At 60.4% G+C, this 57671-nt stretch carries 41 protein-coding genes (1 of these 41 running past the window's edge); 16 read left to right on the forward strand and 25 right to left on the reverse strand.

What is annotated here, in order from left to right:
• Positions 1-206: 206 nt before the first annotated feature.
• The 3 genes from AC1DX3_RS23100 to AC1DX3_RS23110 form a co-directional block, all read right to left on the reverse strand.
• Positions 207-1868, reverse strand: a complete 1662-nt coding sequence (locus tag AC1DX3_RS23100; RefSeq protein ID WP_476991713.1) for a glycoside hydrolase family 43 protein — start codon at positions 1866-1868, stop codon at positions 207-209.
• On the reverse strand, positions 1865-3133 hold the full coding sequence (locus AC1DX3_RS23105) for an MFS transporter (RefSeq protein ID WP_476991714.1): 1269 nt from the start codon (positions 3131-3133) through the stop codon (positions 1865-1867). The genes AC1DX3_RS23100 and AC1DX3_RS23105 overlap by 4 nt, the downstream gene beginning before the upstream one ends.
• A 162-nt stretch (positions 3134-3295) precedes the next feature.
• Positions 3296-6385 (reverse strand): TonB-dependent receptor domain-containing protein, encoded by a 3090-nt coding sequence (locus tag AC1DX3_RS23110; RefSeq protein WP_476991715.1) that lies wholly within the window; start codon positions 6383-6385, stop codon positions 3296-3298.
• A 520-nt stretch (positions 6386-6905) separates the two neighbouring features.
• Between AC1DX3_RS23110 and bla the strand changes: the two genes are divergently transcribed.
• Positions 6906-7838, forward strand: a complete 933-nt coding sequence (gene bla / locus AC1DX3_RS23115; RefSeq protein WP_476991716.1) for a subclass B3 metallo-beta-lactamase — start codon at positions 6906-6908, stop codon at positions 7836-7838.
• A 21-nt stretch (positions 7839-7859) separates the two neighbouring features.
• Here the strand turns inward: bla and AC1DX3_RS23120 are convergent, their stop codons facing one another.
• A complete protein-coding gene (locus AC1DX3_RS23120) occupies positions 7860-8624 on the reverse strand; it encodes a FadR/GntR family transcriptional regulator (protein ID WP_476991717.1) in 765 nt (254 codons plus the stop codon).
• 428 nt (positions 8625-9052) lie between these two features.
• Entirely contained in the window at positions 9053-10810 is a 1758-nt protein-coding gene (locus tag AC1DX3_RS23125) for a phospholipase D-like domain-containing protein (protein WP_476991718.1), read from the reverse strand.
• A gap of 311 nt (positions 10811-11121) precedes the next feature.
• Here AC1DX3_RS23125 and AC1DX3_RS23130 point away from each other — a divergent pair, with 311 nt between their 5' ends.
• A complete protein-coding gene (locus tag AC1DX3_RS23130; protein WP_476991719.1) occupies positions 11122-11649 on the forward strand; it encodes a glutathione S-transferase family protein in 528 nt (175 codons plus the stop codon).
• 12 nt (positions 11650-11661) lie between these two features.
• Here AC1DX3_RS23130 and AC1DX3_RS23135 read toward each other — a convergent pair whose 3' ends face one another.
• Genes AC1DX3_RS23135 through AC1DX3_RS23145 form a run of 3 tightly spaced genes read right to left on the reverse strand, consistent with a single transcriptional unit; the run spans position 11662 to position 13598 of the window.
• Positions 11662-12351 carry a hypothetical protein gene (locus AC1DX3_RS23135; protein WP_476991720.1) on the reverse strand — a complete coding sequence of 230 codons (690 nt, stop codon included), beginning with the start codon at positions 12349-12351 and terminating at the stop codon, positions 11662-11664.
• Positions 12351-13259, reverse strand: a complete 909-nt coding sequence (locus AC1DX3_RS23140) for an ABC transporter ATP-binding protein (protein WP_476991721.1) — start codon at positions 13257-13259, stop codon at positions 12351-12353. Before AC1DX3_RS23140 ends, AC1DX3_RS23135 begins: the two co-directional genes overlap by 1 nt.
• 12 nt (positions 13260-13271) lie before the next feature.
• Positions 13272-13598: a GntR family transcriptional regulator gene (locus AC1DX3_RS23145; protein ID WP_476991722.1), complete on the reverse strand. Its 327-nt coding sequence runs from the start codon at positions 13596-13598 to the stop codon at positions 13272-13274.
• A 640-nt stretch (positions 13599-14238) separates the two neighbouring features.
• Between AC1DX3_RS23145 and AC1DX3_RS23150 the strand changes: the two genes are divergently transcribed.
• From AC1DX3_RS23150 to AC1DX3_RS23175, 6 genes are all read left to right on the forward strand, one after another.
• A complete protein-coding gene (locus AC1DX3_RS23150) occupies positions 14239-16350 on the forward strand; it encodes a glycoside hydrolase family 97 protein (protein ID WP_476991723.1) in 2112 nt (703 codons plus the stop codon).
• Positions 16351-16352: 2 nt separating this feature from the next.
• Entirely contained in the window at positions 16353-18098 is a 1746-nt protein-coding gene (locus AC1DX3_RS23155; RefSeq protein WP_476991724.1) for an alpha/beta hydrolase, read from the forward strand.
• 200 nt (positions 18099-18298) lie between these two features.
• Positions 18299-19318 (forward strand): LacI family DNA-binding transcriptional regulator, encoded by a 1020-nt coding sequence (locus AC1DX3_RS23160; RefSeq protein ID WP_476991725.1) that lies wholly within the window; start codon positions 18299-18301, stop codon positions 19316-19318.
• A 604-nt stretch (positions 19319-19922) separates the two neighbouring features.
• Positions 19923-22706, forward strand: coding sequence for a TonB-dependent receptor (locus tag AC1DX3_RS23165; RefSeq protein ID WP_476991726.1), 2784 nt, complete (start codon positions 19923-19925; stop codon positions 22704-22706).
• A 102-nt stretch (positions 22707-22808) separates the two neighbouring features.
• The gene (locus AC1DX3_RS23170) at positions 22809-24317 is read left to right on the forward strand and encodes a tryptophan halogenase family protein (RefSeq protein WP_476991727.1); all 1509 of its coding nucleotides are present in this window, start codon (positions 22809-22811) and stop codon (positions 24315-24317) included.
• Positions 24314-25831: a tryptophan halogenase family protein gene (locus AC1DX3_RS23175; protein WP_476991728.1), complete on the forward strand. Its 1518-nt coding sequence runs from the start codon at positions 24314-24316 to the stop codon at positions 25829-25831. The genes AC1DX3_RS23170 and AC1DX3_RS23175 overlap by 4 nt, the downstream gene beginning before the upstream one ends.
• Before the next feature lie 71 nt (positions 25832-25902).
• On the opposite strand, the gene AC1DX3_RS23180 is transcribed toward AC1DX3_RS23175, so the two are convergent.
• The 4 genes from AC1DX3_RS23180 to AC1DX3_RS23195 all read right to left on the reverse strand — a co-directional run bounded on the left by AC1DX3_RS23180 (position 25903) and on the right by AC1DX3_RS23195 (position 29599).
• Entirely contained in the window at positions 25903-26328 is a 426-nt protein-coding gene (locus AC1DX3_RS23180) for a DUF6881 domain-containing protein (protein ID WP_476991729.1), read from the reverse strand.
• A 255-nt stretch (positions 26329-26583) separates the two neighbouring features.
• Entirely contained in the window at positions 26584-27441 is an 858-nt protein-coding gene (locus tag AC1DX3_RS23185) for an alpha/beta hydrolase (protein WP_476991730.1), read from the reverse strand.
• A complete protein-coding gene (locus AC1DX3_RS23190) occupies positions 27441-28223 on the reverse strand; it encodes a DUF1365 domain-containing protein (RefSeq protein WP_476991731.1) in 783 nt (260 codons plus the stop codon). Before AC1DX3_RS23190 ends, AC1DX3_RS23185 begins: the two co-directional genes overlap by 1 nt.
• Positions 28223-29599, reverse strand: coding sequence for an NAD(P)/FAD-dependent oxidoreductase (locus AC1DX3_RS23195; RefSeq protein ID WP_476991732.1), 1377 nt, complete (start codon positions 29597-29599; stop codon positions 28223-28225). The genes AC1DX3_RS23190 and AC1DX3_RS23195 overlap by 1 nt, the downstream gene beginning before the upstream one ends.
• 145 nt (positions 29600-29744) lie before the next feature.
• Here AC1DX3_RS23195 and AC1DX3_RS23200 point away from each other — a divergent pair, with 145 nt between their 5' ends.
• From AC1DX3_RS23200 to AC1DX3_RS23210, 3 genes are read left to right on the forward strand one after another with little or no spacing between them, the layout of a single operon-like run.
• The gene (locus AC1DX3_RS23200) at positions 29745-30368 is read left to right on the forward strand and encodes a sigma-70 family RNA polymerase sigma factor (protein ID WP_476991733.1); all 624 of its coding nucleotides are present in this window, start codon (positions 29745-29747) and stop codon (positions 30366-30368) included.
• Positions 30365-31039: a ChrR family anti-sigma-E factor gene (locus tag AC1DX3_RS23205; protein WP_476991734.1), complete on the forward strand. Its 675-nt coding sequence runs from the start codon at positions 30365-30367 to the stop codon at positions 31037-31039. The genes AC1DX3_RS23200 and AC1DX3_RS23205 overlap by 4 nt, the downstream gene beginning before the upstream one ends.
• 3 nt (positions 31040-31042) lie before the next feature.
• A complete protein-coding gene (locus AC1DX3_RS23210; RefSeq protein WP_476991735.1) occupies positions 31043-31462 on the forward strand; it encodes a DUF2177 family protein in 420 nt (139 codons plus the stop codon).
• A gap of 120 nt (positions 31463-31582) precedes the next feature.
• Here the strand turns inward: AC1DX3_RS23210 and AC1DX3_RS23215 are convergent, their stop codons facing one another.
• The 5 genes from AC1DX3_RS23215 to AC1DX3_RS23235 all read right to left on the reverse strand — a co-directional run bounded on the left by AC1DX3_RS23215 (position 31583) and on the right by AC1DX3_RS23235 (position 37970).
• On the reverse strand, positions 31583-32488 hold the full coding sequence (locus AC1DX3_RS23215; RefSeq protein WP_476991736.1) for a hydroxymethylglutaryl-CoA lyase: 906 nt from the start codon (positions 32486-32488) through the stop codon (positions 31583-31585).
• Positions 32485-33651 (reverse strand): isovaleryl-CoA dehydrogenase, encoded by a 1167-nt coding sequence (locus AC1DX3_RS23220; RefSeq protein WP_476991737.1) that lies wholly within the window; start codon positions 33649-33651, stop codon positions 32485-32487. Before AC1DX3_RS23220 ends, AC1DX3_RS23215 begins: the two co-directional genes overlap by 4 nt.
• A gap of 293 nt (positions 33652-33944) precedes the next feature.
• Positions 33945-35660, reverse strand: coding sequence for an acetyl/propionyl/methylcrotonyl-CoA carboxylase subunit alpha (locus AC1DX3_RS23225; RefSeq protein ID WP_476991738.1), 1716 nt, complete (start codon positions 35658-35660; stop codon positions 33945-33947).
• A complete protein-coding gene (locus tag AC1DX3_RS23230) occupies positions 35660-36421 on the reverse strand; it encodes an enoyl-CoA hydratase-related protein (protein ID WP_476991739.1) in 762 nt (253 codons plus the stop codon). Before AC1DX3_RS23230 ends, AC1DX3_RS23225 begins: the two co-directional genes overlap by 1 nt.
• 4 nt (positions 36422-36425) lie before the next feature.
• Positions 36426-37970: a carboxyl transferase domain-containing protein gene (locus AC1DX3_RS23235; protein WP_476991772.1), complete on the reverse strand. Its 1545-nt coding sequence runs from the start codon at positions 37968-37970 to the stop codon at positions 36426-36428.
• A gap of 329 nt (positions 37971-38299) precedes the next feature.
• Here AC1DX3_RS23235 and AC1DX3_RS23240 point away from each other — a divergent pair, with 329 nt between their 5' ends.
• Positions 38300-39166 carry a LysR family transcriptional regulator gene (locus AC1DX3_RS23240; RefSeq protein ID WP_476991740.1) on the forward strand — a complete coding sequence of 289 codons (867 nt, stop codon included), beginning with the start codon at positions 38300-38302 and terminating at the stop codon, positions 39164-39166.
• Here AC1DX3_RS23240 and AC1DX3_RS23245 read toward each other — a convergent pair.
• The gene (locus AC1DX3_RS23245; RefSeq protein ID WP_476991741.1) at positions 39110-40372 is read right to left on the reverse strand and encodes a class I SAM-dependent methyltransferase; all 1263 of its coding nucleotides are present in this window, start codon (positions 40370-40372) and stop codon (positions 39110-39112) included. The two genes, AC1DX3_RS23240 and AC1DX3_RS23245, sit on opposite strands and share 57 nt — an antisense overlap.
• 411 nt (positions 40373-40783) lie before the next feature.
• Here AC1DX3_RS23245 and AC1DX3_RS23250 point away from each other — a divergent pair, with 411 nt between their 5' ends.
• Complete coding sequence (locus AC1DX3_RS23250) at positions 40784-41515, forward strand: response regulator (protein WP_476991742.1); 732 nt, start codon at positions 40784-40786, stop codon at positions 41513-41515.
• Here AC1DX3_RS23250 and AC1DX3_RS23255 read toward each other — a convergent pair.
• From AC1DX3_RS23255 to AC1DX3_RS23265, 3 genes are all read right to left on the reverse strand, one after another.
• Positions 41512-45531, reverse strand: a complete 4020-nt coding sequence (locus AC1DX3_RS23255; protein WP_476991743.1) for a CHASE domain-containing protein — start codon at positions 45529-45531, stop codon at positions 41512-41514. The genes AC1DX3_RS23250 and AC1DX3_RS23255 overlap by 4 nt on opposite strands.
• Positions 45528-45926, reverse strand: a complete 399-nt coding sequence (locus tag AC1DX3_RS23260) for a response regulator transcription factor (protein ID WP_476991744.1) — start codon at positions 45924-45926, stop codon at positions 45528-45530. The genes AC1DX3_RS23255 and AC1DX3_RS23260 overlap by 4 nt, the downstream gene beginning before the upstream one ends.
• A 62-nt stretch (positions 45927-45988) precedes the next feature.
• A complete protein-coding gene (locus AC1DX3_RS23265) occupies positions 45989-46498 on the reverse strand; it encodes a response regulator (protein WP_476991745.1) in 510 nt (169 codons plus the stop codon).
• 646 nt (positions 46499-47144) lie between these two features.
• On the opposite strand from AC1DX3_RS23265, the gene AC1DX3_RS23270 reads away from it, so the two are divergent.
• The 3 genes from AC1DX3_RS23270 to AC1DX3_RS23280 all read left to right on the forward strand — a co-directional run bounded on the left by AC1DX3_RS23270 (position 47145) and on the right by AC1DX3_RS23280 (position 51625).
• Positions 47145-47678: a hypothetical protein gene (locus AC1DX3_RS23270; protein WP_476991746.1), complete on the forward strand. Its 534-nt coding sequence runs from the start codon at positions 47145-47147 to the stop codon at positions 47676-47678.
• Positions 47679-47780: 102 nt separating this feature from the next.
• Positions 47781-49784 (forward strand): TonB-dependent receptor plug domain-containing protein, encoded by a 2004-nt coding sequence (locus tag AC1DX3_RS23275; RefSeq protein WP_476991747.1) that lies wholly within the window; start codon positions 47781-47783, stop codon positions 49782-49784.
• Between the two features lie 122 nt (positions 49785-49906).
• Positions 49907-51625 carry a methyl-accepting chemotaxis protein gene (locus tag AC1DX3_RS23280; RefSeq protein WP_476991748.1) on the forward strand — a complete coding sequence of 573 codons (1719 nt, stop codon included), beginning with the start codon at positions 49907-49909 and terminating at the stop codon, positions 51623-51625.
• Positions 51626-51643: 18 nt separating this feature from the next.
• Here the strand turns inward: AC1DX3_RS23280 and AC1DX3_RS23285 are convergent, their stop codons facing one another.
• From AC1DX3_RS23285 to AC1DX3_RS23300, 4 genes are all read right to left on the reverse strand, one after another.
• Positions 51644-51958 (reverse strand): type II toxin-antitoxin system RelE/ParE family toxin, encoded by a 315-nt coding sequence (locus AC1DX3_RS23285; protein ID WP_476991749.1) that lies wholly within the window; start codon positions 51956-51958, stop codon positions 51644-51646.
• Positions 51955-52227 (reverse strand): type II toxin-antitoxin system ParD family antitoxin, encoded by a 273-nt coding sequence (locus tag AC1DX3_RS23290; protein ID WP_476991750.1) that lies wholly within the window; start codon positions 52225-52227, stop codon positions 51955-51957. Before AC1DX3_RS23290 ends, AC1DX3_RS23285 begins: the two co-directional genes overlap by 4 nt.
• A gap of 285 nt (positions 52228-52512) precedes the next feature.
• Positions 52513-55851: a TonB-dependent receptor gene (locus AC1DX3_RS23295; protein WP_476991751.1), complete on the reverse strand. Its 3339-nt coding sequence runs from the start codon at positions 55849-55851 to the stop codon at positions 52513-52515.
• A 498-nt stretch (positions 55852-56349) separates the two neighbouring features.
• A protein-coding gene (locus tag AC1DX3_RS23300) for a hypothetical protein (RefSeq protein ID WP_476991752.1) crosses the window boundary here: on the reverse strand, positions 56350-57671 show its end. 8620 nt of this gene lie beyond the right edge of the window; only the last 1322 of its 9942 coding nucleotides appear in the window; the start codon falls outside the window, past its right edge; its stop codon occupies positions 56350-56352.

A 57671-nucleotide genomic window follows, 5' to 3' on the forward strand; every position in this document is an offset into this window, starting at 1 on the left:
TGAGAAAAACCTACCAAGCTTGCCCTGCCATGTCAACGGGAAAATTACGAACTATAATAATTAATTTCACATATCGTAATCATGCGGCAACATAATACCCGTCAAAAATCGCCATATTGAGATTCGGAGCGTCGGTTTTCCGCCAATCCGGACACAGCCACTCCGAATCTCGCCGTCCCGCCCCAACATCCGAGATAGCGACCAGCCTAATCGGCGGCCATTCGCAGTTCCGTTGGCGGCGAATACACAGCAGGGCGAGTAAGGTCCTCGTACGCGAATCTGTCAAAATGCGCGGCGCATCCCTGGCCGGACATGTCCTGGCATGCCACGCCGACGAAGGCGCCGGTGAAGCTGGCGTGGCCGGGCAGGGTGGCTTCGTCGGACAAGATGGAGGCGTCGAAAACCTCCTCTATGTCCGTCCAGCTGTCGGCGCCCTGGAGACGGAAGGAAAACCGGAGTTCGGCATAGGCGACCTCGGCCCTCAGCTCGACCGGGCCTTCCGGCAGCGGGTAGATGCTGGAAAAGGCTTCGGGCTCGACCGGATCGGGCAGGGCGGACATGACCCGGATATGGCGTCCGTTTTCCACATCGAAGGTCACATAGCAGTAGTGGAACTTTGTCGAATTATAATAGCAGACAAGGCCCGCGGACTGCTGAAAATGGTGCGGGGCGTAGTCCATGACGGTGGTGGCGGTGAAACAGAAGGCGTCCTGACGCCGCGCGACCAGGGCCTGTTCGAAATGACTGCCGATGCTTTCTCGCCCGAACAGGGTGAGGTGGCCGGCGCGGACGCCGAGGCTGAAGATCGTCGCCGGCTCGGGCGTGCGCAGCCATTGAAAATCTTCCGGCAGGCAGGGGCCGTTGAAGTCGTAGTGCACCTTGCGAACGGCGGGGCCAATGGCGGGCGATGGATTGGCCGACGCGACAAGCCCCGGGGCTTCCGACAGGGGGATCGCGGGTTCCAGCCAGCCGTCCTTCGTCCACTGGACCGGCTGAATGGCCGTTTCACGTCCCAATACGCATCGGTCCGTACCCGGGAGAGGGCGGGCGCAAAGATAGGCCATCCACCAGGATCCGTCCCGCGCTTCGACGAGGTCGCCATGCCCGGCACGTTGCAAGGGCAGGTCGGGCCGGCCGCGGCTGGTTAAAACGGCGCTATGCGGGGAGACCTCGTACGGGCCGCGGAGGTTTCGCGATCGCGCCATGATGACGGCGTGATCCCAGCCGGTTCCGCCTTCGGCGACGATGAGATAATACCATCCATCGCGTTTGTAGAGATGAGGGCCCTCGGTGAAGCCGAGCTCGGTGCCTGAAAAGATGAGGTCGACCTCCCCGACCAGGGCCTGGCGGGCGTGGTCGTATTCCTGCAGCACGATGCCGGCAAACCGGTTGTGGCCCAGGCGATGATCCCACAGCATGTTGAGTAGGTAGGTCCTGCCGTCGTCATCGTGAAACAGCGACGGATCGAAGCCGCTGCCGTTCAGATAGACCGGATCCGACCAGGTTCCGTCGATCCGGTAGGCGGTCACAACATAGTTCTGGAAGTCCCGCAGAGACACGCCTTCGCCGCCCTGGACGGTCGTTCGGCCGTAACGCCGCACGATGGAATAGGTCAGGTAAAAAACACCGTCGCGATGGGTCAGGCACGGCGCCCACACGCCGCAGCTGTCCGGGCTGCCGCGCAGATCCAGCTGGGATGGCCGGCTCAGCGGCCGCGTGATGAGGCGCCAGGTCTCAAGGTCTTTCGAATGGTGGATTTGAACGCCCGGAAACCATTCGAACGTGGAGGTGGCGAGATAGTAGTCGTCCTTGACGCGAACGATGGACGGGTCGGGATTGAAACCACGGATCACGGGATTGCGGATCACGCTTTATCCTCCGATAAGGCCGGCTGAGGCCTGACAAGAAGCCAGAGAAGGGCGGCGCCGACCAGGTCTATGCCGCCCAGGATGACGAAAAACGGCGCGTATCCCGTGGTGGCGACAAGCGTGCCCATGGCCAGAGTGAACAGCAGCGCGCCTAAATTGGCCATGGTTCCGACCATGCCGGTAACGGTGGCGACTTCGCTGCGGCGGAAGAGGTCCGACGACATGGTAATGACCGTGACCGACAGCGTTTGGTGAGCAAAGGCTGCCAGGCAAAGCAGGGCGATGGCGGCATACGGACTGGCCACCGAGGCGACAAAAACGACGGGAATCATCATCACGGCGCCGGCCGTAAAGGTAAAGCGGCGGGCATTGATAAGGTTCACGCCGAATTTCTGGAAAACGGCGACCAGGGCCGGACCGAACAGGCAGCCCAGGTCGGCGGCAACGAAAGGCAGCCAGGCGAACAAGGCTATGTGTTTGAGATCAAAGCCCCGTACGGAACTGAGATAAAGCGGCATCCAGAAGACGAGCGTGCCCCAGGTCGGGTCGGCGAGGAATCGCGGCAGGGCTATCCCCCAGAAATTGCGCTGGCGCAGAATTTTGAACGGCGAAGGTTTCGCATCGGTCGCGGCCAGATGAGCTTCCTGGCCGCTGTGGATATAGTCGAGTTCGGCGCGAGTGACGGATTTATGGGTGTCGGGCGACCGGTAGCAGAAAAGCCACAGGAAGGCCCAGGCTATGGCCAGCAGGCCGGTGATCACGAAGGCGGCCTGCCAGTTGTAATAGAGGATGGCCCAGGCGACGAGTGGCGGCGCCAGCATGGAGCCGGCGGACGCGCCGATATTATAGATGCCGCTGGCGACGCCGCGTTCCTTTGCCGGAAACCATTCCGAAACGACCTTCAGACCGGCCGGTTGCGCCACGCCTTCGGCGAAGCCCTGCAGGCCGCGAAGCCAGGCAAAGGCGTGCCAGTTGCCGGCCAGGGCATGGGCCATTGTGATGACACCCCAGGCGATGGCAAAGGCGAACAGTCCGATTTTGAGGCGCACGACATCGAGAATAAATCCGGCGATCGGCTGCAGCATGATCCCGAACTGAAAGGCGCCCGTAATCAAGCCATAGTCTTTTTCGGTAATATGCATGCTTGTCATGATGGTCGGCGCCGCCACGCTCAGGGCGCTGCGCGTAAGATAGTTGATAATCGTGCCCAGCATGACGAGAGCGATCACGCCCCACCGTACGCCGGGTTTTTTTATAGCCGCCATGCGCGTTCATCCTGGGGAAGCCTGAGCCCGAAGGCCCGGAATGAAAAAAATGCCCCCCTTTTGTGATGGGAAGGGGGGCGAGTCGAGGAACCAAAACGGGTTACGCTTACACTCGATAGACACCTGACGGCGGGAGACCGTCAGGTGGTACCATCGATCGCCTTAGAAACTACCCTTGAAGCCGACCGTGATATAGCGGCCCATATCGTCTTCAAAAGCGGCAGTCGGGTAGAAGAGGCCTGGGATACCCGAGTTCCCCGGCAGGAGCGGAGCGCGTGTATCGCCAAGATTGCTGATGTTGATATACATTTCACTCTTGCCCGACATCAATTCGAACGACTTGCTGATCGTCAGGTCGATGACGTTCATCGAAGGCAGGTATGGAATACGATAGTTTTGCGTATTGCCGTTCAGAGCATTATCGCTGGTCGCCATTCTTGCCTTGCCAATATATTGATCCTGGACGGCCACCGACCAATCCTTGTTGGTATAGGACAAGAAGGTTGTCTGCCGGTACTTCGGCTGGAAAGCCCACTGGGGTGTGGTGCCGGGAATATTGACCGTCGTATTGGTCGGCTGGATGCTGATCAGGCTCCGCACGGCAAAACGACCTGGCAACCAAGACTCCATAGTCCAGGCGTAATTTGTCTCGATATCATACCCTTTGATTTCCGTGCTGGCCGCATTCAGAGGCGAATTGAAAATTTTCGACGGGAAATTCGCTGCGGTCTTGTAGTTCGGGTCCGATGGATCGGTGATCGGACGAACGGCGAGGGTACAGAAGTTTGACGTGTAGGTCGGCGCGCTGGCGAGACACAGGTTTTGGATCGCCGTATTGTTGTAGCTGATGCCCGTGATGGCATCCGTCATTTTCGTGTGGTAATAATCGAGCGACAGGTTGAAGTTCGGGATGAAGCTTGGCGTAAAGACGATACCAAGTGTTTCCGTCCGCGCAATTTCTGGCGTCAGGTTGGCGTTACCCGAGGTTTGCAACTGCGTATTGTTCACCGTGTTGGTGAGCAGATCCGTGAAGCCCGTCGAGGATATACCGGCAGGTTGGTAGAGATCGTTCAGGTTCGGCGCCCGGATGTCGACGGACTGGGTGCCGCGGATGTGGATCATCGAGTTCAGATGCCAATCCAGACCAAGCTTCCATGACTCAACCGCGTCAAAGGTGGAATACTTGGTGTAACGACCCGCCGTAGCCAAGGTTAGATCCTGAACCAGGGGAAGGTCTTTCAACAAGGGAATGTTGAACTCAAGCGCCCCTTCGGAGACGTCGCCTTCGGCATCCACAGGGTTATTGGTGTTCTGGACCCACAGGGCCGGTGCGCCGCCGACGCCACCATTCGCCAAACACATGCGCAGACCGGTACAGTCGACAAAATCCGTTGGGGAGGCGTTGGTGGTCATCTTGTAGGTTTGGTGGCGGACGTCGATCGAGGCGTTGGCCTTGATCTCACCGGCTGGAAGGCCAAAGCCCCAAAGACCACCGCCGATGGAGGCCCCGAAGTTCTGCATGGTTTGATCCAGCGTCCAGTGCGTTTCCGAACGCAGGTACTCATAAGACGCGACCGACGGGCCGTTCGGATCGGTAATGTTGGTGGGTACGCAACCCGGATAAAGGGACGCATAGGCCGCCTGAGTCGAAACCCAGCACACGATGCTGCCGCCGACATTGACGCCATTAACAATCGTGCCTGGCGGCGCGATAACGGCATCGAGGGAGGCCAGGTATTTGGCGTTGCTTGTATTGTTGGGATTTGAGACCGTCAGTCGGCTTGAGCTGTTACTATAGTAGACATCCCAGTCAAAATTACCGAGCTTGCCGGTCAGGCCGGTTTCAAAAGCCAAATTCTTCTGATCTGAAATCGTCTTGTAAACGCGGCCCTGGGCACCGGCATCCACACCACCGATCTTGTTCCAGATATAGGAAGGCACGGAAAGGATAGGTGTGTTTGGCGGCGGTGGCGGCGTTGTGCCGTGAACGACTGTGCCATCATAACTTACCCTGTCGTTGGCAGTTGGCGGAGACGATGGCAAACAATTCCAACCGGCGGCCGCAGGCGTGCCGCAAACGACGTTGGCGCCCAGCAGGGCTTGACTGGCCGGCGACAGATAAGGGTTGTTGGCAAAGATATGTTTTGGACGCCCTGAACCGGATGAGCTCACGACCGTATTGACCCAATCCGACGTGTTACCGGCCTTGGCCAGGCCAATCTGGGCGTAACCGTGGACATTGTCGGAAAAATCATAGTCAAAACGCGTGAAAGAATCGGTCATGTCGATACCGGAGCGGAACGTGCCGAACTTGACGTAACCACCGTCACCACCGGATTCAACGCCGCCGCTACCCGTCGCCGTGCCGTGGGTGAGCGGGCTGAGGTTGCCGGCCGACAGGAAGGTATAATCGTTGACGGTACAAGCCGAGCCACAGTTCACACGGCCGGTCATGGGTTGGCCGATGACGCGCGCATAGGGCGTATTGGTAAAAGGATTTGCGACCGTGCCGTTGCCGGTCATCAGCCAGGCCTGACCATCCTTGCCGTAGGGACGGGCGCTGATGGGAATCTTGTCTTGCTGACGATAGCGGAGAGACGTTTCAAAGTGGCCGCGGCCGTCGAAAAGTTCCGTGCCCCAGGCGGCGGCAGCTTGAAACTCCTTGCCGTCCCCATAATTGGAAACGCCGGTGTCGACCTTGTATTTGAAGCCGTTAAATTTTTCATCGATGACAAAATTGACCACGCCGGAAACGGCATCCGAACCATAGACGGCGGAGGCGCCGCCGGTGACGATATCGACGCGCTTCATGAGGATTTGCGGCAGAATGTCGATATTGACCGTACCGTCCTGATTGTTAGGCGCGATGCGGTGGCCGTTGAAAAGCACAAGGGTGCGTGAAGGGCCGAAATTGCGCAGGGCAAGGACGTTGCCGCCGTTATTGTTGGCACCATTGCCCTGGTTGCGTGGAGTGCGGCCGCCGATGATTTGCGGCAGCTTGTTCAAGGCGTCGGGGATGTCGCTGGGTGTTGTCGCCTCCATTTGGGCGACGGTTACGGCGGTGATCGGCGTCGGCGACTTTTCGTTGGTCTTGATGAGACGCGAACCGGTCACGGTTACGGTTGTGACGTCCGACGCGTCAGCTGGTGACGCGGCCGGGGTTTGCGCGGCAGCCGTGGCCCCTTCCTGAGCCGCGTCCGCTGCCCTGGCGGCACTAACGGATAACGAAGCGGCTGCGATGAGCACAGCCATAGACGTTCCCAACATACGGTACGATGACATAATCCACTCCCTTGAGATTTATATGGCCTGATGACCATTTTATTTAGTCAGACTATTAATGGCCATTTAGCCATACTAATGGGCTACAGTGAAATCGTACAATCGTCAATCAAGGGCAGAATATGGCCTAAAAAGAGCCAGCATTGTGCTATATTTACGACAGTTTGGCGCCGTTGCACGGTTACGTACCGTTTTAGACCTTCACGCTTCAATTAAAAAGTCATACTTAAGATGCCGAAGATGTCCGGCCTGACATTTGCCACGGGTTTATGTCGTGCCTGAAAAGATCATGGTCAGTGCCGTATTTGCTGCAACATCAACGGACTTAGCAGCCATTTAAGCAAGAACAGTTGCAGGTGTTCGGCGAAACATCGGACAATGCAAAATATAGAGACGTATTCTTCGACCTTAAACTGCCTGATTACAGCACATTATCGCAAATTGTCCGCACATAATGAATTTCATTAAATCAGGAGGGTTGGTATAGTCTTTGTCCCTAAGATTTCTTACGCTGTCTACTGCCATTTTTATGTTCGGTTGCGCCGCTACCGGGTTGCGCTCCTCCTCACCCTTGGCCAGCGACGCGCAGATCAGCGCGGCCGAGCAGAGTGCGCTGGCCGAAATGGCGGCCGAAGCGCGCTGGAACGATCCATTTCCTCCGTTCAAGGTGATGGGAAACATCTATTATGTCGGCACGACCGGCGTGAGTTCATGGCTCATCACCACGCCGCATGGCCACATCCTCATTGACGGTGCGCTGCCCCAGACACCGCCGCAAATCATCGCCAACATCCACGCGCTCGGCTTCGATATTCACGATGTAAAGTATCTCCTGAACAGCCACGCCCATTTCGATCACGCCGGCGGGCTTGCCGCCCTGCAAAGAGCGAGCGGCGCGTCGATGGTGGCGAGCGCGGCCGATCGCGCCACGCTTGAAGTGGGTCACATCGATTATGGTCCCACCGCGAATATCCTGGTGCCGCCCGTGCGGGTCGACCGCGTGGTGGGCGAAGGCGACACGGTAAGCCTGGGCGGCGTAACCTTGACGGCGCATATGACGCCTGGCCACACGCCGGGCTGCACGAGCTGGAGCATGGATGTCCGCGGCGACGATCAGGTGCTTCACCACGTTTTCTTCCACTGCAGCACCACAACGGGCGGGCAAGCGCTGGCGCCGGAATCCTATCCCGGCATGGTCGCGGCTTATCGCGCTACGTTCGCCTATTTACGCACGGTGCATGCGGATATCTTCCTGGCTCCGCACGCCAATTTCTTCGACCTTCAGAACAAGCGCGCGCGGCAGATCGCGGGCGACGCCAATGCCTTCGTCAATCCGGGGGAGCTCCAGCAATTCAACGCGAAGAGCGAGCAAGAGTTCAATGCCGAACTGGCGCGGGAGCAGTCTTCCGGCGCTCAGCCATAAGCGCGTAAATGAGGCCACTCCCTAATGGCGCTGGACAAAGTCCTTCATGGCCTGCCGTATCAGGGCTTCCATGAGCCATTTGGCTTCAATCGGATCGCGGCGTTCGATCGCGTCATAGACGGCGCGGTGCGCGCCCACCGGGTCGCTGCCAAGAATATCGTGCTCGACCTTGTATTGGGTGGACAGGGCGATCGAGGCCCCGATGGAGGCGTTGAGCGAGGCCATCTGATCATTGTCCGCGGCGGCCATGAGGGCGGCGTGAAATTCCTTGTCCGCCTGCTGGCCGGCTTCGGTCGTCAGAGTTTCCCGATCCATGGTATTGAGGGCCCGCGACATCACGTCGAGGTGCGTGGCCTTACGTCGCTGCGCAGCGAGTGCCGCAACGGCAGGCTCGATGATAAGGCGCATTTCGAAAAGGTTGCGCACCAGTGCGGCATCTGGATTGGACGCGAACATCCAGTCCAGCAGGTCTGGATCGAGTAGGCCCCACTTGATCTTTTCGGTCACGCATGTCCCGCGCTTCGATCTGGGTTCGACCAGGCCCTTCGCGGCCAGGGTGCGAAAGGCATCCCTGACGGAGGTCCGCGAAATCGACAAGGCCACCGACATGTCGAGCTCGCTTGGAAACAGGTCGCCGGGCTTGCGTTCGCCCCTGACGATTTCGAGCGCCAGCTTGCGAGCCAACTGAAGGTGTATCGGCGACGAACTCCGGCCGGTGAGCGGCTCTTCGTGGTCATCGTCAGGTGCTTGGTCGATCATCGTCGGGCCACGGTCATTGTTTTTCATATCTGTTCACACGGGCTGCAGGCCCGGGAGCCTGACCGGAAAGTTGAGTGATATCCGTCTATAACGATTCACGCAGTTGCGGCACCCGTTGTGAATCACGGCCACGTGGACGGATAGCTGAGATGACAGTGTGCCGGGAAGCGGTGCGTTTGCCAAGCGATTGCCTGCTTTTTGCCTGGCCCCCGTCGCCGGCCGCAGGAAATGGGTCGGAGAAAAAGGGAGCAAGACCTTTTGGAAAGCGCCTGAGCCAAACCGATAACTGGCCGGCTCTTATGCGCTTGGCCTTTCTCAACATCCAGCGGAACGATCAGCGGATCGCTTCAGTCCTGTTCCAAGGGCTTGCAAATATAACTGACCCTGGGGTGGCTGGTGGCATGGACGGGACCGCGCAGCGCTCGCGCGCAAGAGCCCAGGGAGGCCTAACTGAGTCAGTCGACAGGCGCAAAGGTGTGGCGATCGCGGGCGCGGACCGGGTCGCTCCAGTCGCGCTCGAACCAGGCCTTGGCGCCGGGTTTGGGCGGCAGTTTCAGCTCCAGCCGGCGTCCGGAATCCTGGCGGTCTTCCGATGCGCCGCGGAAGACATAATGATCGTAGATGCGCAGCGCCTCGATCATATAGCTGGTCGCCACCGTGCGATTGCGGACACAGACAAGGTTTTCGCCATTATCCCCATCGGCCGGCAGCGAAAAATTATAGGAGCCGAAATAGACCCGCGCCGTCGGCTTATCAAAGTCCAGGACGACGAACTTATGGTGCATCCTGGTCCCGCGTTTGTTGCCGTCGACTCCGGGAAGACCGGACGCCTCGGTCAGAAACGGCGGCGGGACATTGCCGGTCAGCGCCGCCGAGCGGACGATGCGTCGGCCGCTGTCGGGGCTGAGGACGGTCAGGCCCAGGTTTCCGGCATGGACCCGGGCGTCGGCGACGCCCATGACGTGAACGCTGGGGCGTTTCAGGGCCCGTCCCAGGGCTGGCCCGATCGGGCCCTTGGTTGTCTGGCCGAGAAAGGCCAGCGAGAAAAATACGCTCGATTCCGCAGCATCGATGTCCGCGGCGATCTCGACCAGGCGGCCATTGGCCTCGCTGTGGGGTGAGAAGGCGACGCGGGCGTCGATATCCGCAAGACCGAGGTCCTGCCAGCCGGCAGAGCTGGGCGCCGCGCGGAAATCACCGGCGCTTTTTGCCGTGAAATAGCTGTCGAACGCCGTGAAATAGTCATCGACGGCTTGGGCGCTATGGACGGCGAAACTGTTATTGGACTGGACATAGAAACCCCGCCAGCTCAGGTTTGTCGAGCCGTAGATCACGGTGGCCATACCGCCGCCGCGCACCGCGATAGATTTCTGGTGTTGCAGGACGGCCATGTGCTGACGTTTCACATTGGCGGCGCCGGCCGAGATGGCGAGGCGTTCGGCAGCGCGGGTCTCGGGGGAATCGGGGCGGCCGTGACTGTCGGCGGGGCCGCTGTTATCGATAATGATGCGCAGCTTTGACCCCAGCGCTTCCAGGCGTGTCACGATTTCGGGGAGGTTCAAATCGAACGCGATGACCCGTACCTCCGCTCCGGCGGCGAGCGCCCGCTCCAAAAGCGCCAGCGTCTCCTTGCGCGCCTCAAAACCCATCCACGCCAGGGCGCGTTCCGCATCCGTATGGGTCGGTACGAAATCCAGTCCCTGGTCGCCATCCGGCGGCACCAGTGTGGTGATGGGTCCGCCGGAAGCGAAGTTATGGACAAAGGCCTGTGAGGAAACGAAGCCGCGCGTAAAGGCGACGTTCAACTTACCGGGGATGGTTTCGCGCATCAGGGCCAGTTCCGCTTCCTGTGCTTCACCCGCCGAGAGTATGCCGGCGGCGTCCATGAACATGGCGGTAACGCGATAAAGGAACGGCCCTTCGAGGCCGGCATCGAAGGGGAAATGCACCCAACGGAATTTCTGGATCGGGGCGACGGTGGTGGGAATACCGTCGTCGGGCACAGGCTGACCCGGAAAGCCGATGCGGTTATGGACGGTCTTGAAAAAGTGCGTGCCGGGTTCCTGGTACTGGATCGCAAAGCCGGCGAAATTGGCGGGCGGCTGGCCGAGTTTCCAGTTCATGCCCAGGAGCACCATGCCGTCGCCGCGATGGATGGTGAGTGAAAACGGCGCGGCGCTGTTGTTGCCGTTGACGCGAAAATCGGTATCCACGCACGCCTCCCCGTTGATTGCGACCTTAAGTTTAGCACAATATTGTGACGGTTGTATAGCGAAGCCCAGTTCCGGACCGTGGAATTTCGTGCCAAAAAAAAGACCCTAAAAAAAATGCGACAGGTTGTCGGGATATGGACCGATCGTTCGTCCTTAGGGGGCGAAACGCACAACAGGAGAGTTCGACATGGGACAGACACCGACCATTACCGCTTTTGAACGCTCGCCCGATGGCGGCAAAGGGCTGGCGCGGGATACGCGCGTGCGCTGGGCCTTCGAAGAGGTTAGGCCAACCCTATGAGGTGCGGCTGGTGTCGTTCCAGGCGATGAAAGAGCCGGCGCACCTGGCGCTGCATCCGTTCGGCCAGATCCCGACCTATGAGGAGGGCGATCTTGCCCTGTTCGAGACCGGGTCGATCGTGCTGCGTATCGCCGAGCGCGGCAAGGGTTTGCTGCCGGACGATACCGATGCCCGAGCGCGCGCCATCACCTGGATGTTTGCCGCGGTCAACACGATCGAGCCGCCGATCCTCGACCTGAGCATCGCCAAGTTTCAGGAAGGCGACAAGCCGTGGGCCGCGGAGCGTCTGCCGCTGGTCATGGATCGCATCCGCGGCCGGTTGCAGCCGCTGGTACGGCGGCTGGGGGATAGTGAGTGGCTGGATGGGGCGTTCAGCGCCGGCGACCTGATGATGGTGTCGGTGTTGCTGAGGGCGAAGCCGTCGGGTTTGCTGGCGGAGTTTCCGAGCCTTCTGGCCTATGTCGAGCGCGGGGAGGCGCGGCCGGCCTATCAACGGGCGTTTGCGGCGCAGCTGGCGATTAATGCGCCGGCGGGGTAGGGGTTCTGCCCGTCAAATGAAGTCGCGCTTTGTGGTCTGAATGAGCAGGGTCGCCACGATCACCGAGACGGCGACCAGGACTTGCGCGGAGACGATGGCGATCGCTTCCGCGTTCCAGACGGGTTGCGGGTCCCAGATGTGCTGCGCCACGGGTGCGAAGAAGACGACCGCCCACATATAGGCCGAGGTGCCGATCTCAAAAAGCGCTATGCACAGCACTGTAATGCCCAGGGACTGGGTCAGCAGGCTGACCGCCAGGATGCAGCAATAGGCGACGAAGCCGCCGAGGAAGACCATGGTGACGAACGGCACGGCGCCCAGCGGAAACAGGCCGCGCCCGAAGGCGAAGTAAAAGGCCGCGGCGCTGATCAACGACCAGAACAGGCCGAACAGGGGCAGGTTGACCAGCAGCTTGGCGTGGGTGAACTCTTTCACCGTCAAGGGCAGGCTCATGATGAAGTTTTGCGTCGATTTTTCCTTCTCGATCACATTGGTTTTCATCAGGACGACGATGCCGCAGGTGCCGGCGGGGCCGATCAGCAGGATAAAGCCGAAATTGCTCAACATGACGGCGGGGACATACCCCCACACCAGGTGGAGAATGGCGATGAAGACGGCGCTGACCAGGACAAAGGCCAGGACGATTTTACTGACCAGCCGAAAGTCTTTGCCGACGAGTTGGGGGACGATCGAAGGGCTCATCAGGCAAGCTCCATGGCGGCGCCGGCTTTGGCGTATTTGACGTTGAATAGGAATATTTCTTCCAGGGTCAGGCGCTCGACGGCGGTGACCTCGAAGCCGGCGGCGGTGAATTGCGCCGGTAGAGATTCGTCGTAATTATTGACGGCGACGGTCCACAAACGACCGCTGCGCTGGACGTCGCGGATATTGGGTAGTGCCGGCAAGGCGCCGTTGTTCATATGGGTCAGGCGCAACCGGCGCCAGCCGTCGATGAAGTCTTCCTTGTTGCGGGATTCGAGGACGCGGCCGCCATAGACGAAGGTGATGTAGTCGGAGATCTGCTCGATATCCAAGGTGTTGTGCGACGAAAACAGGATGGAGCGCGTTTCGTCTTCGAGCGCGTTCATCATTTCGTCGAGGACCTCCTTACGGACCGCCGGGTCGAGGCCGGTCGTCGGTTCGTCAAACACCAGCAGGCTGGGCCGGCGCGCCAGGGCCAGCAGCAGGGTGGCCTTGACCCTCTGGCCGTGGGACAGACCCTTGACCTTTTGCTGCTTGGTGAGGTCGAAGCGGCGCAACAGGGTTTCGGCGTAGTCGCCGTCCCAGGTGTCGAAGATCGACTTGATGAAGTCCATGTGGAAGGCGATGGTCTCGCTTTCGTAAAGCCGCATGTCTTCGGCGACGAAGCCGATCTTGCGCTTGGCGGCGATCTGCTGTTCGGGCATGGCGTATCCCAATACCTTGACCGAGCCACTGTCGGGGCCGATGAGCCCCATGACGATGCGTAGAATCGTCGATTTCCCGGCGCCGTTCGGCCCGACCAGGCCCATGACCGTGCCTTGCTCGAACGCCAGGTCGACATCCTGTAACTTAAAGTGCGGGTAGCGCTTGCTGATCCCCGTGCACTGTATTGCCAGCGGCAAATCCATTTCGTTCCCTCCCTATTCCATGTATGACTTGATCATCTGCAGTATTTTGTCTTCCGGAATGGCCAGGGATTTCGCCAGTTTGCCGGCCTGCTCCAGGTGCTGGAGCAGTTCTTCTCTTTGCAACCCCTTCAAGTCGAGCGATTCACGGACGAAGCTGCCCTTGCCTTGCTGGGTGACGATGACACCTTCGCGTTCCAGCTCGAGATAGGCGCGTTTCACCGTAATCACGCTGATCTTGATCTCCACCGCCAGCTCCCGGATGGAAGGCAGCGCCGTGTTGGGCGGCCAATCTCCCACGGCCACCCGGTGAGTAATCTGCTCCATGATCTGCTGATACATGGGGCGTCTGTCGGTTTGGGAGAATACGAAGCCGCTCTTCATATACACAGTATATACAGATGGCGAATGACAAGGCAAGCCATTGTCGGGAAAAATTATGTCTGGAGACGTGGGGCTGGAGACTTGGGTCCGGAAAACTTGGCCCAGGAAAAAGCACAAAAAAATCCCCTTGTCCGAGGGATCAGACAAGGGGAAGTTTGTGTTGAGAAGATACCACTTACAAAGCATGCACCCTGTAATTGGTGTATTCCGGTCGCGTCACAACAACCGGAATTTCGGGCGGATCGCAGGCTCTGGCAGCTCGAAATGCCGGCGGCAGGCGGTCCGAAAGGTTTACTGTAAGCGTTTCCAGTCAGAAATCACAAAAGCGCAACGCGAAAATAAGCAAATAAATCAACGGATTCGCTCATTCGTGCGTTTGCTTCCATGGACACATCAGACAAGATACGCCTATCGAAGTCCAGCCTAATCTACATGGACTAATCCCGCATTGCAACGTTGAATACGTATTCAATTGCAAAAGGGCAATTTCGGCCCGTATCCCTCTGGACAAATTCGGTTTTTAGCCCTTGCGTAAGCGGTTGCACGACGCCGGAAAACCGGTCGCGACACGGCAACAGCAGGACAGGATATCGCAACCATGATCATGAAGCCCTTTGTCGTGTCGCTTTACTTGGTCTTGGGGGCCGGTTTTGCCGGGTCCGCCGTGGCACAGGACACTATTGTCCCGGATACCATTGCCCCGGATACCATCGCTCAGGCCATACCGGGCCAGACCATCATCGCTCAGGCGGACTCGCCCGGCCATATCCTCAGCGTCGACGTCATGGTCAATGGCGACGGCAATCTCAGCTATGATGTCAAGCGCATGGGCCGGCCGGTGATCGCGCCGTCGCGGCTAGGGTTTATTCTGACCAATGCGTTCAAGCTGGATCGTCACTTCGCGCTGGATAGCACGACGACGACGGCGCACGACGATACCTGGGAGCAGCCCTGGGGCGAGCGCCGCTATGTGCGCAACCATTATCGGGAGCTGCGCGTTACCGTGGTTCAGGCCGCCAACGAAAACCGCAAGATGACGGTGGTGTTCCGTATCTATGACGACGGTGTTGGCTTTCGCTATGAGTTCCCGGATCAGCCGCAGTTGAAGCATCTCGAGATCACCGACGAGCTGACCGAGTTCGCCGTCGCCGATAATGCGACCGCGTGGTGGGATCCCGCCGGTGAATGGAATCGCGAGGAATATCTCTATGAGAAGACGCCACTGAATGAGGTCAGCGAATCCCAGACACCGATGACGATCAAGACCGACAACGGTCTCTATATCGCCTTTCACGAGGCTGCGCTGGTCGACTATCCGGCCATGTGGATGCGCCGGGTCGACGGGCAGCGGCTGAAGGCCCGGCTGGCGCCGTCGTCGATGGGCGCAAATGCCGTGGTCGATGCGCCGTTCAACACGCCGTGGCGGACGATGCAGATCGCCGATACGGCCGGTGGGCTGTACATGTCGGACCTGATTTTGAACCTGAATGAGCCCAATAAGTTGGGCGACGTATCGTGGGTCAAACCGTACAAATATGTCGGCATCTGGTGGGAGATGCACCTGGGGACGGCGACCTGGGAAGCCGGACCGCATCACGGCGCCACCACGGCCAATACCAAAAGATACATCGATTTCGCGGCGAAGAACGGTTTCCGCGGCGTCCTCGTCGAGGGATGGAATACGGGGTGGGAAGATTGGTTCGCCAAGGGTGACGATTTCTCCTTCACCCAGGCCTATCCCGATTTCGATCTGGCGGAGGTTTCGGCCTATGGCTTGAAGAAGGGCGTGCACCTGGTCGGGCATAATGAGACCGCCGGTAACGCCGCCCATTACGAAAGCCAGATGGATGCCGGCTTTGCCCAGTATGAGAAGTATGGCGTCGACTCGGTGAAGACGGGCTATGTCGCCGATGCCGGCGGCGCGCAGGTCATCGGGGCCGACGGCACATCGCACTATACGTGGAACGACAGCCAGGAAATGGTTCGCCACTATCAGAAGGTCGTCACCGAGGCAGCCAAATACCATATCGCCATCGATACCCACGAGCCGATCAAGGACACCGGATTGCGGCGGACCTATCCCAACTGGGTGTCGCGCGAAGGCCAGCGCGGACAGGAATATAATGCCTGGGGCAAGCCGCCGAACCCGCCGGAGCACGAGGCCAATATGGTCTTTACCCGCATGTTGTCCGGACCGATGGACTTTACGCCGGGTGTGTTGAGCCTGCAGGGCCAGGGTCAGCCAATCGGCGCCACCCAGGCGAAGGAGCTGGCGCTTTATGTCGTGCTTTATTCGCCGATCCAGATGGCGGCGGATCTGCCGGAGAACCTCGAGAAATATCCCGGGCCGTTGCAGTTCATCAAGGATGTGCCGACCGATTGGGCCGATACGCGGGTGTTGAACGGAGAGATCGGCGACTATGTCACCTTCGCGCGCAAGGACCGCAATTCCGATGACTGGTATGTCGGGGCGGTGACGGATGAGAACGGGCGGTCTCTGCCGATCGATCTGTCGTTTCTGGATCCGGGGCGGAAATATGTCGCCGAGATCTATCGCGATGGCGACAAGGCCAACTATACCGGCGCTGCGCGCTTCGATATCGTGATCGAAAAGCAGACGGTGACGGCTGGCGATGCGCTGACCTTGAAGCTGGCGCCCGGTGGTGGCGAGGCGATCCGCTTTGTGGCGCAAGGGAAGAAGGGTCGCTGACCATGTGGCGCTATCTGAGCCTTCTATTGTTTGTCCTGGCGACGCCGGCCTTGGCGGCGCCGAAGTTCGACACCTATGCGCAGATGGCGTCGCAATACGTGCAGCCGCGCGATGTGACGGTATGGGTGCCCGACGCCTGTCAGGCAACTGCGTGTCCGGTGCTGTATATGCAGGACGGTCAGGCGCTTTACGACGGCAAAAAATCGCTGAGCGGTGTCGGCTGGGGTATCGGCGACACGCTGACGAAATTGATCGACGCCAAGTCGGTGCCGCCGGTCATCGTCGTCGGTATCGACAATACCGACAAGCGTGGACGCGAATATCTGCCGCAGAAGATCTATGACCGCATGCCGGCGGAGGCGCGGGCGCGCATCGCCAAAAACTGGGGCGGCGAGCCTTTGTCGGACGCCTATCTCAAATTCATGGTGACGGAGCTCAAGCCCTTCATCGATAGGACTTACAAGACCTTGTCGGATGCCGCGCACACCTATGTCATGGGTTCGTCGATGGGCGGGCTGATCTCGTTTTATGCCCAGGCAGAATATCCTGATGTGTTCGGCGCCTCGGCGTCATTGTCGATGCATTGGCTGCTGGACAATCCGTGGGTCAATATCCCGGACGCGAAGACCAATGCGCCGGAGGTGGCCAGGGCGTTTGCCGATTATGTCGCGACGACGGGGCTAAGTTCGGCGCATAACCGCATCTATATCGACCAGGGCACCGAGACTCTGGATGGCCATTACCGGCCATACAGTTTGGCGTTCGAGGCGACCATGAAGGCGCGCGGCTGGACGACACCGGCCTTCAGTTCGCAGATCTTCCCGGGTGAGAACCATAGCGAAGGCGCCTGGGCGAAGCGGCTGGACATTCCCTTGAAATTCCTGTTGGCCGGCAAGGTGGCGAAGAGCGGCACCCTGATCCGTTATCCGGTGGTGCCGTCGCAATATGTCCAGCCGCGCGATGTCCAGGTGTGGCTGCCGGAGGGGTATGATCCGGGGAAGCGCTACAAGGTCGTCTATATGATGGACGGGCAGAATATCTTCGACCCCAGTCCCTATGCCGGGGTCGACTGGGGCGTCATGGACACCTTGCCAGGCTTGATCGCAGACGGAAAGGTGCCGCCTGCGATTGTGGTGGCGATCGATAATATTCCGGCGCGGACGGCGGAATATATGCCGCGGCGGGTCTATGACATTTTGCCGGCCGATTACCGGCAGCGGGTGCGCGACTTCGAGGATGGCGCCGTGCCGAATTCGGATGCGTTTTTGCAGTTTCTGGTCACGGAACTGAAGCCGATGATCGACCGGACCTATGCGACGGTTTCGGGGCCGGAGGGGACGTCGATCATGGGGTCGTCGTCGGGCGGTCATATCGCTCTGTATGCACAAGGCCAGTATCCGAAGGTGTTCGGCGCGTCGGCGTCGTTATCGATGCCGTGGTTGATGGCGAGCCCGGCCAAGGATGACGCCCACATTCGCGCCGATACGGCGGTTTTGACGGCGGCGTGGGGCATGTGGCTGGACCGGTCGGGCATGAAGCCTGGTTTGAATCGTGTCTATTCCGACCAGGGGACGGTGGGGTTGGACGGCCTGTTCACGCCGTATGATGTTGCGATCACCGCCATGATGCGGGCGCATGGCTGGAACGAGACGGTGTTCGCCAGCCCCATTTACGACGGCGCTCAGCATAGTGAAAAGGACTGGCGCGTGCGGGTTGCTGTGCCGCTGGAGTTCGTTCTGAAACCATGAAAAACCTATGGGGCGTGGGGCCAGAGGCCCCAAGTCTTCCCCTTTCCTGTCTTGTCCCTTGGCCCTTCTGGGCCAGGGCAAGACAGGAAGAAGAAAGATGTGGGGTCGCGGACCCCACGCCCCATTCGTTTGCAGCTTTCTGAAACCACTTGCTTTCACTGACAAAATTGTGTTCCCTAAGCCCATACAGGGCGGACACCATGGACAACATCTCAGGCAAGATCAGGCTCGAAGACCTGGCGCGTATCGCTGGCTGCTCGGTCGCCACCGTCTCACGCGCCCTTAACGACAGCCCCGCCGTCAACCGCGTCACCAAACGCCGCGTGTGGAAAATCGCCCGCGACCACAATTATGTCCTCAACCAGGACATGCCCATGTCGATGTCCGGCAGCCAGGCCACCATCGCCATCGTCATCCCGCCACCCCACGGCCGCGAAGGCCGGTTCTCGGATCCGTTCTATCAGGAAATGATCTCCGGCGTCGGTGAAGCCGCGCGGGACATGGGCTGCGACCTCCTCCTCTCGCACCTGACGCCGAAAAGCCAGAACGACCTCGCCACCCTCATGCAAAGCATCAAGGCCGACGGTGTCATCTTCCTCGGCCAAAGCTACCTCCACGACCGCTTCAACCACCTGGCCAACAGCACCAACAAATTCATCGTCTGGGGCCAGGAAATCCCCGGCCAGAAATATTGCACGGTCGGCTCCAACAACCTCCAAGGCGGCACCCGCGCCACCTCGCACCTCGTCCGCCTCGGGCGCAAACGCATCGCCTATTTCGGTGAAACCGAAGGCACCGAGATGAAACAACGCTATAACGGCTATCTCAACGTCCTGGCCGAAGCCGGCATCCCGCACGACCCGCGCCTCGTCGTCCCCAGCCATTTCGAAATGGCCTCCGCCGAAGCCGCCGTGCAACTCCTCATCAACCGCAATATCGCCTTCGACGGCATCTTCGCCGCCTCCGATATCATCGCCGTCGGCGCCATCCGCGGCCTGATCCGCGCCGGCCGCAAAGTCCCCGAAGACGTCAGCGTCGTCGGCTACGACAATATCCAGCTGGCCAGCTATTCGCACCCGTCGCTCACCACCATCTCGCAGGATCTCGCGCGGGCGGGCAAATTGATGGTGTCGAAACTGATCGGCTCTATCTCGAACGACGAGACCCACTCCGAGATACTGGCAACGGAGCTGGTCGTCCGCGAATCCTGCGGAGGCTAAGCTCGCTCTGCCGGGCTGCAAACACGTCATCTTCCTGCGCGGCCTTGCTCGTGTACAAGCGTACACGTCGCTGCGGCTGCTCGTAAGCTAACGGTTTTCGCCGCAGCATAGCGGCTTAGCCGGCCGGTGCATAAGCGGAACTCGCTGTTTCTTTCGCGCCACACATGAGGGGCCTGGCCTGAGGTAGCGCTACCACGATGCGCGTGCGGCAAAAATCACCGTTGGTAAGCGCTGTCACATCGGATTTATTGTTAACGAGGGACAATTTTGCAGTTTTTTGCAAGTTTTTGCATAAACTGTCAAAAACAATTGTGGCGAAGATGGCCGCCTTGCAGGCCGCAATAATAGAGAAATTAGCGTCATTAGTCAGACAATTGCCACAATTAGCCGCATATGCGTCACTTCAAAGCCACATAATTACAAATAGTTCACGTCAATCAGTGCAAAATTTTGCAAAGCCTTGCAAAAACTACGGCCTCGGATAGATAGTCGCGTCATGAGGCGACGTCAGAACGCCAAGGGTTGAGATTCTACAGACGACGGTTTCCGAGCAAAACGAAAAACCGCGTCAGATTGTCAAACGCAACACCAGGAGGAAACTCGAATGCTTAATTCAAAGGGTCGTAATGCAAGGGGTCTGTTCAGATCGCACTTGCTGACCTGCGGCGCCACTGTGGCCCTCGTGACGGCATGTGCCGTCGCGGTCCCGGCTTTCGCCCAAGATACTGCCGCTGCCGCCGTCGACGACACGACCACGGTGGTCGTCACCGGTATCCGCAAGGGTATCCAGGACGCCATCTCGGCCAAGAAGAAGAACTCGCAAATCGTCGAAGCGGTTTCCGCTGAAGACATCGGCAAGCTGCCCGACGCCTCGATCGCGGAATCGATCGCGCGTCTGCCCGGCATCGCTGCCCAGCGCACCAACGGCCGCGCCCAGAGCCTGTCGGTTCGCGGCCTCGGCCCCGACTACACCCTGACCACCCTGAACGGCCGCGAGCAGGTCTCGACTAGCGACAACCGCTCGGTCGAATTCGACCAGTATCCGTCCGAACTGATCTCGCAGGTCCTGGTCTACAAGACCCCGAACGCCGGCATGGTCGCCCAAGGTCTGGCCGGTACCGCCGACCTGCAAACCGTCCGTCCGCTGGCCTTCGGCAAGCGCGCCTTCGCCTTCAACCTGCGTGGCGAACAAAACAGTGAAGATGCGGCCGTCGGTGGCATGAAGAACACGGGCAACCGTTTCTCCGCCATGTATATCGACCAGTTCGCCGACAAGACCATCGGCCTGGCCCTGGGCTTCGCCCACACCGACTCGCCTTACCAGACCCTAAAGAAGGAATCCTGGGGCTTCCCGAACTGCGGCGCCTGTCTCCCGGCCGATCAGAACCTGAAGATTACCGGTGGTGAAAAGGACGCGGTCGATTCCTCGAACCTGACCCGTGACGGCTTTATGGGCGTTCTGGAATTCAAGCCGAACGATCAACTGCACGTCGTCGTTGACGGCTATCACTCGGACTTCGACGAACTGCAACGCATCCAACGCATCGAATATCCGCTGGCCTGGGGCGCCAACCATCTGCAACCCGGCTACACCACCAGCGGCGACTTCATCCAGCACGGTGTCTTCAACGACGTTCACTCGGTCGTCGAAAACTACATCAACCGCCGCAAGGCTAAGCTCGACTCGTTCGGCGTCAACGCCACCTATGAGCTGAGCGACAAGTGGTCCCTGATGGGCGACGTGTCGACCTCGAAGGTCGTGCGTGACGACGCCCTGATCGAATCGACGGCGGGCACGGGCGCCAGCGGCGCCGGCGCCAATGACACCATCACCTTCGACCAGAACCCCGACGGCACCACCACCCTGCACGGCGTCCTCGACTATAGCGACTTCAGCAAGGTCTTCCTGACCGATCCCGGTGGTTGGGGTGGCCCGATCGCCAACCGCGCCGGTTACGTCAAGGTTCCGCATATCGAAGACGAAATCAAGGCGGTCAAGGCCGCGGCGACCCGTCGCTTCAGCGGTGGCATCTTCAGCGATGTCAGCCTGGGTTATGCTCACACCGAGCATTCCAAATCTAAGGTCGGCCTCGAAGGCTATATCGGTCTGAAGGGCACCAGCGCCACGGCCGTCGTTCCGGATGCCTACCGTACCGGCACGACCGATGCGACATTCCTCGGCAATACGTCGGGCATGATCTCCTACGATGCCCTGGGCCTGTACGAATCCGGCTTCTTCAACTTCGCCGAAGACACCACCACGGGTTCGCTGCAAAAGACCTGGGCGGTCAAGGAAAAGATCGACTATCTCTACGTCAAGGCCAATATCGACACGACCCTGTTCGGCGTGCCGTTGACCGGTAACGTCGGCCTGATGTCGGAACATGCCGATCAAAAGGCGACGTCGCTGTACACCACCGGCGACGGCAACTTCGCCCCGGTTACGGGCGGCACTGACTATACCGACCTGCTGCCGTCGATCTCGTTGAACTTCGCCATCGCCGACGACACCACCTTGCGTATCGCCGCCGGCACGACCGTCGCCCGTCCCCGTATGGACGATATGGCCGCCGGTACCGGTTACAGCGTTACTTCGGATACCGGTAACCCCGGCACCGATACCGTCAATGGCCACCAGGTGTTCTGGCACGGCGGCGGCGGTAACCCGAACCTGAAGCCCTGGAAGGCCAACAATTTCGACATCTCGCTCGAAAAATACTTCGGCCGTAAGGGTTATGTCTCGGGTGCATTCTTCTACAAGGACATCGACACCTTCATCTTCAACCAAACGACGATCCACGACTATACCGGCGTAGCCCTGCCGGCCTACTGCACGCCCGCAACCTGCTCCAAGGCGGATGCTCAGCGTGAAGGCCTGTCCTCGCAACAGGACAACGGCTCCGGCGGTCATATCCAGGGTCTCGAATTTACCGCCTCGCTCCCAGGTGAAGTTCTGTGGGCGCCGCTCGATGGCTTCGGTATGTATGTCAGCGCTTCGTTCAACCAAAGCGCCGTCAATCCGACCGGCAACGGCAATATCGACGTGCCGGGCCTGTCCAAGAAGGTCATCAACACGACGGTCTACTACGAAAAGTACGGCTTCTCGGCGCGGATCAGCAATCGCTACCGCGGCGACTTCCTCGGTGAAGTGCCGAACTACACCAACACGCTGGAAAACCAGTGGGTCCTCGGGGAATCCGTCTATGATGCCCAGATCGGCTATGCCTTCCAGAACGGTCCGCTGAAGGGCGTCTCCTTGTCCTTCTCGGCGTCCAACCTGAACAACGAGCCCTTCGTTCTGTATCAGGGCAAGGGTCAGCAAAACCACGTGATCCGCAAGGAAAGCTATGGTGCGACCTACCTGTTCGGTATCAACTACCGCTACTAAACCTCAGTTCGCGTAACAAAAGGACACCTGCCGATTGTGAAATCGGCAGGTGTTTTTGTATAAGGCCTATGGCACTGTACAAAAATAATCCGGGGAACAGTCATGGCGGAAGTCCTTCAAAACATAGCCATTATCGGTGGTGGCACGGCTGGCTGGATTGCCGCCGCCATGCTCAAACGGGGATTGGGCGACTCGGTCGCTATTCGCCTGGTCGAGTCCGAGGAAATCGGTACGGTCGGCGTCGGCGAGGCCACCATCCCGACCATGCTGGCGCTCAACCAGTTCCTGCGCATCGACGAAAACGAGATGCTGAAACGCACCCAGGGCACGATCAAGCTCGGGATCGAGTTCCGCGACTGGTATAAATGCGGCCATGCCTATACCCACATGTTCGGCACCTTCGGCTATAACCTCGGCATCCTGCCGTTTTACCAATACTGGCTGAAGCGCCACCTCGACGGCGCCGCCAATGCCGGCTCGCTGTGGGACTACTGCTTCAATCAGCAGGCCGCCCGCCAGAACCGCTTTACCCGCGTCGACCGCATCCCGGATTCGCCGCTCGAAGGCCTGGTCCACGCCTATCAGTTCGACGCTATCCTCTATGCCCGTTTCCTGCGTGCCATCTGCGAATCCTCGGGTGTCGTCCGCACTGAGGGCCGCGTCACCGGCGTTAACCTGCGTTCCGAAGACGGTTTTATCGAGTCGGTGACATTACAGAGCGGCGAGATCATCGCAGCCGATATGTTTATCGACTGCTCAGGCTTCCGCGGCCTGTTGATCGAAGACGCCCTGCATGCCGGTTACGAAGACTGGACGAAATGGCTGCCGTGCGACCGCGCCGTCGCGGTGCCGTGTAGATCGGTCATGCCATTGACGCCCGTTACGCGTTCGACCGCTCACGATGCCGGCTGGCAATGGCGCATTCCGTTGCAGCACCGTATCGGCAATGGTCATGTCTTCTCTTCGGCCTTTACCTCGGTCGAAGCCGCCACCGACAAGCTCATGGGCAATCTCGACGGCGAGCCGCTCGCCGATCCGCGGGTTCTGTCCTTCGTTACCGGCCGGCGCAAGACATCCTGGGTCAAGAACTGCCTGTCGCTGGGCCTCGCCGCGGGCTTCATGGAACCGCTGGAATCAACCAGCATCCACTTGGCACAATCGGGCGTGACGCGCTTCCTTACCCTGTTCCCCGACAAGAGTTTCAACCCGCTGGAAATCGCCCATTATAACAAGCAGACCGAGCGCGAATACGAACTGATCCGCGACTTCATCGTCCTGCACTATAAGGCGACGCAACGCGACGACAGCCCGTTTTGGAACCATGTCCGCACCATGGACATCCCCGACAGCCTGGCGCACAAGATCGCCCTGTTCGAGGAGCACGGTCGCGTCCTGATCGAGCCCGACGACCTGTTCAAGGAGATGAGCTGGGTCCAGGTCCTGTTGGGTCAGGGCATCATGCCGCGCGCCGCCTCGCCTTTGACGCGGGTGTTGAGCGATGCCCAGATCGACGAGGTCATGGCCAATCTAAAGACCATCATCAATCGCGCCGCCGGCAGCCTGCCCGATCATGCGGCCTTTCTGAACCGGTTTGCGAAGGCCGCCGCATGACCACCCGGCACCTCGATTCGGTCATTATCTTGGGTGGCGGTACCGCCGGTTGGATGACCGCGGCGGCGCTTGGCCGCAACCTGGCCGGCGGCACGAAAGTCACCCTGATCGAGTCGCCGGATATCGGCACGGTCGGCGTCGGCGAGGCCACCGTGCCGTCGATCCGGCAATTCAACGACCTACTCAATATCCCCGAGGGCGAATTCCTCAAGGCGACCAAGGCGACCTTCAAGTTGGGCATCCAGTTCAACGACTGGCGCCGTATCGGCCACAGCTATTTCCACCCGTTCGGTGTCTACGGCGCCGGCGCCGAGATTGGCCAGTTCCATCAGGCCTGGCTGACCCTGGTGCAGGCGGGCGTGTTCGACCCTGACGGCGCCGACCGGCTCGACGCCTATTCGATGTGCGCCCTGGCCGCTCTGAAAAACAAGGTGACGATCCAGGATCCCAATCCGGCCTCGCCCTATGCGCGGTTGAACAGCGCCTATCATTTCGACGCCGGCCTCTATGCCGCCTATATGCGCCTGATCGCCGAAGCGGCCGGTGTCACCCGTGTCGCCGGTGAGGTCACGGATATCGCACTTAATCCCGAAAATGGTTTCGTCCGCACACTGACGTTAAAATCCGGCGAGACCCTGTCCGCCGATCTGTTCGTCGATTGCTCGGGTTTCCGTTCGCTGTTGATGGGCCAGACGCTGAAAGCGCCTTGGCTCGACTGGAGCCACTGGCTTCCCATGGATCGCGCCTGGGCCATGCCGTGTGAACATGGCGGTAGTCGCAAGCCCTATACCATGTCGTCGGCCACCGAAGGCGGCTGGATGTGGCAGATTCCCTTGCAGCACCGCGTCGGCAACGGCCATGTCTTCTGCTCGTCGCACCTCGACGAGGCAAAGGCCGCCGACATCCTGGTCAAGGCGGTGCCAGGCAAGGCGCTCGCCGATCCACGTTTGATCAAGTTCCGCACCGGCCGCTACGACAAGACCTGGGACAAGAATGTCGTCGCCATCGGCCTGTCCAGCGGCTTTATCGAACCCCTGGAATCGACCAGCATCTATTTCATCCAGTCGGCCATCACCAAGCTGTTGTCGCACTTCCCCGACAAGGCCTTCACACCCGCCAATATAGACGTCTTCAATCAGCGCATGAGCGACGATTACAATGTCGTGCGCGATGTCATCATCATGCACTATCACCTGACCGAGCGTGACGATTCCGCGCTGTGGAACCATGTCCGCACCATGGACATCCCCGATAGTTTACGCCAGCGCTTGGAGATCTTTCGCGAACGCGGCATGCTGCTGAACAAGGCCGAGGAGACCTTTGCCGGCACATCGTGGCTGGCCATCATGGTGGGGCAGGGGCCGATGCCGCTGGGTCACAGTCCGTTACTGGATGGCCCGAGCCGGGAAGGCTTGCGCGACGGGTTACGGCGGCTGCGCGACCAGATCCAGGCCTGGATCGATCCCCTGCCGAGCCAGGATGAATTGCTGCGGCATCATGGCCTGGTGGAATAAGGTTTTTTGCCACGGATAAGGCACGGATGGATGGCCTTCGGCCCGGCGAAGAATGGGAGCTCTAGACTAGATCACTTGACCTCATTCCTATGGGCGCCAACTTTTGAATCCCAGCACGTTTCAAAAGCAAAGCGTGAGATTTCTTGTAATTCAAATTCCGGCTTGTGGGCTATGTCATTCCAGTAAGGAACCGTCCCTTCGCTAAGCCGCGATCCGCCAACCTCAACTTTTCCGACCGCGTAGCCTATGCGGCCATCTTGCCAAATTTCCAATTTCCGTACTTCTTCTCGTTGCGCGTTGAGTTCGCTCCAAAGTTCGACGGGCTCGGTATTAAGATTGTGCAGCCAACGCACATGAATAAAGCTGGGATTGCCATTTAGAAAGAAGGCTTGAGGCTTAGGGCTCCCGTCTGCTTCCCGCCAACCCCACCTAATCTCCTTTGCGACCAAGGCTATGGACTCAGGGTCTCCAAACATGTCCGCTTCGATTTGGCACATACATCCCCAACAATCTCCCCCTCCACAGTCCATCGACATGGGATCAAGGCTCACGTTTGCGGGGCGTCCACACAATCCGCAGCCTCCCACTCGCGGAGGACTGACATCCACGCTTGTCCTCCCAAATTTCGCAATAAGATGGTGCCAAAATCCCATGTCGGCATCATGTCCGTAAAACATTTCGGCTACAAGTGCCGGTCAGTGAGGCTCTGAAAAATCACCCGCTTTAATCTGCGTCAATCTGCGGACATACCTCTATAAATGCGCGGCCAGCCAGGCCTTCACATCGGCATAGAGCGGCCCGAGATGGCGGAACGGGATCGAAAACGCAGCCGCCATGTCCTGGTGGCTCAGTCCATCATAATATTTTACCGTCACATCCGTTCCGGCAGCCGTCAGTTTCGGCTCCAGGCCGGCGATGTTCTGCATGCCCACCACCTTGTCGGCGCGGCTCTGCATCAACAGAAAATGCGTGTCGAGCTTCCTCGCATAGGTGATCGGCTGAGTCTCCAGCGGCTTGTCGGCACGACCGAACGCGTCGATCGAAGCCGCCACGTCGAACGGATAGAAATCATACGGTCCCGATATGCCGATACAGACCTTGAGCGGGGAGGGCTCACCCAGATAGCGCGGGTCGAGCGCCATCATCACCGCCTCGTAACCGCCGGCGGAGTGGCCGATTGAGCCCAGGCGCGAGACATCGCCATGATAATCGCCGGCATGGGCCATGATATGTTTGACAGCCGCGGCATTGTCTTCGAGGAAGGTCGGATAATGCACTGTCGGCACCAGGCGATAATCGGGTATGGCCACCACATAGCCCATGGAGGCCAGGGCATAACCCATCCAGCGGTAATCGTCTTTCGAGCCGCTGTTCCAGTTGCCGCCGTAGAAAAACACCAGGATCGGCAGGTTGACAGCGCCGATCGGGGCATAGACGTCGTATTTTTGCCGCGGGTCTTCACCGAACGGAATGTTGTGGGCGATGCGGGTGACACCGCCATCCTTCGGTGTCAGATTATTGAACAGGGCCAAGGTGTTACAGCCGGCGAGCAGAGCGCCCATGCCGCCTAAACCGAGAGCCCCTAACAGGCCGCGTTTCGTCACAGTCATTACCCGCTCACACTTACGCTCGACTTGGCTGTCGGCGGCTTCGGCTTCAATCTCATGCCTTTGATGAAAAGAAGCAAGGCCTCCCAATGGATGCCGATGACGACACCGAGCGTCATCAGCGGCATAACCACAAACAGCCGAGCCAGGGCCGCATCGCGCAAGGGTTCGTACGTTGCCGTAAAGCCGGCGAACAACATGTCCTGCAACGATCTGTCGTTCTGCTGCTGCCGCAACTGAATCTTCAGGGCAAACGTACTTTCCGGCGCGATCAGGTCGAATTCATAGGCCATGTTCATGTCCATGAAGGGCGAGACATGCAGCTTCTTTTCGCTATTCTGACGGATGCGTTTCGCGGCGCCGTGCACCGGCAAGACGTAGGAATGGCGGTCACCGAAGGTGTTGCTGACCTCATAGATGACGGCCCGCATCGTACCGTCGCGCCTTTGCGCGAAATAAAGGCTGATCGGGTTGAAAACGAAGCCCAGGACACGCGGCATGGCCATCAAAAACAGCCGGTCGCCGGGTTCGTACAAACCGTGCGTCACCAACAGTTCTGTCACGCGTTCGCGCAAGGGCGCCTCGCGGCTGGTGGCCTTGTCCGGGCCATGGTCGCTATCGTAAAAACCGAACAGATTGAAGCGATTGCGCGAAAACAGCCGCGTCTTGACGTCGTCCATATGGTCGAGATCGAGCATGACCTGGAAAATATGATAACTCAGCCGGTGCGCCTTCGGAGCAAACCGTTGATGCACGACCTCACCGGTATAGATGCCCGTTTGCATTATTCGGCGGCCTCCAGGACCTCTGTCGTTTCCCACGGGTTCCACTGGATGCGGCTCTTGCTCCAGTCGAAGTCCCACGGCCGGCGCTCGCCCGTCATGGCCTCGGCCACGGCCAGGCCCGACTGCAGGCCGTCTTCGTGGAAGCCCGAACCGAAATAGGCGCCACAGAACCAGGTGCGATTGACCCCTTGCAGATCGCCGAGGTGATCCTGCGCCGCGATCGCCGCTGAATCGAATAGCGGGTGCTCGAACACGGTGCGCTTGATGACCTTGGCCGCGTCGATGGCGTGGGTGGGATTAAGCGTGACGAAATAGTCCTGCTTGGTTTTCAGGACCTGCAGCAGGTTCATCCAGTAGGTGACGCACAATTGCTGTTCGTTCGAGGCGTTGCGCTCGCCCATATAGTTCCAACTTGACCACGCCGCCTTGCGCTTCGGCATAAAGGCCGTGTCGGTGTGCAGCACGACCTCATTGGAGGTGTAGCTGAACGCACCCAGAGTGCGCTTTTCCGCCGGCGTGGGGTCGGCGAGGATTTTCAGCGTGACATCGGCGTGGGTGGCGAAGACGACCTCATCGAAAACGTGGACCTCGCCATATTGGTCGGTGACCAGCACGCCTCCGTGCAGGCGTGATACGCTGCGTATGGCCATCTTGGTGCGAATACGGTCGCGGAACGGCGCGATCAGCTTTTTGACATAGGCCTGGGCACCGCCCACCACGCTGCGCCACAGGATGCGGTCCAGGATCTGCAACAGGCCGTGGTTCTCAAAGAAAGTGATAAAGGCGCGGAACGGGTAGTCCATGATCTGGGCGGCGCTGGTCGACCAGATGGCCGCCGCCTGGGGCAACAAGTGATCGTCGATAAAGGCGCGGCCGTAATTGCGATCCCTGAGATAGTCGCCCAGGCGATAGCCGTCGTGGGTGCGCGCCTTCAGGTCCTTCGGCGCCTCACGGTAAAAGCGCACAATGTCGAGCAACAGGCTGAGGAAGCGCGGACGGATCAGATTGCGCCATTGCGCGAACAGACCCCGCAGGCCCAGCGAACAATATTCCAGCGAGCCCTTGTCGATCGAGACGCCGAACGACATGTCGCTGAGTTGATGCTCAACGTCGAGATGGGCAAACAGCTTGACCAGGTTGGGATAGCAGGGCTCGTTAAAGACGATAAAACCCATGTCGAGCCACAAAGGATCGGCCTCCGTGCCGACATTGATGGTGTGGCTGTGACCGCCGATCTCGGCTTCGCTCTCGAAGACGGTGATGTCGTAATGGTCGTTCAACATCCACGCCGCCGACAGGCCGGCTATGCCGGTACCGACGATGGCGACGCGTTTGCGTGTCAAAAGGTTGGATATGCTGGCGTCATACTGGCTCATGGGGAATATTACGCGGCGCCCGCCGTTCTGGATCACAGCGCGAAAAATCGCGGTCCTCGTGATCCAGAAGCCGTTTATCGCCGTAAACTGCTCAGATTTCACCGGATAGGTCGTCGCGACCGGGCCTATCCCAGCGATATGTAAAATGAGCTTTGACCGCGCCCTCACAATCGGCTTTGCTACGCGCATGACCACGCCGTTGCCTGCCACCGACCCGGACACACCGGAAAGTTTGATCGCCCGCATTGCCGAGGCGAAGGACCGCGACGCCTATGCGGCTTTGTTCAGTCGCTTTGCCCCCAAGATAAAGGCCTTCGTCATGGGCCAGGGCATGACGGCCGCCGAGGCCGAGGATCTGGCCCAGGACGCGCTTTTGAATGTGTGGCGCAAGGCTCACCTGTTCGACGCCCATAAGGCGACCGCCGTGACCTGGATCTATTCCATCGCCCGCAATCTGCGCATCGACGCCGCGCGCAAGGCCAAGCGCGTCAAGGAGCTGCCGGAAGATCTGTGGATGTCGGATCATGACAAGGCGGCCGACGAGCTTTTGGTCGACGCGCAATCGGCCGAGGCTCTGGCCCTGGTCATGGCGACCTTGCCGCCCGAGCAAAAAACCATTCTGCGCCTGTCCTTTTATGAGGACCTGTCGCATGGCGACATCGCCAAGGCCTTGTCCATCCCTTTGGGCACGGTAAAATCACGACTGCGTTTGGCCATGATCCGGCTGAAGGCAGGCTTCTCGCGTACAGTATCAGGAGACAGCGTATGACGACGGCCCATCACCATCCGGGTGAAGACCTGCTTTGGGATTTTTATCGCGGTGCTTTGGCGCCGGGATTGGCCCTGGCCGTCGCCACGCATGTCGAGCTATGCGGGACGTGCCGCAGCGATATGAAGCTGTTCGATGCCGTGGGCGGCGCCTTGCTGGCCGAGATCGAAGACGCTCCGATGTCGGATAATGCCTTGGATCTGGCCCTAGCCAGAATCGAACGACCTAAGGAACGTCCGGATACGGACGATATGCCTAAGGCGACCGTCAAGACGCCGGCCTTCCTCGAAGGGTTCGAACTGCCTGACTCGCTAAAAACCGCCGCCATCAAGGACCGCTATTGGGCCGCGCCCGGTGTGTGGATGGCACCCGTTGTCGTGCCGGATGCGCCCAAGGGCTCGAAGACTTTTCTGATGCACGTCAAGGCGGGCATGGAAATGCCGGCCCATACCCACCGCGGCCTCGAAATCACCGTCATGCTGGCCGGCCGCTTCAAGGATCACAAGGGCAGCTATGGCCGCGGCGATATCGCCATCTGCGATGACAGTGACGACCGCCACTCGCCGGCCATGGAGGGTGATGAAGATTGCCTCTGTTTGGTGGCCCAAGAGGCCGCCATCGTGCCGCAAAGCTTCTGGGCCTGGGCCTTGCAGCCGTTCGCGCGGATCTAATCCATGATCAAGCATTTCGGCCTGACCTTTGTTATTCTGGTGGTTCTGCTGCTGGTCCTGGATGTCGTCTGGCTGGGGTCGACGATCGACAAGCTGTACAAGCCGAACATGCCGGGGCTGATCGCCGACAAGCCGAACATGATCGCCGGCGGAACCTTCTATGTCCTGTATGCCTTCGGCCTGGCCTGTCTGATCGTCTACCCGTCCCTGTTCGGCGGCAAAGCTGATTTCACTGGCTTGGCGTGGAAGGCGGCCTTGTTCGGTCTGGTGTGTTTCGCCACCTATGACCTGACGGGATTATCAGTGATCAGGAACTGGTCGCTGAAGCTGAGCCTGATCGACATGGCCTGGGGCACGTTCGCGGCGACGACAGCGTCACTGGGCACGGGGTTTGTGCTCAAGCTGCTGGGCCAGTTGAAGTAAGATAGAAACCCCACCACCACGCACGATAGCGCGGCGGTATACGACATTGAATCATCTTATACTCCCCCACTCGTGGGGGAGGTGGCAGCCCGCCTTCGGGCTGACGGTGGGGGGCCTTTCTTAAACCTGCGGCCGCCCCCTGGCAACGGCCACCTTCGACTTCGGCGCCCGGCCCAAAACATCCGAGATAAACCACGCCGCCTCGACCAACCTGCCGAGATCGACCCCCGTCTCAATCCCCAGCCCGTTCAGCATATACAAAACATCCTCGCTGGCGACATTGCCCGAAGCGCCCGGCGCATAGGGACAACCACCCAAGCCGCCGACCGAGGCGTCGACGACCGAAATGCCGTACTCCAGCGACGTCAAAATATTGGCCAGGGCCTGACCATAGGTGTCATGGAAATGCACGGCCAGTTGCGCCGCATCCGCCCGGCCGATCACCACATCCAGCAGACGCTCGACATCGGCCGGCGTCCCCACCCCGATCGTGTCCCCCAGCGACACCTCGTAACAACCCATAGTCAGCATCCGATCCGTCACATGCGCCACGGCATGAGGATCGATCGGGCCTTCATAGGGACAGGCGATGACGCACGACACATAGCCCCGCACCTTGACGCCGTCCGCCTTCGCCTGCTCGCACACCGGTGCAAACCGTTCGAGACTCTCGTCGATGCTGCAATTGATATTCTTCTGGCTGAAGGTCTCCGATGCCGCGCCAAAAATGGCGACATGATCGGCCCCGGCCGCCCGCGCGCCGTCATAGCCCTTCATATTCGGCGTCAGGACCGGATAGCTGACGCCAGAAGCGCGCGTAATCCCGGCCATGACCTCGGCGGCATCGCCCATCTGCGGCACCCATTTCGGCGACACGAAGCTGGCCGCCTCGATCATGCGCAAACCGCTCGACGACAGCCGGTCGATCAAGGCGACCTTGTCGGCGGTCGCGACGATCTGCTTTTCCGCTTGCAGGCCGTCACGCGCCCCGACTTCGTACAATGTCACATGCGACGGCCGGCTCACTTCGTTTCCTCGAACAGTTCCCGCCCGATCAGCATACGGCGGATTTCCGACGTGCCGGCGCCGATCTCGTAGAGCTTGGCGTCGCGCCACAGCCGCCCGACCGGGAAGTCGTTGGTATAGCCGTTGCCGCCCAGGGCCTGGATCGCTTCGCCGGCCATCCATGTCGCCTTTTCGGCGGCATAGAGTATACAGCCGGCGGCGTCCTTGCGCGTGGTCTCTCCCCGATCGCAGGCGGCGGCCACGGCATAGACATAGGCGCGGCAGGCGGCCCAGGTCGAATACATGTCGGCGACCTTGCCCTGCATCAGTTGGAAGGTGCCGATCGGCGCGCCGAACTGCTCGCGTTCGTGGACATAGGGGATGACGGCGTCTAAACAGGCGCGCATGATGCCGAGCGGCCCGCCGCTCAACACCACGCGTTCATAATCGAGCCCCGACATCAGCACCTGGACGCCGCGGCCTTCGACGCCGAGGACGTTCTCGTACGGCACTTCGCAGTCTTCGAACACCAGCTCGCCGGTGTGCGACCCGCGCATGCCCAGCTTGTCGAGCTTTTGCGCCACCGAGAAGCCGGTAAATTCCTTCTCGATCAAAAACGCCGTCATGCCCTTCGATCCGGCGTCCATATCGGTCTTGGCATAGACGACGAGGGTGTCGGCGTCGGGACCGTTGGTGATCCACATCTTCGAGCCGTTGAGGACATAGCGGTCGTTCTTGCGGTCGGCGCGCAGGCGCATCGACACGACGTCCGATCCGGCGCCGGTCTCCGACATGGCCAGCGCCCCGACATGCTCGCCGGAGATCAGCTTCGGCAGATATTTCGCTTTCTGCTCGGCCGTGCCGTTGCGCGTGATCTGGTTGACGCAGAGATTGGAGTGGGCGCCGTAGGACAGGCCGATCGAGGCCGAGGCGCGCGAGATTTCTTCCATGGCGATGGTGTGTGCCAGGTAACCCATGGCCGCACCGCCATATTCCTCGCCGGCGGTCAGGCCCAGCACGCCCATATCGCCCATCTTGCGCCACAGGGCCATGGGGAACTGGTCCGAGCGGTCGGTCTCATCGGCCAGCGGAGCGATCTCGACCTCGGCAAACCGCCGCACGCCTTCGCGCAGGCTGTCGATCTCTTCGCCGTGGCCAAATTGCAAATGCGGAAACTCAATCATGGGACATGTCCTCTAATTTTAAGTTCTCCACAGATTACACAGATTATACAGATTTTTCAGAAGGTTAGAGAGGAAGGATTGGCCACGAAAAACACGAAAAGCACGAAAACGATTGTGGGCGTCTTTAACATCGCTGCCAATCATACTCTGATTGAGCGCCTTCGGCGCTCGTCAAACATGACGATCACCCATATCGAAGACACCCATAGATTTTCGTGTTTTTCGTGTTTTTCGTGGTCAAACCTTACTTTTGAAAAATCTGCGTAATCTGTGTAATCTGTGGATAAACCCTTTTACTCAATCACAACCAACAAAGCCTTGTCGCCGACCTGATCCTCAGCCGCCACATGCACGGCCGAAACGACCCCAGCCTTGGGAGCCTTCATCGTATGCTCGATCTTCATGGCGCCGAGGATCAGCAGCTTCTGGCCCTTTTCGACCGTATCCCCGGCCCTGACAAACACATCGACCACCTTACCCGGCATGGGCGAGACGACATTGCCCGACGCCACGACATCTTCGCCGGCCTCGTGCTTCAAGACCAGAGGCGAGCGCTTGGGCAGGCCCAGCCACCAGCCCTTATTGTCGTTCCACGGCGAAGTCGGATCGGCCGTCACGGCACTCGCCGGCGCGGCAAAATCCGGCCACGGCGCCAATAACCGCTCCTGATGGCGGGCAATGAAGCCGGTATCGATTTCCGCCGCCGCAAACGCCTCATCCGACACCACCCGGCGCAGGAAACCGAGATTGGTCGCCAAACCGCGCAATTGCGTCTCGATCAAAGCCTCGCGCATCTTGTCCAAAGCCGCCGTACGATCCATGCCATGGACAACGATCTTGGCGATCATCGGGTCGTAAAAGACGCTGACCTCATCGCCTTCGCCGACGGCGGATTCAATCCGCGCCCAATCGGGGAAAACCAGCTTTTCCAACCGACCGGTCGCCGGCAGGAAATCGTTCTCCGGATCCTCGGCATAGAGCCGCGCCTCGATGGCATGGCCGGTAATGGTCAACTGATCCTGCGTTTTCGGCAAAACCTCGCCATTGGCCACCCGCAACTGCCATTCGACCAGGTCGAGACCGGTGATCTCTTCGGTCACCGGGTGTTCGACCTGCAACCGCGTATTCATTTCCATGAAATAGAAGGCGGCCGTGTCGATACCGTTCGCGACGTCGACGATGAATTCGACCGTGCCGGCGCCACGATAACGGATGGCCTGGGCCGCCCGCACCGCCGCCTGACCCATGGCCTGCCGCAGGGCTTCGGGCAGGCTGGGGGCCGGCGCCTCCTCAATGACCTTCTGGTGGCGGCGTTGCAACGAACAGTCGCGTTCGAACAGGTGCACGACATTGCCATGTTCATCGGCGAACAACTGGATCTCGATATGGCGCGGCACGGTCAGGTACTTTTCGATCAGCACCTTGGGGTCGCTGAAGGCGTTCTGGCCTTCGCGTTGCGCCGAAGTCAGGGCGTCGGCGAAGTCGGCCGGATCGTCGACCCGGCGCATACCCTTGCCGCCGCCGCCGGCCACCGCCTTGATCAGCACCGGATAGCCGATGCGGCCGGCCTCGGCCTGTAGAGTCGCCAAACCCTGGTCGTCGCCGTGATAGCCGGGGGTCACCGGCACGCCCGCCTCGGTCATCAAGGCTTTGGCGGCGCCTTTCAGCGCCATGGCGCGGATAGCATCCGGGCGCGGGCCGATAAAGACCACGCCGGCAGCCTCGCAAGCTTCGGCGAATTCGGCGTTTTCCGACAGGAAGCCATAGCCCGGGTGAATGGCCTGCGCGCCGGTTTCCAAAGCGACGGCGATGATGCGGTCGCCGCGCAGATACGACTCCGCCGCCGGCGCCGGACCGATCAGAACGGCGCGGTCGGCCTCACGTACAAAGGCGGCGTGTTTGTCGGCTTCGGAATAGACGCACACCGTCTCGACGCCCATGCGCTTGCAGGTGCGGATGATGCGCCGGGCGATTTCGCCGCGATTGGCGATGAGGATCTTCTTGAACATTAGGCGATCCAATCGGGTGAGCGTTTGTCGAGGAAGGCGGCTATACCCTCGCGGCCCTCATCGGAAGCCCGCCGCGCCGCGATCCGTGCAGAGGTCAGCTCGCCGGTCAGTTCGGGTTCCGCGATCAGTGCCTTGATATCGGCGACAGCGCCCGGCGCGCTGGCCAGGAAAGCCTCGACCACCTTCGCCGCCGCGGCGTCCAAATCGGTCGCCACTTCGTTGACCAGGCCGATCCGCAGGGCTTCCTCGACTCCGAAACGCTCGCCGCTCAACATATAGCGCCGGGATGCCGTCACCCCAATCTTGGCCAGGACGAAGGGCGAAATCACCGCCGGAATCAGCCCCAGCCGCACCTCGGTCAGGCCGAACATGGCTTCCGGTTTGGCGATGACGATATCGCAGCACGCCGCCAACCCGACCCCGCCGCCGAAGGCCGCGCCGTGGACCAGGCCGATCACCGGCTTGGGGCAGGTGTTCATGGTCTCGAACATGCGCGCCATCTTCATGGCGTCGGCGGTGTTCGCCGCCTCGTCCTGGGCCGCCGCCTGCTTCATCCAGTTGAGATCGGCGCCGGCGGAGAAGCTCTTGCCCTCGCTCGACAGGACGATGACCCGCACCACCTCCTGGCGCCCCAGCATATGGAAGGCGTCGCACAGCTCAGCGATCATGCCAGCATTGAAGGCATTGTGGACGTCGGGGCGGTTCAGCACCACCCGGGCGACGCCGCGGATATTCATATCGACTTTCACCATAGAAGTCATGACATCACATCCTGAATACGCCGAACGTCGTCGGCGCGATGGGGGCGTTCAACGACGCCGATATGCCCAGTCCCAAAACCCGGCGGGTGTCGACGGGATCGATGACTCCGTCGTCCCACAGCCGCGCGCTGGCATAATAGGGGTGGCCCTGGGCCTCATAGGTGTCGCGGATCGGCGCCTTGAAGGCGGCCTCATCCTCGGCGCTCCACGTCCCGCCCTTCAACTCGATGCCGTCGCGCTTGACGGTGGCCAACACATTGGCCGCCTGTTCGCCGCCCATGACCGAGATGCGGGCATTGGGCCACATCCACAAAAAGCGCGGATCGTAGGCGCGGCCGCACATGCCATAATTGCCGGCGCCATAGCTGCCGCCGATGATGACGGTGAATTTCGGCACATTGGCGCAGGCGACCGCGGTGACCATCTTGGCGCCGTGGCGGGCAATGCCCTCGTTCTCGTATTTGCGTCCGACCATGAAGCCGGTGATGTTCTGCAGGAAGACCAGCGGAATGCCGCGTTGCGCGCACAGCTCGATGAAATGGGCGCCTTTCAGGGCGCTTTCGGAGAACAGTACGCCGTTATTGGCGACGATACCGACGGGATAACCGTGGATATGGGCGAAGCCGCACACCAGGGTTTCGCCGTACAAGGCCTTGAATTCATGGAAGTTCGAGCCGTCGACGATGCGGGCGATGACCTCGCGCACATCATAGGGCGTCTTGGTGTCGGCCGGGATGATGCCGTACAATTCCCTGGCATCGTATTTCGGCTCGACGACGTCGCGGGTGGCCAGATCGACCTTTTTGACCCGGTTGAGGTCACCGACAATCCGCCGCACGCGCGCCAGGGCGTTGGCGTCATTGGCAGCCAGGTGATCGACAACGCCGGAGACGCGGGCATGGACGTCGCCGCCGCCCAGATCCTCCGACGACACGACCTCGCCGGTGGCGGCCTTAACCAGGGGCGGGCCGGCCAAAAAGATGGTGCCCTGCTTCTGCACGATGATCGACTCATCCGACATGGCCGGGACATAGGCGCCGCCGGCCGTGCATGAGCCCATGACCACGGCGATCTGCGGGATGCCGCGCGCCGACATCTGGGCCTGGTTGAAAAAGATGCGGCCGAAATCGTCCTTGTCCGGAAACACTTCGTCCTGGTTCGGAAGATTGGCGCCGCCGGAATCGACCATATAGACGCACGGCAGGTTGTTGGTCAGCGCGATTTCTTGCGCCCGCAGGTGTTTCTTGACGGTGAGGGGGTAATAGGTGCCGCCCTTGACGGTGGCGTCATTGCACACCACGACGCATTCGGTGCCGTTGATGCGGCCGATGCCGGTGATCATACCGGCGGCCGGGACGTCGTCTTCGTAGACGCCGTGCGCCGCCAGGGCCGAAAACTCCAGGAAGGGCGAGCCCTGGTCGATCAGGCCGGCCACCCGGTCGCGCGGTAGCAACTTACCCCGCGCTACATGCTTGTCGCGCGCCGACTGCGAACCACCGAGCGCGATCTTGGCCGAGACCCTGTGCAGGTCCTCGACCACGGCCGTCATGGCGGCGGCATTGGTCCTGAATTCGGAGGATGTCGGGTCGATCTCGCTTTTGAAAGCCATGGTGTCGATTCGTCTTGTTGTTCCGCCCAAATTTTACCCATACGCCTGTTGCGAGCATTGGAAAAATCGATAATAACTATTCTATAGATAGATGGCGTCTATGATAAACCCAGAAAGGCCTCCACCACCATTCGCTGCGCTTCATGGTCCCCCTCCCCGGAAAGCGGGGAGGAACAGGTTAATTCTTGATCCTCCCCGCTTGCCGGGGAGGGGGACCGCGCCCGGAGGGCGTGGTGGTGGGGCCACTTCCTTTTCTTGAGACGGAGCCCATGGAACTCTACCTCCTCCGCTACTTCCTCGCCGTCGTTGAAACCGGCAATTTCACCAAGGCCGCCCAGGCCTGCCTGATCACCCAACCGACCCTGTCCGCCGGTATCAAGCGCCTCGAAGACCAGATGGGCGTGGCCCTGTTCGTGCGTAACAACAAACGCGTCTTTCTGACCACGGCCGGCTCGCGTTTCCTGCCGCGCGCCAAGGCCATCCTGCACGAAGTCAATATGGCCTCCGCCGAGATCGCTCAGTCCGACCAGGCGGCGACCCTGCGCCTCGGCGTCCTGCAAACCCTGCCGGCAGCCACCGTCGCCGGTCTCCTCTCAGCCTTCACCACGCAACATCCCGGCCTGCGTTTCGATCTGTTCGACGGAACGGAGCAGGAGCTGCTCAACCGCCTCGACGAACGCGGCATCGATTTCGCCCTGTCGATCCGCCGGGTGGACGACGACACCAGCCTGCCCCTGTTCGAAGAAGGCTACCAACTGGCCCTGTCGCGCAACCACCGCCTGGCCGCAGAACCGGTCATCCGCGGCGAAGACCTGGCCAATGACTCCATGATCGTGCGCAGCCGCTGCGAGGTCCTCAGCGAAACCAGCCGCCATTTCACCGACCGCAATGTCCGTCCGCCGCTCGTTTACCGCACATCACAAGACGAACGCGCGCTCGCCATGGTCGGCGCCGGCATAGGCGTCACCGTCATGCCCGACAGCTATACCGCTGCCGATGTCGTGCGAATCCCAATGGCCGGCTTCAATCCGCGCCGCACGGTCGGGCTGTTCCTGCCGCGTTTCGCCCTACCCGAACGCCTAAACGAGACGGCAGGGGCGTTCGCGCAATTTGCCCGCTTCTTCTTCGAAGTCTAAGACCTCCGCCGATGACTCCTGGCTCATCATATAGTCGCGCGTCATCGGCAGGGTATCGAGCTTCTTGCTCACCTGGACCTGATAAACCATCAGGTCGCCATAGCGGAAACCGAGCTCGCAATAGCAGAGATAGAAATCCCACATGCGGCAGAAGCGATCGTCATAAAGCTTTTCGACCTCATCACGCCGCGCTTCGAAACGCTCGCGCCAGTGTCGCAGGGTCTCGGCATAGTGCAGGCGCAAGGATTCGACGTCGGTAATATAAAGCCCCGACTTTTCGATCGAGTCGGTGATCTCCGACAGGCTGGGGATATAGCCGCCGGGAAAGATATATTTCTCCGTCCAGGCCGATCGCCCGCCGGTCTTGCCGCGCCGGCCGATCGTGTGGATAAGCGCGACACCGTCATCTTTCAACCGCTCGGCCACGGTTTCGAAATAGCCGTCAAAGCCGGCCAGCCCGACATGTTCGAACATGCCGACGCTGACGATGCGATCGAACTGGCCCGTCACCTGGCGATAATCGCACAGCTCGAAACGCACCCGCGATTGGACGTCCGGCGCCTGGGCGCGCACCTCCGCCACCGCCAGCTGCTCGGTCGACAGGGTGACGCCGGTGACATTGACATTGTCGCGCTTGGCCAGGTGCAGGGCCATGCCGCCCCAGCCGCAGCCGATATCGAGCACGCTTTGCCCGGGCGACAGGGCCAGCTTGGCGGCGATATGGTCCTTCTTGTCGATCTGGGCCTGTTCCAGGGTCACGCCCGGATGCTGAAAATAGGCGCAAGAATATTGCATATCCTCATCGAGGAACATGCGGTAGAGCGCTTCGGACAGGTCGTAATGATGCGCCACGTTCTTGCGAGAGGCCGTCAGCGAATGCGCCGGCAGCCAACCCTTGAATCTGTGCAATAACCGCGACCACCGCCCGCGTTTGGGCATGTTCTGCAAATTGATGCCGATCAGCTCGACGAATGACCACAACGAGCCGTTTTCGACGATCAGGTCGCCGTCGGTATAGGCCTCGCCGAAATAAAGGAAGGGGTTCATCGCCACCTTGAAGGCCGTCCATGAGCTGGCGAACCAGATATGGACGTCGAGATGCGGATGTTCCGGATCGAGCGCGCCGAAATGCCAGGTTTTGTTAGGGTTAATCCGCACGGTCAGCCGGCCGCGCTTGATCAAAGTGGTCAAAAACGTCTTCAGCATCACTGCCCCCTCACTGGAAGATTCAGGACGACACGCCACCCGGCGGCTTCTCCGCCGGGCTCAAGGTGTTAACCTATACCACAGAACGGTTTGCGGCGCAAAATTCCGAGAGGATTCCGGGCGGCGAAAAATATGAATCCGATAAGGAAAGGGTTAACGCGGCGCGCCGAAACCGAAAGTCTAAGTTAGATGTGCAAGCGGCGTCATAACGCTAATAGCGGGCAACTCAGCGGCTGAATAACCCGTTACGGCGCCTTGTCAGGCCAAGCTCGTGTCAAGCCCACAGCGAATCATTTCATTGTGGTCCCCGCGCGCGAATAAGCGTAAGGACAAACTATGTGCGACGCACCGGCAGCAATCGATTGTGGTTGTGAAATTAGAATCTGTTATTTCATTTCAAGATAGTGTGCCGTGAAACCAAAGATTTTAGCTCCTAAAATACTCGTCGTCGATGACACGCCCGATATTTGCGAGTTGCTTGAGGTTGTGCTGAGCCACGCGGGTTTTTCCGTGGTCCTGGCCGACGGTGCCGCCGCCATGGATGCTGTTTTAGCCGACACGCCGGTCGACCTGATCGTCCTGGATACCATGATGCCTGTTGAGGACGGATACTCGGTATGCCGGCGAATTTCGTCCGGCGACGGGCCGCCGATCATCATGCTGAGCGCCAAGGGTGAAGATGTCGACAAAATCACAGGGCTCGATCTCGGCGCCGAAGACTATATCGCCAAGCCCTTTAACGCCGACGAGCTGATCTCCCGGATCCGGGCCGTCCTGCGGCGCGTGAAAAAGAGCGCGCGGCCGGCGCCGGATGTCTGGACCTTTTTCGGCTGGGTTCTGGACAAGCAGACGCGCAAGCTCTCAAGCCCCGAGGGTAAGTCGCTGGCCCTGTCGCCCGCCGAGTTCGGCCTGCTGAAGGTTTTCCTCGATCAGCCCGACCGGCCGCTGAAACGTGAGCAAATACTGATCGCCATGGGTGAAGTCCACGGTTTCAGTACACCCCGCGGCCTCGATACCCTGGTGTCGCGGTTGCGGCAAAAGCTTCATTATGTCGACCCGTCCTGCACCGGCGACAAGGAATTGATCCAAACCGTCTATGGCGCCGGCTATATGCTGCGGCCGGGACCACGCAGCACGCTCTAGACCGTCTCTTCCGCCGCCGGGAAAGACATCCAGAAGGTCGCACCGGCGCCTTCCGCAGACTCGTAGCCGATCGTTCCGCCCATGCGCTCGACGATATCCTTGGTAATGTGCAGGCCGAGGCCAGAACCGCCTTTGGCGCGCGTGCTGGATGAATCCGCCTGAGCGAAGCGTCCGAAAATACGTCCGCGGAAATTGGCCGGAACGCCGGGGCCTTCGTCACGGACGGAGATTTTCACGCGGGCATCATCGGGGTCGCCATCAAGCGCGGCCGCCACATAAACCGTTCCGCCGGGCGGCGAAAATTTCGCGGCGTTCGAAATCAGGTTCGTCATCGCCTGCTGGAATCGGGCGCTGTCGACGCGGATATGCAGTTTTTCCGCCAGCGGCGCGGTGATCAGGCCGACGCTTAATTTTTCGGCGAAAGCCTGGTTCAGGGCGACGGACTGCTCGACCAGTTGTGTCACCGGTTCGTGCCGCAGATCGAAACGCATCGTGCCCGAAGTGATCTTGTCGATATCGAGGATGTCGTTGACCAGGAGAACCAGCCGGTCGCAATTGCGCCGCGCCATGTCGACAAGACGCCGCCCGGCATCCGGCAGGTTTTCGGACAGGGTGGTGGCGACAAAATCGAGCGACCCGCGGATCGACGTCAGGGGCGTCCGCAATTCGTGGCTGACGGTGGATATGAACTCGCTCTTCATGCGCTCCATCTCCCGGCGTTCCGTGATGTCCTGGATCTGGGCGATAAAATAATCCGGCGTGCCGTCCGCCTTGCGCACCAGCGATATGCTGAGCAGTCCCCAGATGATGTGCCCGTCCTTGTGAATATAGCGCTTTTCCAGGTCATAGCGGGTGTTTTCGCCCGATAAAGCCGTTCGCACCAGCGTACTGCCGATTTCGATGTCGTCGGGATGGGTAATCGTCTGGAAGTCGGTTGCCAGCAGGGCTTCCGCCGAATAGCCCAGGAGCTCGCAAACGGCGCTGTTGACGCGCAACCACCGCCCGTCCAGGCCGACCAGGGCCTGGCCGATGGGCGCATTCTCCATGGCCAGGCGGAAGGTTTCCTCGCTGGTGACCAGGGCCTGCTGCTGGGCCCGGCGTTCAGTGATATCTTCGGCGACCCCGAGATAGCCGACGATGTGACCGTCCTCGCCCCGCAACGCCGTCACCGTCAGGCTGACCGGGAACCGCGAGCCGTCCCGCCGGATGAAGGTCCACTCATTGGTGTCTTCGCTCTGTTGACCGATGCGGGCCGTAAACGCTTCGAAGCCGGGCTCGATCGCCACGCCCAGTTCGGCGCGCAATTTTTCGGTCTGAGCTCGGATCTCCTGCGCATCATGCCAAAGCAGCGGCGTTTCGCGCCCGACGACCTCGGCGGCGGCATAGCCCAGGGCTTTTTCCGCTTCGAGATTGAACGAGGTGACCTGCCCCACGGGGTCGGTGGTGACGACGATATATTTGGTGCTGGCCAGGACGGCGGCGTTCAAGGTGCTGGCCTCGAACAACCGGCGGCCCGACTGGGTCAATTCGCGGGATTTCCGGTTGAGGACGAGCAGGGCCTGCACCGTCAGGGCGCAGAGGACGGCGATAATCAGGCCGGCGACCAGGGCGATGATCGGGAAAGGCGATCTCTGGGTGGCGAGGAAGGGTTCTGTCGGGCGGATCTGCAGCGTCCATACCTGATTGGCGACCTTCACCGTCCGGACGATCTTTTTTCCGGCCAGGGGCACATCGTCGGCGCCGGCCAGAGCGATATCTCGCCCTGAGTGTTCGACGCTGATCTGGTAATGGCTCTGGACGTCCTCGGTGAGGCTGCCTTCGGAAAATGTTCGCGCGTTGAAGAAGGCGGCCAGATAGCCGAGGGGCTGGGATTGGGCGCTGAGCGGCACCAAAACCGTGAATTGCGGCGGTCCGTTCAGCTGGCTTTGCAAGGGCGAGGCTGTCGGCAAACCGCGCCCGACGGCCAGGTTGAAGACGCCCTGGGCCGGCATCCTGTCGGCAAGCTCACCGGGCATGCGGCCGGCGCCTGCCGTTTCCGGCTCGAACCATTCGGCCTTCCGCTGGCCGTCGAACCGCGCCAGGGCGTCAAGACCCTTGACATCCCCAACCAGATTGTCGGCATCGGCGCGCGAGACTTCAGTGGGTATCCTTGAGGCGGCGCTCCACCGGGCCGCGGCGCGTTCCAGGGATTTGATATCCGCCTCCACCCGCGACCCGATCAGCTCCTGGATCCGCGACGCGTCGCGTTCCATCAGGCCGTCGGCATAGCGATCCTCCTGCACTGACAAGGTCCGGTAGGCAAAAATCGAGCCGAGCATCAGGACGGCAAACACGGTGACCGGAATGATAAAGCGTTCCCGGGTCCCGCGACCGTCGCCTATATCCGCGTCTTTCAGGCTGACGCCGAAAAACAGCACTGCCAGCATGGCCGTGAACAGCAGGCCGGCGCTTAAAATAAGCGTCGGCGTCACCGATCGCCCGGCATTGTCGAAGGATTTCGTGCTGCGCCAAACCACCAGCCACGTCCTCTGGCCGACTTGAAAATGCCGGCGCGTGCTGAAGGCTCCAACCGACGAAGCGTCGCCGCTACGATAGATCAGGTTCGCGGGCGTTTCGCTGTCCTGGTCGAATATCTCGATGTCGATCTGACTGCCCTGGCTGCGCGTCAGGTCGGTGAGCAGGTTCTTGGCAATGAAGGGCGAATAAATCCATCCCTGCAAATCCGCGCGCCGGCCCTCGACGGTCGCGGGTACCTGGTCGGATTTGAACAGCGGGTAGATGAGCATGAAGCCTGGTGTCTGCTCCCTGTCCTGAACAAGGTAGATCTTTTTCGTCAGCGTGGTCCGGCCGGAATCCCGCGCTTGCAACGCTGCCGACAACCGGTTGGGTTCGAAGGCGAGATCCAGCCCCAATGCGGCGCGGTTGACCTCTATCGGCTCGAGATAGGTAATGACGAAATGGTCGTTGCCGGCGAGGACCGGATGAACTTTAAAGTCCTGAATACCCTCGGAAGCCAGCCGGGACCGTATGGCGGGCAGCTGGCTGTTGGTCGCCGGTTCGATCACGCCGATACCATTCATGCCGGGATAGTTGGCCTTGATATTCAAGGCCGCGACATAGGTTTCCCAGTCCTTGTGGCTGACCTTTTGTTTCCCCTTCCAGAAGGCCGAGGCGCCGACCAGCGCGTTGTTGTAGGAGTCCATACGGCGGCCCAGGGCCTTCTCGCTCTCCTGGCTGAGGGCGGTAAAGGCATCCTCCTTGGCCTTGAATTCGCCGATAGACACGATCTTCCAGGCATAAAAGGTCAGTCCCAGCGGTATCAGGAGAAGAAACAGCGCCAGGGCGGACACCCGGCCGACGGCATTGCCGTTAAGGCGCACAGGATTGGGGTTGCCGGGGGCGATCAGGGCCAGGGGCAGGAAAACGATAACGCCGAAGACATCCCCGCCCCACCACGACAGCCAATTGTTTATAGTTTCCGCCGGTGTCATCAGCCCTGCGGTGCGCAGGCTGAGAACGCCGATGCTGGCCGCCGTGACGCAGGCGACCGGGCCAACGAGGATGAACAGCCGGAATATCTGGATGACCGATACCAGCTTCAGCGGCATGCCGACAAAACGCCGCGCCAGGGCGCAGGCAATAAGGATCTGGATCGTCGACCCGGCAGCAATAGCCCCCGCGACGGCGAGTTTTCCCCACACTATCCCGGCCGAAACATCCAGCCCGCCGGCGACATAGGCGTTCAGCAGAAACGAACCCAGCCAGATGCCCGGCCAGAAGCGCCGGCCATGAATCAGGCATATCCCGAGCGCCAGACCCGACGGCGGCCAAATCACGGTGGCAAAACCCGGCGGCACGGACAGCAGCAGGCCAAGCTTGCCGGTGACTATGTACAGGATGGCCAGCCCGATGACCTTAAGGCTGTAGGTGGCGAGCGGATTTCGCCGCAGCCGGTCGAAACCGTCTTCGTGGCTGGCAGGCGACGTGGCGCGGCTTTGCGGCACTTGCGAACTCACCTGCCGGTCGCGTCGCGGGTCGCGGCCAGCAATCTTTCAATACTGCTCAGGACGAGCTCGGTATCGAAAGGCTTTGTTATGTAATTGTCGGCGCCCATTTCCATAGCGCGCATGACATCGCCGTTTTTGTCGCGGGCCGACAGGACGATCACCGGTACATCGCGCCTGTCGGGGAGTTGGCTTTTGCCCTTCAGAAAACCCATGCCGTCCAGTTCCGGCATGGCGAGATCGAGCAGGACCAGGTTCGGCGCGAATCGGCCGAGCTGGGCCAGTCCGTCACGGCCGTTTTCCGCCGTGGCGACGTCATACCCTTTCGCCGTGAGGACGATCTCGAGCAGGTCGCGAATGTCGGCCTCGTCCTCGACGACGAGAATGCGTGCGGATTGAGAGCTCATCAGGGTGTCTCGTGGGCAGGATGTTCGCGGGCGGCGAATAGTTCAGGCGGCGTACGCTACCATTATCCGATTTCATTCTCGCTGGGGTTAAGCCTTCGCACTGTGGCGACAAGATCGCTTCCGGAGGCGGGAGGTGTATGCATGAAGGCGAACCAATAGGACGACAACTCGGCGACCATGTGTAAATAGGCGTCGGGCGAGTGCGGTTTGGTCAGAAAACCGTTGGCGTGAGCGTCATAGGCCGATTCGATGTCGGAACTGGCGGACGAACTTGTCAGTACGATACACGGGATGCGTCTTAAACGGGCGTCGCTCTTGACGATACGCAGAAATTCGATGCCGTGAACGCCCGGCAGGTTTAGATCCGTTACGATCAAATCCGGCAGGACCACAGACTCATTGGCCACGTCCCGCCATAGCCTGGTGAGGGCGTTTTCCGCGGTTTGATCGGAGGTTAACCGGATGCCGGGATTGTAGCGGGTAAGCGCGCGGCGAAACAACAGAACGTCACCACTATTATCTTCTACAAGCAAAATATGCGGTGCCCGTGCTCTCTCCACCTGCTTAGTCATGTTACTATTTTCTACGCCACATGTAACTCTGTCTTCCAATCCGCCATCGGCACGAAGGCGAACGGTCGATCGGGCGCACGAACAGCGGGCGCATCGCCGAGTATTGCCCGCAATAGGTAAATGTCGATGAATCAATTGTCACGACTCTGAAACAATCTTGGGTGGTCGCGCGACGGCGAACCTTGCTCGGTGTCACCGCGGTGTGTCAGCCAGATTCCCATATGCAAAGGATTGCAGCTGTATCAATTATATCACGATTATTGCGAACGGGCAGGGGCGGTGAACAGTTCAGTGCAGAAATAATACCCTGAACGCACGTTGAAATTCAAGTATTGCTGAAGATGTGCGCCGGTCATACTATCATCGCATTGTTTTTATGTAATATTTTTGTTATTCGGCGAAAGCGCAACCAAAAGAGCATCAGCGGAGAAAACGCCGGTATGACCATGGTATGGCCGCCGCAAACCCTTAAAATATATGTCTGTATATATAATAGGCGCGCGCGAGGCCATGACGGCCTTGCGACATAAAATCCTGTTTTGCGAACATCTCTATGCGTCAATACATCAGTAATAAATGGGGCATAAATAGGGTTAACCACCGTGATTACTAAATGTTTGTGGCGTACCGTATAGTGAGGCTTAAAATGAGTACCCGTATTCTGCGTTCCGCGGCCAAAATGGCCATCATCGGATCGCTTCTTCTGCTCCCCCTGCAAGCTCACGCCGATGGCGCGCGAGAGGTCCAGGTCGCAGGACGCACCCTGACATTCCTCGATAATGGCCCGACCGGAAAGGTCGTTTTCGCCGTCGTCTTCGACCCGTCTAAATCCGCCTCGGTTGCCGAAAAAGACCAGGTCATGGCCGCGCTCGGCGCCGGCATGGTCGTCGGCAGCGTCACCATCGTCGGCAAGGCCGTCGACAGCGGCTCCGTCGCCGGCACCAGCGGTGTCGCCGCCTTTTATCTCACCCACGGGGTCAACTACGCCGCCGTCGGGGCGGTCGCCAAGAGCAAGAAGACCCTCAGCATCAGCGCCGACATGGCCTGCGTCAATTCCGGCGCCTGCGTCATGGGTGTCGCCGCCAGCCCGAAGGTCGAAATCGTCGTCAACTCCGCCTCCGCGGCCGCGATCGGCGCCAGTTTCAAAGCCGCCTTCAAGATGATGATCAAGGAAATCTAGCGTAATCCGAAAAGCGGGACGCCGAAACGGCGCTCCTCTTCTTCGGTCAATTGCGCGACCCCGAAATTCAGGCAGAAAGCCTTTCAGGAAAGTATGAGTATTATGCGTAAATCCCTTATCGCGGCCGTGGCCGCCCTCCCGCTCATCGCCGCTGCGGCGGCCCATGCGCAATCCGTCGATTACGGTTCCATGGAGCAGCTGTTCGGCGAGCCCATCACCCTGTCCGCTACCGGTTCGCCCCAGCGCAGCACCGAAGTGCCGGTCGACATGACCATCATCTCCGCCGATGACATCAAGCGTTCCGGCGCCCATGATTTGCCGACCCTGCTCAGCCGCGTCCCGGGCATAGACGTCCTCAACTGGTCCAGCATGAGCTCGGACGTCGGCGTCCGCGGCTATGACCAACCGATGTCGCCGCGCCTCCTGGTCCTGGTCAACGGCCGTCAGGTCTACCTTGACCACTACGGCTACACCGCCTGGTCGACCATCCCGGTCCAGCTGTCGGAAATCCGCCAGATCGAGGTCGTCAAGGGCCCCAATGCCGCCCTGTTCGGTTTCAACGCCGTGTCGGGCGTGGTCAACATCATCACCTACAACCCGAAATACGACAATGTCTCCGGTGGCCAGGTCGCGGCCTATTCGCGCAACGGTTCGGAAGTCTCCCTGGTCCAGACCTTCCACCTGTCGCCCAGGATCGCCGCCCGCCTGTCCGCCGGCGCCGCCAAGAACGACGAATGGGACAATACGGCGGGCATGACCGCTACCGAATACCGGCCGGATGTATCGCGGGCCACGGTTGACCTGGATGCCGTCGCCTCGCTGACGGACAAGACTGAACTGCGCCTGCAAAGCTCGGTGTCGAACAGCCAGGTCAATGAAATGGTGTCGAATTGCGATGCCGCGGCGACCAAATATCTCACCACCTCCTTCAAGCTCGACCTGACCTCGGAAACCCATATCGGCCTGATCCAGGCCTCGGCCTATCGCAACACGATGCGCAGCACCTCGAATGTCGGCGGTCCGCTCACCTTCAACAATACCGTCACGGTCTATAGCCTGCAGGACCTGTTCAAGGCCGGCAAGCATACCTTCCGCCTCGGCGTCGAAGCCCGCAAGAACGAGATGCCGACGGCGCCCATCGGCGGCGCCGAGGTCAGCTATACGGTGCTGGCGCCTTCCGCCATGTGGGCCTGGCAGATCAGCGACAACTTCAGCACCGACGTCGCCATCCGCTCCGACCACATGTCGCTGAAGCGGACCGGTGTCTTCCCGGCGGGTTTCCCGTTGGCCGACAACGGGCTGTGGGATCGCGACATCAATGAACTCAGCTATAATGCCGGCGCCGTCTGGCGCTTGAGCGACAATGACACCATGCGCCTGATGACGGCCAAGGGCGTCCAGGTCCCGACCCTGATCGAACTAGGCGGCATCCAGCTGGAAGTGCCGGTGGCGCCGGGCTTCTCCCTGGCGGTCATGGGTAATCCGGGTCTGGAGCCCAGCGTCGTCAAGAATACCGAACTGTCCTACGATCACAGCTTCACCAAGGCCAAGATCGGTTTCCGCGTCTTTAGCCAGACCAGCAGCAATATCAAGGGCCAGGCTTCCTCGGTCGAATTTTTCCAGTATCCGACCGCCACGACCTTCCCGGCCCTGGGCTGGGAAAATGTCGCCGACTCGAAGATGAGCGGTTTCGAAGTCTCGGCCTCGGGCAAGTTCGGCGCCGGCTTCCGCTGGAGCGCCGACTATACGGCGACAAACGTCAGCGACAAGGCCTTCGCCGGTCACGACATCGTCGAACGCCGGGCGAATTTCGCCGACCTGACACCCAAGGCCCGCGCCAATGCCAATCTTGGCTGGCAGGGCGGTAAGTGGACCGTCGACGCCTTCGTCCACTATACCAGCGATTTCACCACCTTCGCGCCGAACACCTATGTCGTCACCCATATCCAGGCCTATACCGCCATCGCCGCCAATGTCAGCTACGACATGGGCCACGACATGACGGTCTCGCTCAGCGGCCAGAACCTCGGCAACAGCCGCCAGGTCCAGACCGCCGCCTTGAAGGTGCCGACCACGGTCTTCCTCAGCCTGTCCAAGCGCTGGTAACTTAAAACGGCAACGGCGTTCCGTGTCCGCGCGGAACGCCGAACCCTATACACGTTAAGGTTTTCTTGAACCTTCATGCCTATTAACTATTTCAGCATACCCCCAGTTTCAGGACGCGTATCATGGCCAACGCCGGCTCCCCCCAAGGCACCCCAAAGGTCCATCTCTTCAAGCCTTCCGACTGGCCCTTCATCTGGAAGTTCCTTGTCCCCGCGGTGGTCTCCGTCGTTCTGATCGTTATCCTGGCGGTCACCGCTTCGCTGGCCCTGCAGACCCAAACCCGGCGCATGAATACGGTCGTCGCCGGCGCCCTGCAAAACGCCGTCTTTTTGGGCCACGTCCGCGCTGAACTGCGCGGCGACGCCCGCGACCTCTACGCCGCCCTGGCCTCGGGTGATGTCACCGCCACCGAAGACGCCACCAAGGTGTCCGAAAAACTGAAAGCCTTGCAGGAAGAGGTCAAGCAGCGCGCCGCCTCGGCCACGGGCGAAGACAAGACGGCCTTCACGACCCTTGTCACCGAAATCGGCACGCAAAAGGATTCGGTCGACGTCGTCACCTCCATGCTGGGCATCGACCTGGCCGCCGCCAAGTCCTTCCTCGAGCCATACAAGGCGTCCGAAGAAAAGACGGACGCCATCGCCGAACAGATCATCCAGGCTTCCAACGCCAAGGCCAAGGCCCTGGCCGCCGAAAGCGTCGCCTCGGCCAAGACCCAGATGATGATCGTCGTCGGCCTGTCCGTCCTGGCCGCCCTGTGCGCCGGCGGTTTCGGCCTGGTCATCGGCCGCACCACCTCACGCGCCGTCCAGGCGATCGCCCAGACTACCCGCCGCCTGGCCGAAGGCGACATGACCGTCACCACCGGCAGCCTGCAGCGCAATGACGAACTGGGCCAGGTCGTCGCCGCGCTCGGCGTCTTCAAGGAGGTCACCGAACAAAGTCGCGCCTTGTCGCACGAGCAGGAGGAGGCCGGCCGCGCCCGCATCGAACGCGCCTCGCACATGGAGCAGCTGATCAACGGCTTCAACCGCGACTTCGCCGGCCTGATCCGCGGCGTCGAAAAAGCCTCCAGCCACCTGGAGCAATCGGCCTCGATCCTCACCACCACCTCGGCGGAAAATACCGACCGCGCCAGTAGCGCCGTCAATTCGATCTTCAGCGTCCGCGATTCGATGAGCACGGTCGCCGCCGCTTCCGAAGAGCTGGGCGCCACCATCTCCGAAGTCGACCGTCAGGCCTCGGCCTCGGCCAATGTGGCGCGCGACGCCACCGAACGCGCCGAAACCACCCAGACGGCGGTCAGCCAGTTGACCACGGCCGTCGGCCGCATCAACGAGATCGTCGACTTGATTTCGTCGGTCGCCAAACAGACCAACCTGCTGGCGCTCAACGCCACCATCGAAGCGGCGCGCGCCGGCGACGCCGGCAAGGGATTCGCGGTCGTCGCCCACGAGGTCAAGAGCCTGGCCGACCAGACGGCGACGGCGACCAACGACATCCGCTCGCGCATCGGCGAAGTCCGTCAGGCGGCCGAGCGCACGACCCAGGAAATCGGCGCCATCGCCACCGTTATCCTGCAAATGCAGACCATCGCCGAGAACACTTCGGAATCGGTGCGTCAACAGGTCCAGGCGACCCAGGAAATCACCGTCAGCCTGGCCTCGGCCCTGCATGGCGCCAGCGAAGCCTCCTCGACGATCGAGGTGCTGAACACCGCTGCCCGCGAAGCCGGCGACGTCTCCGGCGCCGTCAACGAAGCGTCACGCTCCCTCGCCGACCAGGCCGATCAGATGAAGTCGGTGGTCGAACAGTTCCTGAAACAAGCGGCGTCGTTTTAGGGGCGCGCTTTAAGCCCATCAGGCCTTGGGTGGTTTGGCTTCGAACATCGCCTCCAGGTCCTGCGCGGAATGGACGATGCGAGCCACACCCAGAGGCACAAGGGCGGGATCATAAACGACTAAATAGGAGAAGACGGGCCAGAATTTCACCGGGGCCGGTGTGAGGTCCGTGCGGGAATGTCCAGCCCCTGGGTTGGCGGCGAGAAAGCGGATCGCGTCCATGATCTCGCCACAAATGTAGCGGGCCAGGCGTGTGCCACCGGCATCAACCATGAAGGCTTGGATCTCTCTGAGGTCTTGCTGTGCTTCCAGCGACAGCCGAAAGCGGCTCACTTGGTTTGTCGGTCGATTTCGTCAAGCTCGGCATCGAGGGTCGCGAAAAACTCTTCGCCGTCGCAATGCCGGCCCTCTTGCAACGACCGGTAGCCCGCCTCGATCTTTTGCGCCAAGGCATCCTTGTGAAGGGCCAACATCCGGTCGCGCTCTTCCATAAGGCGGAGCGCTGTGTTCACAACGTCTGTCGCATCATTGTACCGGCCGCTGGTAAGCTGCACCTGGACAAACTCTTCGGAGTGGCCGCGAAGTTCAAAATTGATGGTCATACGCACCTCTTAAGACAAACCATCATATTCGTCGTGCGGATTCAGTTCAATAACTTCTTCCAAAGCCCTTCTTTCGCCGCCCCGTCATTTCCCTCACGGCAAAAAAAAGACGCCGCGTTTCTCGGGCGCGGCGTCTTCACTCAGGTGTAGGACAAACTTCGGGAGAAGATTAATCTACATAGGCTATTTTGTCATAGGTCATAGTACAGTCAAGCCTCGGTAGATATTTATTGAACTTCAAGATTGTTACATTGTGCCGTTATTAAAGCATAATGTTTTCACGTATTAATACTTGAAGCGAACGCCCAGTTGAATGCGACGATCGTTCTTGTACCAGGCGTAGGGCATATAGACTGCCGCCGCGCCCGGGGTCGAGGTCGTGTCGCCCGCCACCTGTTGCAGCAGGACGGTATTGGCGCCCGTGAGATTGCTGCCCGACAGGTTGAGCTCGACATGGTCGTTGACGCGGTAGCGCAGCGAACCGTCTATCTGACCCGATCCCTTTTGCCAGATCGGCAGGCCGACGCAGCAGTCGATCGCCGTGACCAGGTAGGTCGAGCGCCAGCCATAGGCCAGACGCGCCGCCCACGGACCCTTTTCATACATGGTGATCAGGTTGTAGGAGTCTTTGGACAGGCCTTCCAGGGCGTGCGGGTCGATGGAATCGGCCTGGCCGTTGCCGCTGGTGCCCGAACTGCCGTCGCCGGAGGTCGTGGTCAGGCCGGTATTGGTGATGCCGTTATTGACGACATGGGTATAGTTGGCCTGGATGCCCAAACCGTCGAACGGCGCCGGCAGGAAGTCGAAATAGCGCTGGTAAGCGACTTCGAAGCCCTTGATCGCGGCCCCTTCCATGTTGACCGGGCCGGTGACCTTGACCGACTGCGTCACGCCATTATTGGTGAAGCTGCGGTAATAAACGCCGGACTGGATATAGTCGTGGAACTGCTTGTAGAACAGGTCGAAGCTGAACGATCCGACCGAGGCGAAGTAGTTTTCCAGCGACAGGTCGAACTGATCGGCGGTAATCGGCCGGAGGTACGGATTGCCGGCCGAAGCCGTATACTGGAAGTTATAGCCGTTAACATTGCCCGATGAGTCGTAGGTGACATAGTCGGAGGTATTCGACACGTCGATCGCCGGCGCGGTGATGTTGACATAGTTCTTCAGCAGGCCGATGTCGGGCCGCGACATGGCGCGCGAGGCCGCCAGGCGCAGGATCCACTGATCGTTCAGGCCGAACTTGACGTTGAAGCTGGGCAGGAAGTTGATGTGGGTCTTGTGCGTATCGCTGAGGACCTGGGTGCCGTCGCTGAACGACGTCACGTCACTGCCCAGCCAGCAGCTGATATTGGTGACCGCGGGCGAAACCAGCGGATCGCTGCACGACTGGGTGCTGTAGCTCTCATACCAGGTCGAGGTCGGATAGGAGATGCCGCCGGAGCTTTCGTCCACCGTCTGCACCCAGCGCAGGCCGGCATTGCCGGTCACGGTGATGCCGTTGAAGATCGTCTTGTCGGGACCGCCGAACTTCAGCATGGCATAGCCGGAGAGCGTCTTTTCGCTGACGCCGAGGATTTCCGCCTGGCGGAAGCAGCCGTCGACATCGTCGCTGCGTTCGCACAAAGGCGTCCACGAGCCGACGCCCAGTGAACTTTTGCCGAGCGCCGAGGCCAGGGCCTGCTGGTCCTCGAGCAGGCTCATCTTCATGAAGACGAACTGGTTCTGGTTGGTGACGCCCGACGCGCCGCCGAAGAAGCTGTTGCCGAGCGAATTGGTTTCGTACAGGCCGGGGGTATAGCCGGCGAAGCAGCCATTGGCCGCGCTGTCGATATTGTAATATTCGCTCTGGGTGCCGGTGCAGCCGTTGCTGGTATAGCTGCTGGTCCACGAATTGGCGACATTGGCCCAATTATAGGTCGACCAGCGCACGGTCTGTTCGCGGTCGGCATAGCGCGCGCCGACCTTCAGGCTGCTCAGCCAGCCGCCCTCGTCGAAGCTGTATTCGGCGTCGAACCGCGTGCTGAGCTGATGGCCGTCGTCGTCCTCCATATGATCCATGACGTCATAATAGGAGTAGTTGTTGGCATTGGTGTAACCGCCGTCCGACAGGTTGACATTGGTCGGGTCGGACAAGGTGACGACCGGGTACTTGCCGCTCAGGTCGAGGCCGAAATTGGCGTAGGAGGCCAGGCTGACCGAAATGTCGTAGTTCTTCACCTGCGACTGGACATATTGCACGTCGAAATTGGTCTTGAGGTGGCTGTTGACGTCCCATTTGAAGTTGAAGGACAGGTCGCGCGTGAACTCCTCGTTCTTGGAATAACGCGTCGTCGTGCTCAATCCCGCGCCCTTTTGCGCCGGATCGCAGCCGTTCCAGCTATAGCAGGCATTGACCAGCTGCGTGCCGCTCGAATTGGTGGCGATCTGGGCGGAGGCGGTGTTGTCCGCGCCCCACCAGCCGATCGGCGACACCATGGTGCCGCTGCTGAGCAAGCCGTTGCTGCCGAAGGTCAGCTCGGTGCCGTCGGCGGCCTCGACCGTCTCGCTGCTCGAATTGGGATCGTAGACCGACTTGCCGTACTCGCTGAAGGCCGAGAGCTGCACCGTGCGTTCGCGGAACTGGTTGTTGTAGCGCGTGTCGTTATATTGCAGCGTCGCCAGCATGGTGTGGTCGTGGTTCTGCCACTGGGCGGCCAGGGCCACGCCGCTGCGCTGGCGGTCGTAAGAATTGCTCGAAAGCGTCGTGCTGGAGGGGATATAGGCCCAGCCGTCGGTGCCGAATTGCGAGCCGTTGCAAACCGACGGATCGGTGGCCGAAATGTCGTTACAGAACGTGCCCATGCGGCCCAGCTGGATGCCGTTCGTCTCGGTGACGACGTGCGAATAGGCGAGGTTGGCCATCAGGCCGAATTCGCCGATCGCCGTGTCCCAGCGGTTGGAATAGAGGGCGGACATGTCCGGCGTCGTCTTGTTGGAGACGTCGCCATAGGAGGCGTCGACCGAAAGGGCGATCAGCCGGCCCTTGGAATCGAAGGGCACGCGGGTGCGCAGATTGATCGAGCCGGCAATGCCGCCTTCGATCATGTCGGCCGTCTGGTTCTTGTAGCTGTCGACCCCGGCCATCAGTTCGGGTGAGACGTCGCCCCACGACAGGCCGCGCGACGAATTGGCGGTAAAGGTGTCGCGGCCGTTGAACTCGGAGCGCACCTGCTGCAGCCCGCGGACCAGGACGCCGGACGGCTCGGCCGAGAAGTGGGCGGTGTCGCCGGTGGCGGCGAAACGCGACACCGTGATGCCGGCGACGCGTTGCAGGGCTTCGGCGACCGACTTGTCCGGGAAGGCGCCGATGTCGGTGGCGGTGATCGAATCGACGACCGTATCGGCGTCGCGCTTGACCTGCTGGGCGGTTTTCAACGAGCGGCGCACGCCGACGACGACGACCTGCTGGGCGCTGTCATCGCTCGCGGCGGTGTCGGAGGCTGAGGTCGCGGTTGTTGCGGTTGAAGTTGTTGCGGCGTCCTGCGCGAAGGCGGTGCCGGTGGTGGCGGCGGTCAGGGCCGCGATGGCTAGCCATGACGCGGACGCCAGGCGCGGATGTCTCTTGTGACGGGGTATCTTCATCTTGTCTCCCAGTACTGGTTACAGGGGCAGGCACGCTTTTTGACAGGTGCTTCGCGACTGTTGTTTATAAGGTCTGAAACAGGTCCTGTGCCCGCCGGCCGCGGGGCCTGGGTGTCGGCCAGGCGCAGTTGGCCTTCCGCCAGAATCGCTTCTGACGGGATGTTGGTTTTGCGGGCAAATTAATTATTTCAAATTTAGTTAYACAACCGGCCAGGGGGTGCCTGCCAGCCCAATTTGGCCGTTATGCAGCGGTTGTGAAGGCGTCGTGTGATTAATATCGCAAGTTATTTCAACGCAGTAGCCAATATGTCAGCCCTGTCGGACACAACACCTACCGGTAGCGCTAACGGCGGATTTCCGCCGGAATGGAGCGCAGATCTGCGAGCGCTCCATCAGCCATCGCAGTCCTTTGGTGCGCGCAAAACAAACAGCTGCGAACGCAAAAAGGCGGACCCGCTCAGCGCGGATCCGCCTTTCTGGTTTTAGGCCTGTTGCGTCTTAGCCCAGGATGAAGGCCGAGATGTCGTAGGTCCAGGCGGTGGTGCCGCCGGCATGGATCAGGCCGATCAGGGTGCCGCCGCTGGAGAAGTCGCCATCGGCCGAGTAGTAGAGGCCGCCGGTGTCCTGTTCGTAGACGAAGGCGCCGTGGCCGCTGTTCAGGGTCGTCGCCAGCAGCGCGTCATTGGTCGCGACGCTGGTGATGTTGGTGCCGGCGATCAGGGTGGTGCCGTTGATGTCGAAATTGTCGGCGCCGTAGGTGCTGAGGCCGGTGACGTCGAGCGCGATCTTGTCGGCGCCGGCGACCTTGAAGCCGTTGACCGTGGTCAGGATCGTCGCGCCGAAGTCGTCGATGACGAAGGTGTCGGCGCCGGCGCCGGCCGCGAAGACGTCGAAGCCGCCGCCACCGTAAAGGGTGGTCGAACCGGTATTGGCGATGGTCACCGTATCGGCGCCGGCGCTGCCGGTGAAGGTTTCGATATTGTTGATGGTGACGCTGTTGAGCGTACCGCCGAGCGTCAAGCTGTCGGTGCCGGCGCCCAGGTCGATCGTGCCGCCCGCCAGGGAGGTCAGAAGCGTGATGGTGTCGGCCCCGGCATTGCCGTTGATGACTTCGACGCTCGACAGGCTGCCGGTATTGGTGAAGTTGCCCAGGTTCAGCGTATCGCTGCCGGCCTTCAGGTTGACCGTCATAGTGTTGGTCAGGGCCGTTCCGAGGGTGATGGTGTCGACCAGGGTGCCGCCATTGATGGTCTCGGAGTTGGACACGGTGGCCGAGTTGGCGAAGTTGCCGAACGTCAGGACATCGGTGCCGCCGGCCAGGTTGATCGTGCCCGCCGTGATGATGGTGCCGAGCGTGATCGTGTCGACACCGGCATTACCGGTCAGGGTTTCGACGCCGGAGACGGTGCCCGTATTGGCGAAGTTGCCGAGGTTCAGCGTATCAGCGCCGGTGCCCAGATTGACGGTCATGCCGGTCAGCGTCGTAGCGAGCGTCACGGTATCGGCGACTGTGCCGCCGGTCAGGGTCTCGGCATTGGAGACGGTGGCCGAGTTGGTGAAGTTACCCAAGGTCAGGACGTCGGTGCCGGCCGCGAGATCGATCGTGGCGGCCGTCAGGGCTGCACCGATCGTGATGGTGTCGGCGCCGGTGCCGCCGGTGACGGTTTCGGCGTTCGAAACCGTGGCGGAGTTGGTGAAGTCGCCGAAGGTTATGGCATCCGTGCCGGCGCCGAGGTCGATAAAGCCCGCGGTCATCAGGGTGGCCAGGGTGATGGTGTCGGCCGCGGTGCCGCCGGTCAGGCTGTCGACGCCAGAGATGG

It is taken from the genome of Asticcacaulis sp. P2_B1 (assembly GCF_056404915.1).

Excerpts from the sequence above, each read along its gene's own strand:
- AC1DX3_RS23195 (WP_476991732.1), bottom strand. The coding sequence starts at position 29,599 with ATGAGCCAGTATGACGCCAGCATATCCAACCTTTTGACACGCAAACGC.
- AC1DX3_RS23105 (WP_476991714.1), bottom strand. The coding sequence starts at position 3,133 with ATGGCGGCTATAAAAAAACCCGGCGTACGGTGGGGCGTGATCGCTCTC.
- AC1DX3_RS23155 (WP_476991724.1), top strand. The coding sequence starts at position 16,353 with ATGTGGCGCTATCTGAGCCTTCTATTGTTTGTCCTGGCGACGCCGGCC.
- AC1DX3_RS23160 (WP_476991725.1), top strand. The coding sequence starts at position 18,299 with ATGGACAACATCTCAGGCAAGATCAGGCTCGAAGACCTGGCGCGTATC.
- AC1DX3_RS23270 (WP_476991746.1), top strand. The coding sequence starts at position 47,145 with ATGAGTACCCGTATTCTGCGTTCCGCGGCCAAAATGGCCATCATCGGA.
- AC1DX3_RS23120 (WP_476991717.1), bottom strand. The coding sequence starts at position 8,624 with ATGAAAAACAATGACCGTGGCCCGACGATGATCGACCAAGCACCTGAC.
- AC1DX3_RS23145 (WP_476991722.1), bottom strand. The coding sequence starts at position 13,598 with ATGTATCAGCAGATCATGGAGCAGATTACTCACCGGGTGGCCGTGGGA.
- AC1DX3_RS23275 (WP_476991747.1), top strand. The coding sequence starts at position 47,781 with ATGCGTAAATCCCTTATCGCGGCCGTGGCCGCCCTCCCGCTCATCGCC.
- AC1DX3_RS23190 (WP_476991731.1), bottom strand. The coding sequence starts at position 28,223 with ATGCAAACGGGCATCTATACCGGTGAGGTCGTGCATCAACGGTTTGCT.
- AC1DX3_RS23260 (WP_476991744.1), bottom strand. The coding sequence starts at position 45,926 with ATGAGCTCTCAATCCGCACGCATTCTCGTCGTCGAGGACGAGGCCGAC.
- AC1DX3_RS23180 (WP_476991729.1), bottom strand. The coding sequence starts at position 26,328 with ATGTGCCAAATCGAAGCGGACATGTTTGGAGACCCTGAGTCCATAGCC.
- AC1DX3_RS23295 (WP_476991751.1), bottom strand. The coding sequence starts at position 55,851 with ATGAAGATACCCCGTCACAAGAGACATCCGCGCCTGGCGTCCGCGTCA.
- AC1DX3_RS23220 (WP_476991737.1), bottom strand. The coding sequence starts at position 33,651 with ATGATTGAGTTTCCGCATTTGCAATTTGGCCACGGCGAAGAGATCGAC.
- AC1DX3_RS23230 (WP_476991739.1), bottom strand. The coding sequence starts at position 36,421 with ATGACTTCTATGGTGAAAGTCGATATGAATATCCGCGGCGTCGCCCGG.
- AC1DX3_RS23165 (WP_476991726.1), top strand. The coding sequence starts at position 19,923 with ATGCTTAATTCAAAGGGTCGTAATGCAAGGGGTCTGTTCAGATCGCAC.
- AC1DX3_RS23245 (WP_476991741.1), bottom strand. The coding sequence starts at position 40,372 with ATGCTGAAGACGTTTTTGACCACTTTGATCAAGCGCGGCCGGCTGACC.
- AC1DX3_RS23110 (WP_476991715.1), bottom strand. The coding sequence starts at position 6,385 with ATGGCTGTGCTCATCGCAGCCGCTTCGTTATCCGTTAGTGCCGCCAGG.
- AC1DX3_RS23175 (WP_476991728.1), top strand. The coding sequence starts at position 24,314 with ATGACCACCCGGCACCTCGATTCGGTCATTATCTTGGGTGGCGGTACC.
- AC1DX3_RS23265 (WP_476991745.1), bottom strand. The coding sequence starts at position 46,498 with ATGACTAAGCAGGTGGAGAGAGCACGGGCACCGCATATTTTGCTTGTA.
- AC1DX3_RS23135 (WP_476991720.1), bottom strand. The coding sequence starts at position 12,351 with ATGAGCCCTTCGATCGTCCCCCAACTCGTCGGCAAAGACTTTCGGCTG.
- AC1DX3_RS23150 (WP_476991723.1), top strand. The coding sequence starts at position 14,239 with ATGATCATGAAGCCCTTTGTCGTGTCGCTTTACTTGGTCTTGGGGGCC.
- AC1DX3_RS23200 (WP_476991733.1), top strand. The coding sequence starts at position 29,745 with ATGAGCTTTGACCGCGCCCTCACAATCGGCTTTGCTACGCGCATGACC.
- AC1DX3_RS23205 (WP_476991734.1), top strand. The coding sequence starts at position 30,365 with ATGACGACGGCCCATCACCATCCGGGTGAAGACCTGCTTTGGGATTTT.
- AC1DX3_RS23240 (WP_476991740.1), top strand. The coding sequence starts at position 38,300 with ATGGAACTCTACCTCCTCCGCTACTTCCTCGCCGTCGTTGAAACCGGC.
- AC1DX3_RS23280 (WP_476991748.1), top strand. The coding sequence starts at position 49,907 with ATGGCCAACGCCGGCTCCCCCCAAGGCACCCCAAAGGTCCATCTCTTC.
- AC1DX3_RS23225 (WP_476991738.1), bottom strand. The coding sequence starts at position 35,660 with ATGTTCAAGAAGATCCTCATCGCCAATCGCGGCGAAATCGCCCGGCGC.
- AC1DX3_RS23235 (WP_476991772.1), bottom strand. The coding sequence starts at position 37,970 with ATGACGGCCGTGGTCGAGGACCTGCACAGGGTCTCGGCCAAGATCGCG.
- AC1DX3_RS23170 (WP_476991727.1), top strand. The coding sequence starts at position 22,809 with ATGGCGGAAGTCCTTCAAAACATAGCCATTATCGGTGGTGGCACGGCT.
- AC1DX3_RS23185 (WP_476991730.1), bottom strand. The coding sequence starts at position 27,441 with ATGACTGTGACGAAACGCGGCCTGTTAGGGGCTCTCGGTTTAGGCGGC.
- AC1DX3_RS23290 (WP_476991750.1), bottom strand. The coding sequence starts at position 52,227 with ATGACCATCAATTTTGAACTTCGCGGCCACTCCGAAGAGTTTGTCCAG.
- AC1DX3_RS23210 (WP_476991735.1), top strand. The coding sequence starts at position 31,043 with ATGATCAAGCATTTCGGCCTGACCTTTGTTATTCTGGTGGTTCTGCTG.
- AC1DX3_RS23140 (WP_476991721.1), bottom strand. The coding sequence starts at position 13,259 with ATGGATTTGCCGCTGGCAATACAGTGCACGGGGATCAGCAAGCGCTAC.